Consider the following 53,221-nt stretch of genomic DNA (forward strand, 5'->3'; position numbering starts at 1 on the left):
GTTCGTCTCTACGACGATACAGCCGAGACGCTGATTTATGAGACCACACAAGGAACAAACGGTGTGGCCATAGCGACCCGCGACGCAGCAGGAATCGACGTCACGTCATAATTGGCGTGGCAAGCTGATTGTCTTGATGTCACTGCAATTAATTTGCCGTAGCAGTTGGTCCGGTGTTTGGGGTAATTCATTGTACGCTGATCAAACCGACCATCGGCGGCCCGAAGGGGACGAGGGCTGAATGAACGCAGGGCATCAGTCCCTCTGATAGCGTTTCATCTAGCGTCTTTCTGGGGTCACATACGCCCGCCGTCGGTAACCCTCCACCCACTTGACCCGTCACGAATCGACCCAGTAACACAGCCAACAGACAGAGATACTTTGGGACTCCCCTCGTCACACATGACACATATGACTAGCAGTTGTTCCGGATTTGGGGGTATTTGTTGTACGCTAATCAGGCCGACTAGCCAGCGGCGCGAGGGGGAGACGAGGGCTGGATGCAAGTGGAGCGTCTGGCCCCACGAACATTGCTTTATCAGTAGTTAGTAGCACGGTTTCTTTATTCAGAGATTGCCTTGTAAGAATGCGTCTGAAGTGTTTATTACAGGGTTAAAATTGAAGGAACTGGCCGCATTAACAACTACTGTTATCCTACGTTCTCCCCGGGTCGTATACGTCGACTAATTGTGATCACAGAATCGCATTGTACCAGCGGCTCCCGACTTAGACAAGTTCGCTGCACATTGATCAGTTTGAGTAGCCGTACTGTGTGAGGATATAGAAGCTGTGTGATAGGCGGGCCTGCGATATCACCAGATGGTGGCTTCACTGCTAAACGCCGCGTCGTTAGTCAGAATAGCTTCTGTTCCCCGAACTCTGTAGTTCGCGATGAGGAGAGCGTCATGCATCGTGTGGTGGTCGATGAGGCTCCCACAGACGACAAAATCTTGCTTGTCGGCAGCGGCGATCTAGATCGGTCCGTCGTTCACCGACCCGCACAAGAGTACCTAGTGGCGACGCTGCCATCGAAGCCTCGGGCAACTATCGCCCGATCTACGAGATGCTCGACGAGCATCTCGATGTCACCCTAGTAAATCCATCAAAGAACCGGATCATCGCCGATGCAACGGTCAAAATAGATCGTGTCGATAGGAAGAGACTCGCGCACATGCTCCGGGCGGACATGCTGGCTGAGAGTTACGTTCCACCGGACGAGATCCCGCAGCGTGCGGATCTCATCCGGACGCGCAAGTCGTTAGTCCGAAGAGCGGACTGCTGAAAACCGTGTCAGAGCAGTCCTCACTCGCACCGACAATACCTACGACAGCGAATTGTTCGGCCCGACCGGACGAGAGTTCCCGGCGGAACTCTGGCTGAGTGACGCCGACCGCACGATCATTGAAACTCATCTCTCAGTGATTGACGCTTACGACGAGCAAATCGAAGCCATCGAAGAAACGATTGAACAGAAGGTACTGGAATCGCCAGCAGCCCAACCCTGCTGACGATTCCGGGTGTCGGGCAGTACACTGTTGCTGTGATCGTCGCCGAGGTCGGTGAGATCAACCGCTTCGATGAAGACAAAGAACTCGTGAGCTACGCAGGGCTTGATCCGACGGTTCACCAATCTGGTCATAAAGAGATTCGCGGTGGCATCAGTAAAGAGGGCTCAGCGCCCTTGCACTGGGCCCTCGTTCAGTGTGCGAACATCACAGTTCGCTGTGACGAGCCCCTCGGGAACTTCTACACGCGATTGAAAGAGCGGAAGAACCATCAGATAGCGATTGTCGCAGCGGCTCGCAAGATGCTCGTGTCGATCTTTCATGTGCTGACGCGCAAAGAAGCCTACGACCCACCGGAGGTGAGTGTCCGAGCGACCGGTCCAGTCGCTCAGGCACGGCTTGCTTTCGTCCCCACAGCAACCGCTACCGCAATACGATTCCTCCTGCCTGTCAAGAACTCTGGCCCGCCAAGTAGCTGTTGTCTGGTGATTCTTCGCCTGCGTTCGGGTAGCTTGAAGCTCACACAAACAATTATTTTCAGCAGCGTCGAATTAGTCAGTACGGGATTTTCATAGGCGGTTCAGAGAGTGTTATTTTCAAGGCGACAGAGAACGAATTGAGTGCTCAGTCCGTCTGCGGATTGAACAGGCGAAAATGATATTACCATTAGGACTTTTATAAGGGGTGGAATGTGCCTCGAGTATTAGCGAGAATCCACTATTATCGACTCCCAATTCTCGGAGTGTGCGGGGCGGCAATGACGATCGTGCTCTCTAAGACAATCTCTACGAGATCCTGCCACGTCATGCAAACAACTACCAGCTGTTCAGGCTGTCACGTAGTCAAATTGATCGATGCACAAGCGTCAGGAGAGTCAGACGGTAGCCTTTATTGTAACGAGGCCTATCTGGTATCAGTGGTGAGTGATGGAACTTGGGGTGTGTGATAAAATCAAGTTCCATAACGTATGATAGAGTGCAGGAGAATAATGTTGTCCGCTAGCTGTTGGTCGATAGATGGGTCGTCGTCGGATGATGGTGGGCGGATGCACGAACCAATAAAGGTCAGTTGGATTGTATTTTCTCAACAGTAAGGACGTATGATGCGTTTGGGTGGGTCGAGCAGTCATCAATGTCAGTCTCGATTGATGCTTGCTCTCCAATAGTATTGACCCCGGCCAGTGGTGTGTCGCACTCAGCACACTGGACCAGCGCCTGGACCCCAATCGGTATCTCTGAATCGCTTTCTCCGAACATACGAACACTTGCTGACCACAGATAAGTAAGTTGCGTCAGACAGGGACGCGTATAATCTTATTTTTCCAGAGTCAACTGGAAGATTAGTGATGGCTGACGTACACTGGCAGTGGAGATCAATTATCATCACTATAACTTTTACAGGCGATGTAAGTGACAACTACGACAAGGTAACCAGTAACGATACTTGTTGTCTGAGTAGTCCTACCGACGACGGCAACAACAATAATGAGCGATGGGCCTAAAAAATGAAAGATATTAAGTATTGGATCGTCTGGTCCCGAGTTAATCACCCAATCAAGGATGTGGCTCCGAGGACGATATCGGTTCATTCGTAGATATCCCTCCACAGGAAGAGTTTCCTAACTGTTAAAAGTGCTGGGATTATTTCGAAGCGTCCAATCCACAGATTCATCATGAATGTAACCTTTCGAATCGCTGGCAACGACTCGGGGCCAGTAATCCCTGTAGAAATACCAACATTCCCCTGTGCGCTGGCGACCTCGAACAGGATCATTTCTAACGGATAGGCGTCGTCCGGAAGGACCAATATAAGGATAAATACACTCATTGTGAGAAATACTAACCAGAGAAGCGAAATAATCACTGCCTTACCCACCTCCCGGGGTGCTTCTTTTTTGTCAAGGATCCGGTCGTCAAACTGCAATCGCCGAACTGCACTGCCTGGGTAGAAGACCGACAAGATTTGAAATCGGATACCTTTAACCGGCATTGCAAGCCGGATAATCTTGATCCCGCCAGCGGTAGAGCCGGCCGCGGCACCGATAACCATCCGAAAGACCATGATAAGCAACGCAACTGTTGGCCAAGTGAATAATGAACGGGGTGCAGGGTCGGTTGCTGTCTGGAAACCGGTCGCAGTCACCGCCGAAACGAACTGAAAGCCACTGTATTGGAGTGCCTCGGCAGCTCCATCGTAAGCCGGCAAAACGCCGAGGCAGAGAAATATTGTCCCGATGAACAAAACCGCAGCGAACCACCGTGTTTGCAGATCATCATACAGTCCATGGAAGTCATCCTGTAGAACGAGGTAGTGGACGGGAAAGGCGATCCCACCCGCGATCATAATCGGAAGCAGTACGAGCTCTATGAGAGGGTTATTGTACGCGCCGATTGAGCCATCGATGACTGCGAATCCACCAGTCGAGATCGCAGTCATGCCGTGGTTGATTGCATGCCACAATGGAAGGCCCGCTAGCCAAAGCACGAGAATCGATAGGGAAGTGAAGAAAACGTAGATCCACCAGACCGTTCGGACAGTCGAGACGATGCTCGGGTGGATCTTTTGCGACCGAGCTTCGCTTTTATACAGTGTGAATGATTCCGCTCCCGGACGCACGAGGGCCGCCGTTGTGAGTACAATCACACCAACACCGCCGATCCACTCGGTTAGACTTCGCCACCATTGTACCGTGTGTGGAAGCGTCCCTTCATCAGGAACCATCGTCAATCCTGTGCCAGTGAACCCACTCATGCTTTCGAACAGTGCGTTCAGCGGGTTCGCCAGTGCTTCGACAGAACTTGATGGTGGAGGTGTCACCGTGGTAGCCGGAGTGTTAATCACAATCCAAGAGATTGTAAGAAATGGAAGCGACCCAAAGATCGTAATTGTGAACCATCCCGTAGCAGCGATCATCAACCCATGCAGTTTGGTCGGCGTATCAGCATCAGCGAATGTCGTCGAAAGCCCCCACCCGAGGACAAACGTCACGAGACTCGTAATAGCAAGTCCAGAGATGGTGTAGTATTCCTGTCAGTCTAATAGAATAAATATCGCACAAACATCACTCCACTAAAAACTCTGAGAATCCACCCGAGATCCCGCCCTACCGGTGCCACGTAATTGCGCGTCATCGATACTCCCCAAAGAGACCAAAGATATCAGTCACCGCAGGATCCGCTCCGCGATCGGAATACACTGTCAGAGTATCTCCGGCGTCAATCGAAGTCGTTGGACTGGCGATTTGTGGCTCGTTGCTGTCCGGAGGAACAGAAGCAACGATAAGTACATCGTCGGGAACTAGACCAGTCATCCTGGCGTCTTCAAGTATCATACCTGCAATTTCCGCATCCTCTGTAACCTCAATATTAAAAAACCTCTGCGCCGCCCTGAATTTTCATGTAGCCCTTGATTGGGGGATGTTGTGCCGTCCGATAAAGTGCATTTGCCGCCAAGTGATGGGGGCTTTCCATCACATTGACGCCCATCTTAGAGAACAGTTCATGATGTTCGACCCTGTGAAGAACCGAAGAGATGTTTGGGATGTCGAGCTCGGAACCAAGCATACAAACGAAGAAATTTATTGCGTCCATTTGAGTCGTTGTGATGAGAGTGTTTGCTCGACCGGCCCCAGCCTCTTTGAGCACTGATCTTCTTCTGGCATCGGCATTGAGAATCATACAGTCATAGTTGTTTGCGATCGCTTGTGCCTGCGTTTCATCTTGTTCGATGACCACGACATCATCGCCGGACTGTGTTGCAAGACCCAGTAGCGGGGGTCCAACGTCCCCCGCACCAACAATAATGATGTGCATTACCGAGGGTTACAAATAGATAGGTAAGACTGTTATTTTGTTAAACGCAGTACAAAACCTGATGTACCCTTCTTGCTACGATATAGCTGCTGGAGCGCCCTTGTTCAACAAATGCCGGAACGAAACGGGTGTACAAACTGTTCTACGACATCATAACCACGACACAACAAGAATTGATCTCACACCATAGCTGGCGTAGCAAGTGGATTATTGGCATCGATGTCACTGAAATAATTTCACGTAGCTACAGAAAGTCACTCACCGAAACCACTAGTTACTCGCAGAGGGTATATTTCTGGCCCGTTCCAAACAGATATACTGTAACCAGTCCAGCGAAACCATTTCTATAGTTCAGAGACTACTCTGTACTGAACTGCATTGATAACGCAAACAGACCTCTGTCGCTCACTGTACACACTAATCCATGTACCGTCGCTACACGCTGCTCGCGATCACGGTAATCGCGCTCGTTTTCGGTCCAGTATCAGTCGCTACAGGCTCTGTCACTAATGCCGGACAGGGGAAATCATCAACGGGCTCTACGCTGGACACAGGCCAAATTAGATTCGTAACTTCGAGCGTTGAGATCATCAACCTCACTACAGAGGAGAGTGAGAGGCATGACGGGCTAAGGCGCGGGGGATGGATAGAGAATAAGACTGTGGCAGTAAATGAGACTGTCTTCCTGAATGGGTTAACAAACCTCCGACCAGATGATCATGCTATCACTGTTGATGTCCTCAATAGTGAGTTCGAACGTGTTGCAGTCGCAACTACTGACCAGTGGGGAACCGACGGCGTCTGGAGGGTTGAATTAAACACGACCGGATTCGAACCGGGCACGTACACCATTGAGGCCACAGCCGCTGATACAACTGATCGGATTGAACTTAGGGTCATTGAACCAACACCACAACGAATCATCAACGAAACTGAAACACCGATACAAACTACCACGGAAATCGAGAGTAATGGAGTACAGAATGCTGAAACTGATATCACACCGATACTTCTCACTTCTGTGACCGAAGAGCAAGCAACAGTAGAAAACTCAGAACCGTCGACTGAGGCAACCGGTACTGGATTTGATGTTGGCACAGTAGTGCTTGCACTCATGCTCATTCTCCTGTGGTCTCGAAATAGCTGATACTGAGGGTGTCATAGAACGATTGCCATACCGAAGAGCAGGGTGAACGCTAAGGTGGAATGAGCCCAGCGACCCTGCAAGATACCCTTCGGTAGACTCGTTCTTCAATGTCGTGGAGACTGAGACGTTAGCGTTGCTTGAGCACCTTTCCTTCGAGTTTCTCGAAGAGTTCGATGTGTTCGCTCCGGCAGAGACGGGGCGAACACGAGACCACGAACCACCAGAGCTGATGCGTGTCTTTCTCCACGTTACTACAAGGGCATCTATGGCATCCACCCCGTTGAACGAGAGCGTCGGAACACGGTTGTTTGGTTGAGCTGTGGCTTCGATCGACCGCCGTAGAGAGACGCGGTCGATCGCTTTCTTACCGACTTCGAACATGTTGTCGGCGATGTCTTCGACCACCTCGTCGAACAGGCCCCCTACCGCGGCCTGCTCGACTTGACTTATTGCATTGGTTCAACGGATGTGAGGCCGGAGACTGCCGATCAAGACGCACCAAAGTGCTACGATCCAACAGCGACCAGTACTTTTTCGCTCTGTGCCTTCGGCTCGTCGTCGCAATCACCAACTACGAACGTGGAGACAATCCAGGTGGCACGATCATCACGGTGTGAGAGCTCTTCTATGACACTCTCGATACTTGCTACTATACAGATCTCATACTCCATACATGAACAATCGGATTGGGTAAGAATCCCGGACAGTGTTTCTTGCACCCGGCGTGTCTTATGACTCACCCGATTGTGAATGAGACGTAATGAATCTCATTGAGAATCTTGGCGGCAAAGTCGCCATTATCACTGGCGCATCTTCCGGTATTGGCGAAGCAACAGCGAAATCGCTAGCAGATGAAGGGGTCGCTGTCGTTCTTGCTGCCCGACGGAAAGACGAGCTCGAGAGTCTGGCCGACCAGATTAGAGCAAATGGCGGTGACGCACTCGTTAGTCCAACTGACGTAACCAGCGACGCAGATATTCAGGAGCTAGTTGACCGAACAGTGGATGAGTTTGGGCAGGTCGACATTCTGGTCAATAATGCCGGCGTGATGCTACTTGAAGAAGTTCAGGATGCTGATACGGAGAACTTCCAGCAAATGGTTGATGTGAACCTGAGCGGACTCATGAAGCTCACTCACGCAGTCCTCCCAACCATGCAAGACCACGGTGCGGGCCATATTGTCAATATATCATCAGTAGCTGGCCGGAAGTCGTTCCCTGGGTCGAGTGCATACAGCGCAACAAAATTCGGCGTCAACGGTTTTTCTGAGGGCCTCCGTCAAGAAGTCACGGGTGAAGACGACATCCGGGTAACTCTTATTGAGCCAGGCTATGTCAATACAGAACTCGCAGAGCACATACCTGATGAAGAGCGAAAACAGCAGACAAAGGAAGCACTCGAAACGATGGAGTCACTCACATCGAAAGACATCGCCCGGTCAATCACATATGCTGTTGGCCAACCCAAGCATGTTGATGTCAACGAACTATTGATCAGACCAACCCATCAAGAACTGTAGCTCAGTTATCATTCCACCCGCCGGAACAGGGCAACGAATTTTTAGCAGTAGTCCGGTGGAGATTGTGTCCAACTAATTCACAATTTTTGACTGCCAATAAATCATCAACTGGTGAGTTCGGGCCATCGATCCATCTCTCCACAAACCATCGATGGACGCAAGGCCGGAACCTGTCGTCGTCGATGACGACTCTCAATGATGGGTAGCACTCCACTTCCCCGGCTGCTTACCATCCTTGTACCGCGGCCTCTGCCAGGGTATCATCTGTCTGCGCAGCGGTGAGGCGCTAATCACTGCCACCGGAGACGGATGGCAGAGCTGCTCCCAACGATTGCCTGCGATTATATACCTGCTAGAATTTTTAATTCAAGTCGTCTCAAATCTTGGTCAGTTCTGGTTCTCGATCAGCACTCTTGTAGAACTCACTTGGGAGACTCTTTCTGGTAGGACTTACGGCGAGTTTATCGGAGTTTTCGTGGTAATTTCCTCGAAGTTCCCAATTGTTAATTGGCAGAATATCTGCGCGAAGGTGGTCCGCGCACTCCAAACGGCGGTTTCCTCATCTGCTTTGCCGCCGCGAACACTAAGTAGAAACACGTCAAGGTCGACTATCAGCATTCGCTCAGCATATTCGTTACTTTGATTCACCTGCGAAGAACGGAACACGTCGATAGTGTCATTGTCGAGCCACGAACTATCGACCGTCTGACCGCTCTTTGCAAGTAGTGTGACGTCAATACCACGCTCACACGCTGCTTCCAGTGCTGTTACCAAGTCTGGGCTTGGGTCAACAAGATTTGGGCCACCATACAGAATTGTTTGGTTCGCTTCGGAAGCTAGTTTAGCAATCCTCTCGGTAATAGCTGTTTCTCCAGTGATTGACCAGACATCTTCGTTCTCTTCAGCTTCATTTCCAGTAGCAGATTCCAACGACTCAAGATAGTCAAACACACTATCACGCTGAGTTTCAAACCGATTTTCAAGCTGCGCTTTTGCTTCATCCAGTGAAACAGGTTGGAATACCTGTGGATTCGACTGCTGGATGCTAATGAACCCGCGACTCTCTAAATCGTGTGCTGTCGTGTATACTTGTGATCGGGGAACCTCGGTTACAGAAGCTATCTCACGGGCAGTCCCGCTCCCAATCTCAACGAGTGCGATAAATACCCGTGCCTCATACGTTGACAGCCCTAGCTTTTTCAATGACTCAGTTGCCTCGTTATCGCTCATGCTATTGATTCTCCGAATGCTTTACTATCGTGTGTGCTGTTGTTATTCGGTTTTTGAACATTGTGTATTCAATCATATTTGAATGGCGTTCGCTCATTGGTTCACCCGAAAGTCGTGTCGAGACAGGAACTGTGTAATATCATATTCAACGAATCGGGACCAGATCACAAGTGCAGAGGGGACGATAATTATCGATGCAAGATACGAATAAAGAATTGTCAGCCCAGTCAATATGCCGAACTGTCCAAGCACTGGTGTGATTGCAATTACGAGCACCCCAATTCCTGACACTGTTGTTAACATCGAACCGGTAAGTGCTCCACCAGTACCGCGGACTGTCGTAGTGAGTGCCACAAAGACGTCCGTACCTCGTTCATATTCTTCTGAGAATCGGTGGATCAGGTGTGCAGAATAGTCTGTTCCAAGCCCGAGCCCGATCGAGAGGATGGTTCCAGTCAGGACGTTAAATGGAATCCCGAGGTAACGCATTGTTGCAGCGATACCAGCAACGGTGATTGCAATAGGCAGGAGATTAACCACCCCAAGAATAGGCCGGCCTTCAAGCACGGCATACGCGATAATAAGGAAGATACCAGACCCGACGAGAGCAAGAGCGAGGCTAATCAGCGCTGACTCACCAATCACGTCTGAAACTGCTTTGAGAACAATGACACCGCCAGTTGCAGTTGCTTTAAACCGGAAGCGATCCGCAACAGTGCGGGTGTCAGAAGTCACTTCATCCTGTGTTGCATCGGCTTCAACAGCGTACTCAATACGCGCTGACGTGTAGTCGTCGGTAATATAATTCAGCGCCTGTCCTCGCGCTGGTGAGTCAAGTAAGGCATCATAGATTGTTACCAAGTTATCATCTGGGATCCCGTTCGCGTTTCGGTCGTTTTGGGCGACAAGTGCAGCGAACTCGGGGTTTCGATCAGCGTACGACCGTATAACAGTAACGATAGATGTTTCACGGGCATGACCTTCATCAATAATAAAGCTATCCGGCGGAGAGTCTCCTGCGCGGTACATAGATTCAAGAGCCCCGTCATTTGTTAACGACCCTTCAACGTACACTGTCGTTGTATCCTCCTCGCCAGTTTGGAACCGATCCTCGAGGAAATTTGTTGTTTCTGTCACCGTGTACTCGCTTGGCTGTACACTTGCTGGCAAGTATTCCAGATACTCTGGATTTTCTTCCGGAGGCAGAAAGTCATCCTGCGAGAACCGCGACTCAACTCCAGAGCCATAGACACCGACCCACGCTGTGCTGAGTACCAGTAGGATTATGAAGGTCTTTGGAGCGGCTCTACCGATGTGTACGCCAACTAGGAGGACTCGACCAAGTAGTGAGTCCTCCGACCCCATCGGTTGTGACCCGAACGTTGGAATCGAATATCGCTGGCATAATTGATCAGCATAGACCTTGCTTGCTGGAAGAAACACTCCAAAGATGAGGAATGTGAATACAATACCGATGGCAGCGACAATGCCAAAGTCCTGAATCGATCCCAATGGGCTACTCATATTTGCAGCAAAGCCAACTACGGTAGTACCAGTCACAATAGCAAATGCGACGAGCAACTGATCGGTAGTGGTCCGCATCGACTCTTGGATCCCGTACCCTTGGACCCGTTCTTCACGGTAGCGATTGATTGCGTGAATACCGAAGTCAATCCCGACCGCAAGTAGAAGGGGGGGAACTGCGATTAGTAGTTGTGAGAACGCGATGCCTGCCAAGCCCATAAAGCCGAATGTCCAGAGAATTGCCATCGCTAACGCCACCACACCTAATAGAAGATCGACGGGGTCTCGATAGGCAATAATAAGGAAAAACAGGATCAGTCCGACTGCAGCGGGTACTACTAGAGCTAGTGAGTCGCTTATCACTGATGACAGCTCTTCAGATGTGAGGCCACTTCCGAAAACAGTGATGTCACCACCAACGGAATCAACGATAAAGACCGCTTGCTGCTGGATACTAGTGAGTGGGCTTGACCCGCTGCTACCCGGACCGCTATCGGTTTCGGTTTGCAGTTGATGTGTAACGATCCCGATTGTTGCTGAAGCGCTGGCTGAACGAGCATTGAAGTCGTTGCTGAGACTGGCTCGAAATTGTGGATTCCGCTCAGCGGCTGTTTGCACAGCTTGGTCAATCTCGCTCGGTGTCGCGGTTTCAACAGCGCGGATCTGCTCTTCGAATGTTTCTGCAGACGGGTCAAGGGTTCTGGCAACTGCCTGTGCGACGCTTGTGGTAGATTCGACCTGCATCTCAGGGTTCTTTGACAGCCGATGCTGCGCTCGAAGCATCCGAAGTAATTCTGGCTTCGACAAGACATTCTGACCTGAGTGGATGAGTTGTGTCGTCCCTGTGTCTGTTTCAAACGTGATTCTCTCAAAATTGTTGTTTACTTCGTCCAACGCATCGGCTGCAGGTACATCGTCGACAAACTGACTGGTCCCAGACTCCGTGCCGGACTGCCCAAGGCCAGTCGCAAACACGCCTGACAGAAGCAAAAAAACGAGGATAACCTGCTTTGGCCGATCCGCAATCCAGTGGTCTGCAATATCAATATACCGCTGATAGTTGAGCTCGAAATCCATGAATTAGCTCGACCACCGCCGCCAGCCGCCGATTCCAGCGATCCCAATGATGACAAGCGCGCCTAAGACAAGAGGGAGCGGGAAGCCACTTTCCTCGACTTCTGTTACGTCAATTGCGGTGGTATATGTTTTCGAGACTTCAGAGTCGCCATCTGGCATTTCGTACTGGAAATCAAGTGAGACTGGATATGTTTTCGGGAGCGCATCACCTGCTGCAGAGAGTGCAATGGTAAATTCGGCTGTTTCGTTTGCCGCCAGCGAGGTGACAATCGCTTCATCGTTATCACTGGACAAGGGGCTTTCAACAAACGCCTTTGCTTCGACGTTTTGTAGCGGTTTCTCACCGTTGTTAGTGATTTGGATTGTTACGGCTTGGTCACTCCCAGCTTCGATTTTATCTGTTGTACTTTTTACAATGAATCTGTCGCGCTTGGGTTCAACTCTTGCTTTTGTCTCTAATACATCACTTCTCCGCACATCGCCACGCGCGTTACGATAACGAGTTGTAAGATTGAACTGCTGAACACTGGCGCTTCCTGCATCGCTTACGGTTACAGTATACTCAAAGTTAGCACGCTCACCTGGTTCAATATCAGGAATCGCGTATTCTGAGGAGTCAACTACAATGTTTGGGTTGGATGGCGAGAACATCACAACTGGGTTTGTAACCGCACCTGGTCCATCATTAACAACTGTTCCCGAAACTGTCCCTTCTTCACCGACGCGAAGATTTGTCGAGACGTTTGTAACTGAGAAAGACTGCTCAGCAGTCGGTCGCACTCCGGTAGTCAGCGTTCGAGAGTCCCGGTCAATTCCGTCGGTGTCGCGGTAGTTCACCGTGAGATCAACGGAGTATGCTCGAAGTGTGGCGTCGTCAACCATTTCAACGGTATATTCGACGACACGCTGTTCACCTGGCTCCCACGACCCGACATTTGCGGTTGAACTCTTCGATCCGGTCCCAAACAGCAGTTCATCGCTGGAAGATGCTGCAGCAACGCTCGCGTCCCGTGCTGCTCGGTCACCAACGTTCTCTATCGTTACAGTGAGATTTCCACGGTCGCCGACCTGGGCAGTAGTCGTTGAATCGACAATGTCGAATCGCGACTGACTGCGCACACGAATCGTTACATACTTTGTTCGACTCCGGTCGAAATCGTTGTATTCGGGTCCAAAGCTATCGAAATCGACACTTCGAGTAGATGCGTAGCTGATTTTGACAGGGACTCGGTATGTCCCTGGCTCTGCACCATCTCGGACAGTGATGTCGACAGGTGGGGCTGATGTCGTCCCTGTTGGTACGTTTCCGATACCAACTGGTCCAGTATTTATTTCAATTGGTGCGGATCCGGATTCGACTTCGGCTACGACACCACGGGCAGTTGTGACGCGGTCTTCATACTCTGCAGGGCCACCTTTTCTGATTGAACCCCGGTTTATCACCTCAAGCTTCAGTTCTGCTTGGGTCCCTGGTTCAAATTCTTGAGTGGGAGCATTGATATCAATGTCTGGGGATCCAATCACCTGTCCAGAATTCCCCGCCGTTTGCGCAGTTACCGGAGCGATAGTTGAGCCAAGAAGAACGGCAGAAAGGATGGTTGCAACGATAACAGAACGTACGTGATTACAAACCACAGTTCACCCCAATAGATTCTTTAATACATAGTCGTGATGAAAATCTCTCTTGAGTGGTAGGCAAATAACTTTGTTTGTACATACCTACTTACAGAAGAGAATGAGAGACTTAAGAATGTTTCTCATTGCTCAATGGCGGTGTCTAGTTAACGATGAAAGTGAAGCAAGTGTACCTTTTGCTGTCCGGCCGAAACCACACGCCTCAGCGAGAGTAGCGAGTAGGTTGATTTGGATTCTGTGGAGCATGAACGGATGCCCGAGCGAGCGATAAAACTCGGTATTCAGATACACGTGGCTGGACTATCATTTTCGGATACCGTCTCGATATTTAAGTGTTTGGGTGTCGATCGTCATCGAACTACCGTCCATCGATAGGTACAGAAAGCTGATCTATAGCCGACAGACGGTGCGGATCCGACTCATGTTGCGGTCGATGAACTGTGATTCGGCTCAATTTTGAGCGACATTGGCCGTAGCTGCCGACGATCTTGGAACATACCGCTTGCTCCATGTGTGACCCTATTCGACGAGAACCTCCGCGATTTCTTCGATAGTTCTCTCCGAACTTCGGGAGAAACATCAGGTCAACGACGCGGTCTTTCTCGTTGACGGTGTGCCATGGCTGCAGACAGCCTGCCATCACCACGGGCTCCGATTCCAACACGTCACAGATGGGAATCGGAATACCGTCGAACGTGTCTTCCGTGAAATAAAGCGACGAACAATCCAGTTCTCAAATATAGTCAGTCACGTCAAACCAAGCACCGCCGAAAATTGGTTACAAGTGTTCGTCTTCCCATAGAACTAGCTAATCTAGACACTACCTTTACACAGGTGTTCCATCTAATGACTACTGAAAGCCCGTCGCCCCGCAAGAGTTTTCGCCACAAATATATTTACGAAGAGCTTTGAGATATCCCTGCACAGTCTGCCGAGTTGCTGAGACAGAAGCCCTGATCCACCAGTCAGCGACAACCGACAGTCATGGCTGAGCAACGTCTGTGTCCTACACCTACCACATTCACTCAGCCGAGCAGATCTCGAGGAAACATGGAGCGGGGGGCAGCACCCATCATTCAATACTAATGATAGGATTAGTAATTTTTACGCAATCCCATGCCGCGCTGGCGGACATGTTCGAAGACGCGGGCATCACCGCCAGCAACAGAATGGGCGACAGCCATGGGCAAATGGCATGTTACAGCCCATTCAGCGTCGCCAAAGTCGCGACGGGTTCTAGTCCCGGGCTATCTGAGAGACTGATTGAATCCTATGAGAATGCAGAGCAGGGCCCAGAACCCATCGAAGCGTGGAGCGAGTCGAGATAAAAAAACGTTTGATAGTCGCAGAATCGTAAGCCAGCGTTGGGATAGGTCTCGTTACACCCGATTCTGGTGGCAGCGATCAGCGGGTTCAGCCCTGTATGGACAGCCGATTCTCAGATAGGGACAGTCACGGGACGAAAATAGTGGGAAGCCGGAAGGAAGTGGGTGTGGGAGTGGCGTGCTCTGCACCATTTGAGTAGCCATCCACGACAACAGGTTCTGGACCCGGAGCCTGTGGTGACTCAATTGGTTATCAGGGGGATCTAGAACGGGGATCAGAACCTATCTCATAAAACACATTCCCGATTAAAAATACTTTCGATATGTCATCATATACATTCCAGCTTGTTCAGCACCGAGTACGCGAGTTGGACACGCCAGATGTCCGCAGTCGTACAGCCACAGCACAGACTCCTATAGCGAATACAATACTTGATCACCGACGGAATAGTGGCTAGCCGGGGTGCCTTCGAATGGAGCGAGTACAATGGCCACTATCCGGTCTTGCCGCCTACACCGACAGGTTCGAACCCAGTCTACCCAGACATCTCTGGGAGGCGTACTGACTGGCGGGCTGGACCTCAGAACCTATCCGCACAATTAGTAATAATCGGCTCTGTAGTTTCGCTAGACGCAACGACTACGACTACGACTGCGTTATCTCGGTAGAAAGCGAAGAGACAGATTGGTGTGGCATCCAAAATCCGTCTCTTCACCCGTGCTACGGTTGCGGAGGCTAAATCCGCTGTCGATAACCCGGACGAACCGGCCGCCGGTGCCACTTGATTTGCCACAGAATATGGCACTCATGGACATCGCAGCTGATGCGATGAATAAGGCGATTCAGGGAAGTAAAACCGCACAGGAAGCGCTTGACACTGCGGCTTCCGAAATGACGAGGATACTGGACACCTGATAGCAACAGAGGGGATAGAAAACAGGAAGGTGTTATAGCCCGCCCATACCATTTTTCCGGGTTCTGGACTGATTTGTTGCACGTCAATCAAACTAGGCAGCCGGTGGCGCGAAGGGTGGTAGAGGACTGCATGAAATCTGGGCGTCAGGTCCCCGAATATTGCTCTACCCTGCGTCCGCTTCGAGGTCGTATACATCTCCCTAATCGGGAACCGTCTACACCCTTGACCCGCCACGAACCGACCCAGAAACGCAGCCTACAGGCAGAGATGCCTGACGCTACAAAGTGCCGAAAACCGATTCTACTCACATCTCATATCCAAGTAGAACTAGAAATTCATGCTTCAGCAAATAATATACTGTTACTGTATCGTTATGGGGCAAAAAAGAGTACAGATGACGAAAATAATGCCAACAAGAGAAAAGACTTAATCACACACAGCGAACGGGAAAGCGTGGTAATAGTATCAGATACGATATCTTCTGTGACGATGCATTCGGGAGAGACATATGCCGAGTAGTGACGAGCAAACGATTCACCAGCCCTCACAGGAGCGGCTCGCAGAACTCGCTGCTGCTGCCGGACTGCGGCTAAATGAGGACGAAATTGAAGATTATCAAGAGTTAGTCAACGCGACGCTCGAAGACGCTGGACGCGTTGCCGAGGCCGACAATCCTCAATTCGGTGTTCACGACATCAAGTACACTGATAGGTCACCCGGCTATCGACCGGATGCTACTGAGGACCCTTACAACGCGTGGATTACGAAATTCACTGTCGAAGGAGCCGAAAGCGGTCCGCTTTCGGGGATGGAAATCGGGCTTAAAGACAACATTGCGCTTGCGGGATACGAAATGACATGTGGCTCGTCCGTACTTGAAGGATACGTGCCACAGATTGACGCCACTGTGGCGACCCGTCTACTAGACGCTGGGGCGACCCTCACAGGCAAGCTCAATATGGAGAGCTTTGCGTGGTCTGGATCCAGCGACATGAGCGATTTCGGTACCGTTGAGACACCACATGCTGAAGGGCACCTTACAGGCGGGTCATCTAGTGGCAGCGGTGCCGCGCCGGCCGCAGGTGACTGCGACGCTGCCCTCGGTGGCGATCAGGGTGGTTCGATTCGGGTCCCGAGCGCTTGGTCCGGCCTTGTCGGACTGAAGCCAACAACAGGCCTTGTTCCGTACACCGGCATTTTCCCAATCGATCGTGGATACGATCACACGGGACCACAGGCCAAAACCGTCGAAGATGCTGCAGCTATTATGGAGGTCATTGCCGGCGAAGATCTTCAGGATGGGCTGAAAATGGACCCTCGGCAGCCACGCGGTGTTGAGGCAGACGATTACACTGGAGCGCTTGAGGAGGATCTTGACGGTGTGTCCATTGGCGTCCTTGAGGAAGGGTTTGGTTGGGAGAGTTCAGACGAGGAAGTCGATGCCGCCGTTCGAGGCGCTATCGAGGTTCTTGAAGGACTCGGTGCGGAAACCGAATCAGTGTCAGTTGATACACATCGGCTAACTGTCCCGATCTGGACGGTCGCTGCGACCCAAGGTGGCATCAGCTTACTAAAAGATGAGGGCGTTGGCACGAATTACAAGGGATGGTACTGGAATGATCTGCTTGAGGCGTTCAGTAAGTTCCGTGAAGCGCGTGCCCACGAGTTCCCGCCAACAGTCAAGACGTCATTACTGGCTGACGCTCACTTACGTGATGAGTACAGCATCGAACTGTACGCAAAGGCAAAGAATCTCGCACTAGACGCTGAGCGGAAGTACAATGTCCATCTGGAAGAACACGACGCGCTGGTCCTCCCGACGACCCCGATGCTCCCGTATGAGCGGGACGACAGCCTGAGTCGGGTCGAACGGGTTGGCCGTACGCTTGGCAACCTGGCGAATACGGGGATGTTTGACCTGACAAACCACCCGGCTCTAACCGTTCCGTGTGCGAAGCCGGACGGACTTCCTGTGGGGATGATGCTCGTTGGGAGCCATCTCGACGAGACGGCCCTGTTCAACATCGCCAGCTCGTTCGAAGCCGAAGTCGACTGGGAGCAACCATAACTCACGCTATCAGTTGTTCCGGATTTTGGAGTGTTGCACGCTAATTAGGCCGACCAGCCGGCGGCGCGAAGGGTGGGAGACAGGTCTGGATGAATGCCGGGCGTCGGACCCCTCGAGCACTGCCCTATCCTGCGTCCTCTTCGGGGTCGTATACGTTTCCCCAGTTGGGCACTTTCTCCAAGTTGAGTTCATTGGTCCCTACCTCATTGGCGCAGCATTTGCTGGCCTGTCTCCTTGGGTTCACTGGTACGTTCCTCAGCACTGATATGAGGGCCCTCAGACAACTTTCAGCTCGAGGACGGCAGCACAACTTTGACGACGGCTACCATCCGGTTTAGATGGGCTGCGAGAACGTAGTAAGGCCTGACCCGCTGGCGTCCTCAACACGCGCGATGTCCAGATGCAACTCTCGCCAGTAACTGACTCCCTGCCGGAGCGGCCACCAAACTCTCGCTGCGATCGCCTGAACAAACGACAGTATCTCGACTTTTTATTGAGTTACAAGGCGATTGTGCGCGTCGGCGGGGTAGGCTACCGCTGTCAGGACGGTTGTCGAGAACACTCGAAACAGGGTGGATCGTTCACTGGAACCGGTGGGGTGTCCACAATCGATAGAATCACTGGAACGGCGACCGCGATGACCGCGGCCGAGATGGGGGAAATCCTCGAAAGCCTGTGAGTGTTCGACCGACCGCCCCAGTAGTTGATTGGTATCTCGCTAGCTGTCAGAATATATGGTCGAGAGCCCAGAGGGGTATTGTACATTCCAGCGTATGGAATCTGGACGTTCTGGCCACTCGCAATGTGCTGTCATCACCGATATTTAGAAATGTACAACTATTATATATGAGTGACTATCTTGTTGTGTTTCCTCAAAGAGACAGGCACGCTCAGCCTCGAGCAGGGTTAGAGAATAGTGATGCCAAGACTATATGCCCAGGACTGTGAACCGATCGCAACGATGATCAGCGCACCCCCGGCCAATGCAATATTCTTCAGAAACTGCGTCATCTCAGTTTGTTGCNCTATATGCCCAGGACTGTGAACCGATCGCAACGATGATCAGCGCACCCCCGGCCAATGCAATATTCTTCAGAAACTGCGTCATCTCAGTTTGTTGCTCATCTTCCGAGACAGCCCAGAAGTCGTGGAAAATAAGCGCGGAAGCGACGAGGAATACAGCAATCAATATCGCGCTGATAGCTGGCAGAACACCGGCAATAATCCCGAGTCCACCTCCGATGAGGAGGCCTCCGGAGAGCAACACACCCAATTTGGGTGCTGGAAGGCCCTTGTATTCTGCGTAGCCAGTCATCTCTTCAGTCTCGAAACAGTGATTTAGGCCGGTAAACGCAAGCACGCCCCCGAACAGGACGCGACCAGCGAGGAGTGCTAGTCCCTCCATGCCTTCAATAGCCATTATGCACGCACCTCCCAATATTCGCCACCCACATTCTTCCTTATTGTTTCAACAGTTACAGTCAGGTGTACCATGTTTACGTCTAAACTGAGGACATTTGTAGGTGTTTGGCGACACCTGTACTACTACGTAACATCGGTGTTACTGGCCCACTTAATTTTCTCAGCCCCCTACCCAGAAGTGTAGCTATGTCACACGATGATGACGATGAGCGGTACGATGTTTCCCGGCAAGAGTTTGACAGTGTCTCTGAACTCCTCCTGCCAGAGTCAAGTAGCGNTCGGCGTTTACTGACGAATGAATCGACGAACATACCTCACGGCCGTTGCGACGGCCCTTGGTGTGACTGCCAGCTCAGGGACTGTCGCTGGAGACGACAGTGATGAGCGATACGAGTCAGTAAGACAAGAGTTCGCAGATATAACCCGGTTTGCAGCACCAGACTCTAATGGACCGGCTGACGAATACGTTCGTCTCTACGACGATACANGTGTGGCCATAGCGACCCGCGACGCAGCAGGAATCGACGTCACGTCATAATTGGCGTGGCAAGCTGATTGTCTTGATGTCACTGCAATTAATTTTTCGGTAGTCACAGAACGCTACTCAACGAGACTGCTAGTGACCCGTATCAGCCCACAGTTCTGGCCCATGCCTACTAAACAGGCCTATTTCGGTCCGTTTAGCAAAACTATCTCTATCTTACTCATATATTCATATCCGCCTGCCCCTAATATCAATTTATTGAACACTCATCAACAAGAAGCACAATGACTGGCACGGCCTCATTGTCCTCATCCGTAGAACTCGCACATGCTGACGTCACCCAATGAATGAGGCCGCCGCCTTCCAGAGGAACTCGCTGGCAACACGCCATCAAGAAACCCGCTCCACCAGCGCGTCGTGAGCCGCTCTGGGTGGCGTTTAAGCCACTTGATTGGGTAGACTTTCTTTGCCAGGCTATGGTGATGACACCCCAGTCGGTGAGCATCACTGTCGTCACCTTGGACATTGGTCTACCCCCACGCTGTCCGCCGTTCTTGCTCAATACGTTTGCTTGATGTATTCGTTTTGTATCATGATCTTAGTCGTCTACTCGGTTATCAGCCTGTCTACGTTTTTTCAGAATTAGTTTGATCAACAGCAGCGCCGCTAGCCCAGCGGCGGCTTTCAAGCCCGCCGACCGCGTGATTTGCAGGACCGGTTCGGAGCTAACCAGCAACGCTATCCCGTAGAACAACTGTCCGAGGTTTCCCCAGCACCAATGAAACAGCACCGCGCGGCGAACTGGGACGCGACGAACAGTGTCGTCGCTGTTGCCGTCACCGCGCTTGCTGGATGAATGAGGAACTCTTTGATCGACATTAGATGATAGAAGCACCTCCTCCGGGGATGAAGTCTAATACAATCCTGACGGCGGTCCGTAGGCTGGTCGCGTACACGACCACCACGAGAGTGTACACAATCGCCACCCCCGGCAGTCCCGCCGGTCGCATCCAGTTGAAAAACTCAACCACCAGTTGGACACTCAAGTCGATAACACCGTCAAGAATCGGCTGACTGATGGCTGACACGCCGTCAATGAGCATGTTCGCGATTATCTCCGTCACATCTGCGAGGCCGAGCGTTCCCTCTGTCGACGATCGTGGCTCGCCGAGAAACATGAGAGTGTACGCCCAGAGCGCTTGGGAAACAACTTCTTCAACGCCGTTCAACAGCGGGGTCAGAGAGCCCAAGAATGAATCTGATCGGAGAACTCCTGAAGTCCGACAGAACCGGAGGGATCTCTGGTGCTACGTCAGCCACCTACGAGTCGCTGGCCTTCTTCTCGGAGTCTGCGAACGACGACGAACAGCGTCAACAGCGTGAACACCAGCACTGCGAGGTAGCCCTATAGTCCGAACCATTCGACACTGCTACCCATTGGTTCTTTTGGCACCACTGCAGAACCGGGACGGATAGCTCACCCAAGACTTCCGATCCCATCGATGGCTCACTGGAACTCACGTTCCCGACGAACGAGGTCGCACTCTCAATGAGTCGCTCGGGAATGTTCAAGAGTTTGTTTATAAATCTTCACATCCCTACATAAAGCGTCGTGTTTGGTTAGCTCACAACACTTCTCAACGAAGTCGAGGAGATTAATTTGCATGCCAATCTACTTCTTCAATTTCAACCTTCTAAGCCGTACACTAACCAATTAAACAGTCAGCATGGCAGGGCATTTAACAACAGAGTCATGCTGTAAATAGTCTGTGTAACTGGTACACACACTTGTTTTCACTACTGAAATGCAGACTGTAGGTCCGTATAGAGGTCCACAATCCAGTGGTGGCGCATCAGATCAGTTATTACAGCAGGCAGTCTCAGGCACGTAGACACGTCTCGACGTAGCGACGGAACTCAGCTTTTGACTCCGCGATAGTTTGTGTGTCAGCGGTCAAATATTCGGTCTGAATGCCGATAAGGACAGTCTGAAACAGCGCTGCCGACTCTTTCGGCTCGTCAACATCGAACACACCCTTATTCACGCCGGCGCGAATAATCTGGGTCAGTTGTTTGCGAATGAAGTTGTCGCTCCGGCGAAACAGCTCGTAATACTCCTCATTGTGTGCCGTCTGTGCGCGGAGTTCGATAACGGCCTGTGTGAAAGCACAGCCTTGGCTCTCTGTCTCGTCGAATATCTCGTTGACGACGATATCGATGTAGTCTCCAGGGGGTTCCTTTGAGAACAGGACTTGCTGCTCAATCTGTTCGAGCATATACCCGAGCAGGTCTAGGAGCAGGCTATCCTTGTTATCGTAGTGGTGATAGATCAACGACTGACTTTTGTCAAAATGGGCCCCGATTTTCTTGATGGTTAGTCCCGCATAGCCATGTTCACACAGCGCATAGTATGTGGCTTCAAGGATCTCCTCACGGGTGCCGGAAATATCTCCGAAAAATGACGTCTCATCGATCATTGGTGGTTATAATGGCGTACGTGCATATTTGCATTCTGGTTGTAATACTGCGATAGTGTCGCTTCTGAGGGGGTTCGTGGTGGATGGGCATGAAGGGGCGTAACCGGAGGAGAGTCTCCCTTCTCTCTCATTTGTCATACTGGTGTGGGTTCGCCAGTAATATTGACTAAATAAGCAGTCAACTTGACTCTGCTGATTCCACTCTCAGAGCAGCAAGTGCGGCTGAAGTGGGTTGAAACAACATTTGATCATTCAACCTGACCGTTTGAATAGAGAGGTAATATGTGGAGCGAGAGCTGATTAAATCATAGCAATGGCTAAACTTCTTGTTGTGTCCTGTTCATTGCACCGTTCATACCCAACCATGTTATTCTAGTATTGACATGACTATGCCCCGTGGACTAACTGGTGATATCTAGGACCGGAACACACTGGTTTCCATCAACACCGAAGCATAGTCGCTCGGGGACTACGACGGCCATGAATAGCTTCGAGATTAGTGTCAGCAAGGGGTAGAACTGGTTACTTACCGAGACTCAGCACCCCACAAAGCCGGGAGTTAGGATGTCTGCTTGCTGCGAGTGTGCCTAACAAACAGAAGCAAGCAGACAGTGAAATCCATCAGGACGAACTCCTTAATTTCCTCGTCAAACCAGTCGACGAGGAAGTTGCTCCTGACCTTGCCAACAACGCAGATACAACGCAGAGGACATTCACGAGGTCCTCGTCGGTACGACTGCCGACGGAACCTCAATCTTCACACTATGTAAATCAAGTGAAGACTCGCTGCCGACGAACACGATCCGTTACTAGCTCCGAACAAAGTTCGAGTTGGAACAGCTCGAATGAGTCGCTAACACACTTCTTCAGACGGATGCCGTCGGACTGCACTTTGGGCAGGTGGAGGTCTGCGCGGATCTTCGCCTGAGGCCGTTACTGTAACAAAGACAAGACAGACTCCTACTACCATTCGGGAACCAAATTCAGCGAGAGCCACTCAAACGAACGCTAACTACTGATTCACCCGAAGATTCACGAGTAGCGCCGAAGAAAATATTGTGAAGGCCACTTATTGAGTGTCACTAGGACATAACATACGATCTTCCGGCTGCGTTTCTGGAGTTCACTGTCGATAGATTCGAGGAAGCGATCGATACAGAGATCGGCGACAAACTATCAGAATATCTTGAGTGTCCACAGAAAAGCTTCTGCAACTTCAGTCCGACACGGAACAGCGGCGACTCCAAGCGGCACTAGCCATCCCCGGTCACGAGCCATGACAAACGAGGTATTTCGCGAATAATTCACACAGCTCGACGAGCGACTGGCAGCCACCATTTGAGGCATCGTTGAACGCGGCATCGACGACGGAACTCTCTGTGATGTCGACCCCTCACGGCTGCGGAACATCTCTTATTGGATTCACAAGGCTGATTTACAGTCCGAAGGTGGTCGGTCACCGGATCACGTTGCGGTTGATGAGACCGTGCTCAACTCAATAATGAACAGTACTGGCTGTACGCTGCTGTCGATCCACAGACGAATAAATTGCTTCATACAAAGCTTAGACCGACCACGACGAAGATTCTCGCTCATTCCTTTCTCACCGAACTCAACGAGAAACACGACGTTGACGACGCTGTGTTTCTCGTTAATGGCTCCAAATCGTTACAAGTTGCGTGTCACGGCACTGTCTAGTTAAGCCAGTTTGAGAAGTGAGCAGTTCATGCTTTGGGTTGTTCATGCTGTCGCCAGAACTGCTCAGAGAGACGTTGGACACGGCAAATCTTGAATGTTGGGAGCGAGAGCGGACGGCCACGCCCGTCAGGGCGTTGGCCGTCCGGCTCCACGCGACTGGCTGTTCACTTAGAGAAACACAAGCAGTTCTGCACTTATTCGGCGTACAACGCTCTCATCAGGCAATTTTTCAGTGGGTTCATCGAGTAGCTGACAGCGTTCCCGACCCGCCTGAGGCGCAGCCGAAGCGGGTCGCGGTAGACGAGACCGCTGTCAAAATCAATGACGAGTGGTCTTGGTTATATGCCGCAATAGACCTCGACACCAAGTTGATACTGGGTGTCGATCTATTCGGATCTCACGGGACCGATCCAGCTGCTGCGTTTTTGCATGGACTCTCCGAGAAACACGACCTCTCTGAGGCCGTGTTTCTCGTCGATGGCTTCGGCTATCAGACTGCCCTTGCTCGATTAGGGCTCAGCGGTCGGCGTGATTACACAGACCGAAACCTAATTGAAAAGTGGTTTCAGACACTCAAAATACGGATCGACCGCTTCCATAATTCGTGGGTGGGCAGTCGGTCGAGCGTTCGCCGCTGGTGCTTGCAGTTCGCACATTATTATAACCGCCAGCGACCGCATCAGTCACTAAACAATCGAACGCCAGCTGAGGTTGTGACTAACTAGACAGTGCCGGATGTGTCTAACAGACAGTTGTGGCGCCCCGTGGAGACGTCGTCGTTTCTGATCATGACCACACAAGAATCGTTAATATGATTTTACGAGCTGCATTGACAGTCCTTGCTTTACACCAGACTGTCTCCACGAACCATCCTTGATAACCGATTCTGCCGGTAACCATTGATTAAGAATGCCTTCGAAAAGAGGGGATGCACGTCGCCGCCGCCAGCTCGGTCTTCTTCGAGCGTATCTTAATCACGACTGATGTCTTATCAGGACAGAGCTGGACATTCAAACCGAGTCAGTAAGTAATGCTTTATCAGTAGTTGTTAATGCGGCCAGTTTATTCACCTTCAGCCCTGTAATAAATCCTTCAGACGTATTCTTACGAGGTGATCTCCGAATAAAGAAACCATGCTACTAACTACTGTTATCCGGTACTGAGTTGATGACATTCTCCCGTTTTAATATACGAACCTGTGTGCATCGTGTAGAAGGCGGCGACAGCTGTGGGATAAAGATGTGAAGAGTAGATATGTGGAAGCACTCTGTTGGGTATCATTTTTCGTATCGGAAATTGTATGTCTGGAGAGGTGTGTTCTCTGAGGTTTGTATTAATTGGGGACGTTAGGAACAGTATCGCAAGACAGTGAGCGGCAGTTCGAAAAGACAGAATATGTACTGGGGTGGCGCTGCACTTTAGCCCATTTCGGTCAGAGAACATGCGCTACCTTTCAGTTAGATAGTGCCATTGCTTGAGCGATTCTCCGATAGGTATTATATAACAATATCCGCTGGGAATCTCTCCAAACTTGATGAGGCAACAAATCATCATCTGTGTTGTTATAGTTGCTGCAGTAGGTGCTACTGGTACTGCGACTAACACTGAAATTTCAGCATTACAAGCACTGGATTCGGCTTCAGAGCCCACTCCAACACCAGTACCTACTCCAGAGCCCACTCCAACACCAGTACCTACTCCAGAGCCCACTCCAACACCAGTACCTACTNACCTACTCCAGAGCCCACTCCAACACCAGTACCTACTCCAGAGCCCACTCCAACACCAGTACCTACTCCAGAGCCCACTCCAACACCAGCACCTACTCCAGAGCCCACTCCAACACCAGCACCTACTCCAGAGCCCACTCCAACACCAGCAGACGGCCCAGTGGTTGTCGAAATTGGGAACTGGGGTGAGACAGTGCATAATAGTTCAGAAGTCCGATTTCGAGTGGTTAAGTATCGGATCACGGAATCTATCGAAGAGAGTGATGGAGATGTAGAAACGCCATCAGACGGTAATAAGTTTGTAGTTGCTACTATTCAGATGGCAACAGATCCTGGTCATAGGGTTAGTGTCGGGCAAGAACAGTGGTCATTTACTGGACTGACAGATGAGGAACATAGCCCACATGAGGTCACCACTGACGTCCGGAATGGCTTCCCAAATAAAACAGAACTGCATGGAGATCATGTTCAGGGTACTATAGTTTGGGAAGTGAGATATCCAAGCGATGCAGAGTTTAATATGGTGCCTTACAATAACCAAACTGGACGCTCAGGCCGTGTAGTCACAAACTAGGCTATCCGTTTCCAATATTCTTAGTATTCTCCGTCCACTTGCTCAACCCTTTAAAAAAGATCCGGCGCTAATTAATAATTATTGAACGTAGTGGTGCGTAGGTCACACTTCATACTGGATTCTCATACAGGTAGTTACGACAGCCTCCAGGCCACAGGCAGCGTTGTTTTCTATTGGCGTATCCACTTCCAGATTTCAGAAATTTCCTCTCGAAAATAGTCAATTATCGTTGAATTCCCCACCTATTATCAAATGCAAGGAAATACCAATCAGAATTCGATCGTCAAATGCCACGATGTCCACCAAACACAGTCTGGAGTTGGCTAAATAGACTCGAAAGGCTTGGAGCATAGCTGTTCGAATCCGGCATTTACCTTATAAACTGGAGGACTCGACCCCTTCTCACCCATATCGAACCGACTCCACCGGCATAATTAAACAGATATACGAACATAATGAATTGGTTTGAAATTAATGGTGAGGACGCTTTTGACGGCGAGATCAAAGTGTTTGAACAGTGCCCACGTCGGCGTCGTGAAACGGTGGCGTGGGGTCGACGTGAAAGTCGTCCGCATCTCCGAGCCTATCGAACAAGGCGACGTATGACACAAACGCAGGCTCTCACGAAGACACTCGTGTTCCACTGGATGGGCAACGAAAGCTTGCTTCACCAAGCCCGCTTGGAGTGTCGTCAGGTGTCCAATGAGGTACTACGGCTCAGCTATGACGGCCGGGACTGGAACGAGTTTGGGGATATTGTTGAGGAGGATGCCGACCTCGTGCAAAACACGGTACAGTGTATTATTAGCAGTAGATAGTAGCACGATTTCTTTACTCAGATCTTACCTCGTAAGAATACGTTTGAAAAGTTTATTACAAGATTGGAACTGAATAAACTAGCCGTATTAACAACTACTGTTAAATACGATGCAGCTAGAAATACAAATTTTTTATTTTTATATGATCTTATTGTAATAGTACTGTGGAGAGTAAAAATATAATGTCTGACTTAGCTAGATGATTGAGATCTCTGAATGTAGACACTTGTCTTTGGTTTTAATTCCGTGTTTTATTACATCTTATACGCTCCATAGTAACTTCAGTTCACCAAACGCTCACGATCTGGCGTCTGAAGTGGACTGTCCCAAGTGACTTACAACCCGAAAAAGGGGAGAGAGGAACATTCAGGATCACCAAAGCAACTTCGCGAGCCATCATGTTCGAAATACGGTATCACTTTCATTCGTGAATTGGTCCTACCAGCGCCGGTCTTTCTTAACCATTCTGGCGGTTACTACTCGAAAATGGGGTGTGTGAGAAAGACCGTATCATCTAGACCATCATTCGCAAAATCCAGATTATGTGGATTTTGCTTCAAGGTTCACTTCCCCTAACAACGCGAAAATAGGGTGGGTGAAACATCGAACTAGGTGTATTACCATACCCAACGTCTTACAACTCGAAAACGGGGAGTGAGTGAGTCAATAGATTCGATGTACCCATAGATCTGCTGTGGTATCTCTTATCCCCCTCCGATTTACAAACCGAAAATGGAGGGGTGTCCTACGATCTCTTTGTCGTCGGTACAATCTATGATACGGAGACGGTGAGAAACGACGGAAATTCGGGGTGTGTGGTCCCATCGATATTGGTCTACCTCCTCGAGGCTTACTCGTCTGGGTTGACTGAGTTGTACTTGAAGGTCATTTTATGACCTTCCCACCACTGCCAGTAGTAGCGATTGTCGTTGGTCTCCTTGATCGTGATCGACGCGATGCATATGTTTACACCACCGTCTGGAGTGCGCTGCTGCCAGTCGGGACAGGTACAGAATTTCGCGATGATCTCGGCCTCGTAACGATTTCCAGAGGCGGCTTCCACTTCGAATCTACCACCCTTGGCGAGTAAAATGAAAGTCATTGTTTCTTCGAAAACGCGTTTCGTTCGTGGCTCGAGGTCGTTTGCCGAGCTGAGGCCATCCGATACGAGCATTCGGTCGCGAACGTCTTCCGCCTGTCCTCCATCTGGAGCGAGATCGCTGTCAATCCCCTGAATCCGATTCTCCAAGAGTGCTTCCACAAGACATTATCTAATTCTGGATGGCCTCAGTTGGCGTTTGTCCATCGAGTGCTTGGTTCGGTCGTTCGTGGTTATAGTGGTGTCTGAATCGTCGTAGCTATTGTTTTGAGCTGGATTGACTGCCCTCCAAGAAGAAGTGAATGCGGCCGATTCACATCGCCACAGTCTGGAACCATTTTCGATGTGGTTCCTAATTCGATAGTCAAGCTGACCGCTCAAACCGTGACAGGAGAGGAGTGCTTGTCGATGGACCGACTTAACAGCCAAAGCTACAATCAAGCACAAAATGACAACGGTACTACAGACAACACTATGACAGCTGCAAGACAGACTTACGACCAATCAGAGTGACATAGAGACGGGAAGCGTTGGCTCACCGAGCGACAGACCCCGAATAGATACGACCGCAACCAGAGTTCCCGACAGATTGGCGACGTTGGGTCGGTTCACAACACCCACTCGACAATGGCAGAGGCGGAAGAGGGCTGAGCGATTTAGTCGGTGTATTGGGTTTCCCAGTCACGGCGGGCGTCAATCTCCCGACGTCCACGGCGCGTGAGCGTATAGCAGTTTGTTCGCTGGTCATGCTGCCCCTTCTCGACGAGGCCCTTCTTGACAAGTGTGTCGATATTCGGGTAGAGTCGACCGTGGTGGATATCCCCCTCGTAATAGTTTTCTAACTCTTCTTTAACCGCAGTACCATGTGGTTCGTGCTGGCCAGCAATCGTGTACAGTATATCACGCTGAAACCCTGTTAGATCGTGCATGCTCTATCGGTAATTTGTATCCGCTATATTTGCGTTTTGAAACAGATGTGCGGTTTCGTTGAAACAGGGTCTTTGGATATGTCATCACTAACTGAGTTGATGAAAAAAGCGGAGGAGAATTCGCAGAAATTGTCTGATAGCTGTTGTTTAGTAGTTGGATGGTGGGCTTTGGTTCTAACGGCGTGAAGACTATGAAGTGAAATCTATTTGTACATTGGCTATAACAGGTCTGCATGTATGCAGACGGTCCTCGCAAGCACACTCTCTAACACACAAGTAGTGAGTACCGACGGCGAAGAACTCGGAACCCTGCATAACGTCACGTTCAATACGATTGGTGGCAATCTCAAACAGATTGTTATCGAGACGGACGCACAGGAACTCTTCGGGAAAAATCAAGACGGCGATGGCTATGTGAGGCTCCCTGCGGAACTGATTGAAGCAATCCGTGACCACCTCATCATTCGATCGCCTGACGAGTATCTCGGTTAACGCCAGCACCGCCCAATCATAACCCGTTTTACTCTTACAATCTAGTTCCGTACGGTTCGGTGTTGGCGGCAAACAGCTATGAATTCGTCATGAGAGTTGCTTACACGCTCGTACAGCGCCTCGAATTGCTCTTTCTGAGTGGCATCGTCGCCTGTCGTCTCGGTACTGGATCAACATCTCACGTTCCGGTACATTCTCAACGCCGAAAGCATTGCCAGACAGCGGGGTAATAAGCGTTACAGTAGACTAGAGCATTCCCACATTTGGTAGCTCCACGTCGGTCCGAAAGTCATGCCGAAGAGTGTATGGCGATCAGAGAAAACAATAGGGTAACGTGGCTCACTGTGCTGCTCAACGAACACCAGAACAACTCACGGAGAGTTAGTGAAAAAGAGAACGCTCAGCTAAGACAGGTACACACGTTGAACACTCCGTCCAGATGCTTTCTGTGTCATCGTCTTGTCATATTCAACCAGCAGCCACGGTGACGTGATGCGTTCTTCGCAGTTTGGGCAGTGGCCGAAATGTTGTGTATCATTAGGCACAGAAAAGAGAGGGGAGAAGTCTGCGTTCATATTCTTTCATAGATAATTCAGCCTGCATTGAAAATAAGTGTTTATCAAGTTACGAACAGTGATCGCTCAGTCTAATCGCCAGTCAGTTGTCCAAACAATCGGTACAACGACCAGTCCCGGGAAGAGATGGCTTCCCACAGTCTATGCACGCATCAACTGCGGTGTGGTTCTCTGCACCCGACTCAAGATATTGCGTGACTGTTTTCCATATCCGTTGAATCATATCTATAACACCGTCTCCAAGACGTATAAACTCATTATTCGAGGCGTTAGTTGATAGTGCTCTGGAGTGGTATGTATCACACCTGCACCTGTGTGATCAGGTGCAGAATAGTTGGTTACTGGTGAGTCTATGTGGCTGTTGTGATGATTGTGTCTGGTGTGAGTTAATCATCTGTGGTCGCAAGCACGTATCGTTAAAGAACGTGACTCAGAGATGCCGACTGGAGTCCGAGCGTTAGTCCAGTGCGCCGAGTGAATAGATCATTGGCCGGGATCGACACTATCGGTGACCACGCATCGATTGAGACAGATATCAACGAGTTCCCGACCCACCTAGACGCATCATATGTCCTTACTGTAGAAAAAACAGTAATCGCCTTTTATGGTCTTTTCGTTGTCTGTCTCCGTTTTATCATACCACAACTGACATTCTAATAACCAACAGATTGATCAGAACATTATAACCTCAAGATTTGATGGAACATGGAACTTGACTTAGGCACACGCTCCGCATTCCACCCCTTGCCATTGAGGTTGGACAGAAAATCGTTACGGGGCGGACTATCATTACCGACTCTCGAAACTCCTGTAAACCGATCAACCGAACTGGATTCAACCGACACAAGGATGATTATCCTTCCATATAGCTAGCTATTATGAGCCTCATTGATTCGTTGTTGGACGATACCACTTCAGCTGAGCCGGAAGATTCGTCTGAACCGACGATCAAACTCTCTGAATCTGAGAATGAAGTTGTCTACCCAGTCGTTGTAGAGGCAAGTGAATTGTCGGCCTACAAGCGCCTCTTTGAGTACGATATTGAAACACCATACGGTGTGCCCGAAACGCCAGAGTTTCTTGAGGACGTACTCAACGAGCCATGGCGAGAAGCCACACTTGGTGACCGATCGTGGCAAGAAGAGACGAACCAGACAAGAGATGCTGCAAAGGCGATTATCGGTGCCTGGAGTACTGAACTGAGCGGTGAGCGTGGCGTTATCCTCATGCCAACCGGCGCGTATTACTACCTTGCAAAGCCACTATGGGCTTGTGGGGTCCGGGTTAAACAAAACAAGGCCCCGCCCAAAATCATTGATGACCTTCTTACTGCGGCGTCGCTTGTGAAGCGTCTCAAGTCAGCTGAAACGGGTGATGTCCCAGCCGTCTTCGCGCATGTTGGCGATGTCCCGATGACATCTGGGGAAATGGATTCTTGCTGATACTGCTGGTGATGCCTGCTCGATCAGATGGATGGCCGGCCCTCACGGGCCTGCGTTGGTACGTCTGCGATGCACTCTTGTTGAGCGTGAGCGGAAGTCGACATCATTACGCTCTTTTACACATTTTCATTTGGCTTCGCTGCGTGTTCAGATCTCTCCCTGCAAGTATTTTGAACTCCAATTGAGATGGGTAACTGCGATCGGCTCTCCTACACAGCGTTCCATGACTGGTACGAATCAGGCTTTGCTGCATTCCTTCGGGCGGTTCTCGGTGACGCTATCGAGAATTTTGATACTGGGTGACCTGACTTGAACAAACCTTTTGAGCGATTTCGAGAAGTCCTAAGTAATATCACTGCGAAACCACAGAACGACTTCAGCAAATGATTGTCGATGAACCAAAAGTAGCGATTTAATAACAATTGGCTTTTGATAAATTCCAGAGACAGTGAACACGGCTATCTCCGAGCATCTCGAACTGTTTGAAGCCTTGCTACACCGGATGCTCCCAATCGGGCAGTTTCGTCTCTGGTGTCGTGCTGCTCAATGTGAGTGATGCTATACGTTCTTACCATCATCAAGTATGGTGGATGCCTACCAAGGCCATGACGACCGATCGTCCGCGACCTCCTGACAACGATCTAAATACATTGAGATGATATGCCCCAACTACTGACAGATTTCGGAAGTTGATACTACAGGGGGTGTAGCGGGGCCCCTGATGCGTGTATTTGGACGAACCGTCGAGCGGAAACCGCTGCAGATTAGCACTCAGCCACTCGTTCCCCTTCCAATACTAATGATATTGCCGAATGCTCTTGGGAAGCAGGTTGTTGGTTGGGTAGACCTGACGCTGTGAAAGCGTAGCGGGCAAGGGTGACGCGGTAGCGTCACCCGAACGCAATGTTCCCATTTGAATTGCTTAGCTCAGAGGCGAGCGCCGCGAACCTGCTGGAGCAGGTTCGCTGGCGCAATGGCCTCTACTGCCCGCGCTGCCAGTCTGAGTCAGTGATCAAACACGGCAGCTATCGAGAGTATCAACGGTATCTATGTAAGGATTGCGACCGCACGTTCAACCCCAAGACCGGCACGATCTTCGCGCACGCGAAGAACGGCCTTGACAGGCTCTTGTTTGTGTTCTACTCGTCCCTCCGATTCAACACGAGTATCCGCCAGCTAGACGCTGAAATCGACGTTTCCTACCGGTCGCTTCGGCGGCGCGTCGAGCAGTTCGCCAGAACGCTCGACGCGCCTACCCTCGATCTAGTTGGGCCGGTCGAAATTGACGAGTTCTACGTCGCTGCAGGGAAGAAAGGCCGCGAGCGCGACCGGGAGCCACGCTCGCGTGCCCTTTCGAAAACGTGGGCGGGGAACGTACGAAGGGGACAAACCGCCAGTGTTCACGCTCGTAGATCGCGGCACCGATCAGCGATACGTCGTTCCAGCGAAATCCGACGACAAATCGACGGTGCGACTCCTTCTCGGCAGCCGTGAGGAGGAGTCGCTAACTGTCTACACCGACGGATTTCGAGTGTACGATCCACTTGACAAGGATGAAGATTACCACCGAGAATCAGTAATTCATGGCGACGGTGAGTATGTCGATGGAGACGCTCACGTGAACTCGTGCGAGAGCCACGCGTCGCTGGCGCGTGGCTCTCGCCGCATCGAGGCGTCTCAAAAGACAAACTGGCTGCGTATCTCAGACCGTTCCAACTTCGACGACGTATTCTCCGAAAACCGGGTCGAAAAGCGCTCAAAGAGATTGTTCAGGCAGTTCTCTGACTCACCAACAACGTACTTCGCAAGAGCGTTGCCGAATTCAGAAGACTGGGTAGTGTAGCAACTCGACACTGCGCTCCCCCAGATTGAGTTCTCTTTACCCGATCCCAGTCTCCTTCTTCAACAACGTGAGCGTGTTATCTGCTGTCACCATCGGTGAGTGTTCGTACTCACCAGTCAGCTCGACCCGCACGAGTAAATCGACGGGTCGCCAAATCGAGTACAGCAGACACGCAAATACGAAATAGAAGAGGCGTAGCCCGGAATCTTTCGACAGGGTGGCAGCCATGGATCGCTTGATCGATCTGTATCGGACCTTGCTCTTTCACTGATACCCGTATTCAGTGAGGAAGCTATTACTGCGGTTAGATATGAACGCTGAGTACTGTTGGTGGTCGTCATGCTCAGGATCCTCTTTTTGCTGATAAATAAGTATCGTCTCCTGCCATTCTTCTTCCCGAGATGAAATTTCCTGTCAGTCTCGTACCGATCCTGACCTCGCTGGAAGAATCGCTTTGCTTGGTTTCTCGCTTGTCTCCATTCGTTTTGGGACGTGATACGACAGTCCACGCTGGCTGAGCATCTCCACAGTGTGCCGACTGTCGTACCTACGATCCATCAGTACGTTATCGACGTGAACGGTATCTTGGGCTGAATCCAGCAGATCCTCTACTATCTCTTTTCGTGATTCTCCTCTTCGCACAGGATGGGCATCCAGCACAATCGAAATCGGGCAGCTCCGAGAGGCAGCACTTATTCCTGGAGTCTACAATATAGAATATAAAAGCTGCTAATATTCTCTAATCTAATAGAACTGTTTGCTATTAGTTACAGTGACTAGTGAGTTAGCAGGGGTCGTACTGGATCCAAGTCACATTAAGAAACTGCCATGCTGTCGGGTAAGTATCATCAGCAGTGACAGATGATTTATTATGGCCTCAGCTAATATATTAGCTATGTCTGGGTTGGGTTCCTATGCAACACCGTCGGGACGAATGTTCGCAGCTGCATGGACTGGCATGGCACTCGTTATGTCACTCTTCGTGGCAATCATGACAACATTTGATATTCCGGTTCAAGCTACCTACGTATTCGCTGCTGGTTTGACACTCAGAGAATTGGTCGGCCTAGCTTCATGGGCGCTTCAGCGATAGCCATGAACACTATTTAGACTTCAGAAGCACAGCGTGTCATAGAATACGTCTCATACCCTCTACGCGGTAATTTTGGCTACTTCGTTTCACGCCTGATTCAGAGAGATACGGGATTTCAGATTCTATTCGGAGAAAAATGAGCGAAGCATTCCTGTTGAGAACTATTGTATGACACGCTCCAACGGTCTCGTAGCAGACTACCAATTGGGGCGATATGAGTCCTCAGCAGAGACTAATCGAACTGTTTCAAGAACCATCTCCGTTCCATCTCGTCTTAACGCAGTTCCAATCTATCGATTGGCACCCAATCAATCCTTGTGGCGGGAACTTCCAGCAGTGTCTCACCGACGCCAGGGAAGCCGGCCATCAGGACGTTATCGCCGAACTCCAGCAGATGCAGGACAGTCACCAGTATCGGGTTGAGTACGCACTTGCACACTCTGGTACGATAGGCGTCCCACTAACCCCTGGCGTCCCATACCGAAGGCTTCGCCGGGAACAGATGTTGATAATGGGTGTAAGGAGGATAATCTCAAGATTTGGGACCCCCACCCCCGGGTGTTTCCGGGTAAACTCTGTATAAGCAAGGCAGGCCAGATAGATATATCGAAGGATTGCATATAAATGTAGGAAGAGGCTGCAAGAGGTAAAGACTCCAAAGAAGGGAAAGCGGCTGTAGAGCCTCAATAAGTTGTGGTTCGACCAGTCACCTTCTATACTGTTCTAGGTAATAACTAGCTAGAAAGAAAAGTATATAAACAAACTCAGAGAGGAATTTTCACCAGTTCACCATGATATTGAATTCTGTGGTAGAGAACGTTTTCGGTGTATCGTCTGGTATCCCCCTTCTGAAGTTCATGACACCTTAACACCGCACAGACCATCTAGCAGATTATGCGGAAACACCCGGGGGCGGGGGTAGGTGGTTTTCACTTCTCGTATACAATTCTTGATTCGCACCCTTTAATTGAGGAACGCGGAAACACCCGGGGGGTTTGCAGAAATACCCGTAACGGGCGTAGTAAACGAACCATTCGATACAACCGAACACCTAGTCTTATGTGTTCGGGCTTAAAGAAACACCGTATGTCACGGACATTTGAACGCGGGTCTCCGATATTTGAGGATGAGCGTCCACTCACTGATGATTGGGACCCAGAGGAACTGCCTGAACGTGATGAAGAATTAGGCCAGATCCACAATGCGCTCGCACCTGCAATTCGCAACACGGGTGTCGGTCCACATAATATGTTTCTCTTCGGGAAAACCGGACAAGGGAAGACAGCTGGTGTCGAATTCAAACTTGACGATCTTGTCGCAGCTGCCAATGACGCGGGGCTAAATATTACCACGGTACAATACAATTGCGCTGGTGACTCGTCCTCTTATCATGTACTGATCAATCTCGTTGAACGACTCACTGGCGACAATCTAAACGGACACCCAATAAGTAAGATCACCGACGAGTTCTTTGATGCTGTTACCGAAATCGGTGGAACAGTTATCATTGTGCTGGATGAGATTGACAATATTGGGACATCGGACGAAATCTTGTACTCGATTCCTCGTGCCAAGTCAAACGGTAATATCCCCGACGATATGCATCTGAGCATCATCGGTATCTCAAATAATTTTAAATTCCGCGACAATCTGTCCCCAAAAGTCAAAGATACCCTGTTCGACGAGGAGATTCACTTCGCCCCCTATGACGCGAATCAATTGAGGTCTATCTTGGAGCGGCGTGCCGATCAGGCATTCAAAGAGAGCGTCTTAGAGGATGAGGTAATCCCACTCTGTGCCGCACACGCAGCCCAAGACAAGGGGTCAGCAAGACAGGCCCTCCGCTATCTGTATAAAGCCGGTGAACTGGCGGCAAACACTGGGAGTGATATGGTCACTGAGCACCATGTACGGACTGCTCAAGACCGCATCGATAGGAAGAACATTGAAAAGGGAATTCGTGAGATGACGGTACAGGACCAACTCACACTGACCGCTGTCGTCGCACTAGAAGTAGAGGGAAAGACGCCAGCGAAGACAACCGAATTGTACGCCCGATATAAGGATATCGCTACGGAAATAGATGCAAACATTCGGACCCAACGGAGCGTTCGCGACCACCTACTTGAGCTCGATCTGATGGGTGTCATCACCGCAACAAAAAAACAGACTGGTAATCGTGGTGGTCCTCACTATGTGTTTGAACTGGCCTCCGACCTCGGAATGACGCTGGATATCCTCTCCGAGGACTCTCGAATTGGTGACGCCATTGACGTTGTCACGGCGAATCGGTCGATTCAGGAGTATCTCGACTAACACTTTACGCGGAAACACCCGGGGGTTGACTGGGATGAAACAGTGGGAGGACTACTAGATCCAGATAGTCGACACTCTTCAAATATCAGTCGAATGGTTATAAACTGACGCTTGATCGGATTCTATTGCTCCCGTTGAAAATCTTGGACTTGATCTCCTCTCTAATCCTGAACGCTGTTATACCGGAAATACCCTCTTCCCCTCCACTCACAGTTACACTCTCATCCCCTCCGCTCCATAGATTGATTCGGGAGACGGCGGAAGCCTCTATCTTCAATCACAAGCCGGAATTTTATGCGCCGATACCGACTGAGTTTTGTCCCCGTATGCCGATAGCGTGGGTATTCAATTGCACGTTACGGAGCTCTTGTTGTCGAATACCGTCGAATTGCTTGAAGCGATGGGTGTCTAACGCAATCGCAAAGCCGTCCATGATTGGGTGCAGAAAACCAATCTACAGCCCGAATCCGGGAAATCGCCAAATCAGATTGCGTTCGACGAAACAGTGATTCGCATCAATGATCCGCAATTCTGGCTGTATGCCGCCGCCGGTCCGCAATCGAACGAACTGCTTCCCACCCGGTTGTTTGCGACGACTACGACCACCCTCACAGAAATTTTCTGCGCGAACTTCGGCATAAACCCAATATCGAACTTCTGCCTTTCTCGCCGATAGCGCTCAACCCCTCCAAACTGCACTGCAACGAACTGGACTCCGATTTCGGATGTGTCGTCACGGAAATTGGAACGCTATCGAACGGATTTTTCGAGAACTGAAGCGTCGAACCTCGTCGTTTTCACACTGCTTCAGTCACATCGACCCGGAAACCGCCGAAAATGGTTGCAGAGCTTCGCTCGCTGGCACAATCTCACTAAGTAAACACTTCCGACATTGTGTATTTCAAAAATAGCTTCAATATTATCGGTAAGGCTGGAAACTGTCCAGCAAAGAAACTCATATGGTGTAGATGTGGATAACGCGATTTTCTTGCTGTTACCGTACGGGTGGATGGAGTTCGAAACTGAGCGATCAAGACCAGTGATGGACATCGACGAAATTGAGGGGCAGATTTCGGCGGCGGCGGACGTGTTCCCGACGCGGTTCGATATCACTGTAGAGATTGTGGTCTTTCTCCGTCCCGATGAAGATCTTGCTGACTGTCTCTATCCCTAGTGATTTATCAGCGGCACTGGCAAGGAGGACGCTGGTGTCCAGAAAGTCGAACACGACCACTTCACCCCAAAGTCGCTCTCGACCTCAACTATGTTCGTTTCGCCAGGATCTACCGGCTCGATTTCGAGGTGGTATGGATCAGTGAGTCACAGAGTCTGCAACTCACAGAATTAGTGGATCAATAAACTTTAGAGTTATTGAGAAGTTGACTCCGGGATTCAGTGAATTATAGAGGCTGGTCGTGTTAACGAATATTTGAAGCACAGAATCACTGAATCAGTGAATCCAAGAAATAAAGAGTCAACGAATCACCTACCGTAAAAAGTACAGAGTCAGTGATTCAGTAACTACCAGTAGCAAGCCTCATTCCTTGAGGAACCAGCAAAGCGGGAATTCCAGAATGTATTGAGTCAATGAATCGCTGATTCTTTGATCTTTCATCAAATGCAACACCACAAGTGCCTGTTAGAAGCTTATGCTGCTGAATATGGAACTCTAGTATTTCCAGAACGGGATTAGATGTCTGACGTAGATTTATGAGTCATTGAATCAATGATCATACTATGACCGAGTCACCTCGTGGCTGGGGCGTCACACCATCAACCGGAATTCCCACGGTCGCCTTCGGCAATCAGAAAGGCGGGACTGGGAAGACAACGGCGACAATAAACAGTGCTGCGGCACTGGCCTCACGAGATCACAATGTCCTCGCGATCGATATGGATCCACAAGCTGATATGACGAAAGGCCTAGGACTGGGCCCGGGCGACGATAACGACCCCTCAAGCCCGAAGAACGACCTTCCAAATACGCTCGCGACTGATGATCCGAATCTTCTCGATGTCCTCGTCGATAATCCACGCACGCACGACACGATACTCTCAGAAATCGTAATCCATAGCGACGATTACGAACATCTGAACTTCGATCTCGTGCCGAGCCACAAAGACATGGGGCTCGCCCGGGATTGGATGGACGATGCAAGTGCTCGTCTCTCGCTGAAAACTGCCCTCGAGGGGCTGGTTGACGGCGGTCATGACTACGATTTTATCTTGATTGACTGCCCACCAGATCTCTCGGTTCTGACGGATACAGCGTTTATTGCGGCGCAGAACGTGTTCCTGGCCGCACAAACTCAGGCCACATCACGAGACGCCCTAGACGATCTCTGGGACCAACTGGAATCCATCGAGGATAATCAACAAATCGAGATTGCGATCGTGGGACTGCTGGCAAATATGTATAGAGACGATGGGCAGTCACAGAAATTCCTGGAAGCCTTTGACGAGTCATATGCGTCACTAGCGCCGATCTTCAAGCTTCCAATGCGGGTGGCAATACAGCGCGCATGGGACAACGGCTGCGATATCTTCGAATGGGAGGACGCGAACGATCAGCAAGTCGAGCTCAACCTGTTCATAGATGTTGCTGAGACAATTGAACAGGCGTTCGACAAAACGCAGGTGGAGGTATAAGTATGCCCCGAGGAATGGACGAAAGATTTGACGACCCGTCAGAAGAAGCAGAAAATCAAGAAGTCGCGGAAGACAACGAAACGACGGAAGCGACATCGGAAACAGAGAGGCAAGACCGCGAACCTGCAGCCGCCACAGAAGAGCAGTCAGGTCAGCAAAGGGGTGCTGGCTCGACGAATACTAAAACCACCACTGAGGAGGCAGGGGAAGCGAGTGAGGACCCTTTGAACATTCGGGAGGACTGGGACTCTGCCACGCTGTACGTTGAACCAGAACAGAGCGAGGATATCGAGATCACATTCACGCGGCTAAAAAAACAGTTGAAGCGGGAGGACATCACGCTCGAGAAGAACAAGCATTTTTACCGGGGGGTTTTCGAAGTAGCGTTCGGCGAGCATCGCGAAGAGACGAAAGAAAAGATTCGGGAATTAGCACAGAAGGATATCGATCAATGAATCACTGATTCTTGGATTCAACGATAGGGATTTAGAGCACACAGGCCTAGCGACTCTATAACGAATTCATAATCAGACTTAGCTATCAATTCGGAATGAGAAATCGAGTACTTGGTCGTTGACGGTAAGAGCTGACCCTGAGAAAGGGGTCTTGCTGGCCCACGAAGAGATGGGTCGTACTATCTGTCGTACTGCGAAATGGAGTTCATGAGAGTGGGACTCGCGATGGTCTACAGCTTCAATCCATTGGAGCGCTATCTTGGGACGGTCTGAATCGTAATAATGCCTTACCCGAATGCCGGCTTCAGATGGCGTTACGTCACCGACTGTGGCACATCCCTACCGAAATAAATCCTGTGGCGGGTTGCTAGGAAGCAGACCCCCCCCATTGAGCATCGTGACCGTTTCTGGACGATCTCTGACGGACTCGACTTCCGCCGCTGCAAAGACTGTACCGGACAGCAACGTCGAAATCGTCCGGTTTGGGCCAACCTCGGGTGTGATAAGAGACCCGCACGGGTGGCAGTCCACAGTGCTCTTAAGAAGCGCCCGTCTGTCGAACATGGTGGAAGGATGGGGCAGTCGGGCACTGAGTCGATTAGTACCGGGTACGGAGAGACATCTAAAAAAGACGGCAGCCCCCGGGTCAGGCTTCTTCAAACAACGAGCGTGCCCGTTGTACGTAGCTGTTCGTGTCTCAGCTATGGGGGTCGTGTTTAGTTAACCGTGAAAAGTGAGGCGGACAGATTTCTTGCTGGTCTATGGCAGAAATCAGCCGCCTCAGCGGACACAGAGTCTGGATTGATTTGGATTTTGTGGAGCGTGAGCGGACACCCGAGGTGGCGATGGCGTGGGGTATTCAATCGCATGTTGTGGGACTATCGTTGTCGAATACCGTCGAATTACTCGATTCGCTGGGTGTCCAGCGTAGTCGCAAAGCCGTCCATGATTGGGTACAGAAAGCCGATCTACAGCCCGACTCAGGGAAATCTCCGAATCAGATTGCGCTCGACGAAACAGTGATTCGCATCAACGATCAGCAATTCTGGCTGTACGCCGTCCTCAGAATGGCAGAGCCATTCTGATGGGCTGTACAATAGCTGTGCTCTTGTGAATGCCGCCGATCCGCAATAGAACAAACTGCTTCACGGCCGGCTGTTTGCGACGACTACGACCACCCTCACAGAAATTTTCCTGCGCGAACTTCGGCAAAAACACAATATTGAAACTGCCGTTTTTCTCGTTGCTGGTGCTCAACATCTCCAAACTGTACTCCAACGAGCTGTACTCCGATTTCAGATGTGTCGCCACGGAAATCGGAACGCTGTCGAACGGATTTTTCGAGAATCGAAGCGTCGAACCTCGTCGTTTTCGAACTGCTTCAGTCACGTCGAATCCAAGACAGCTGAAATTGGTTGCAGAGGTTCGCTCGCTGGCACAATGCCACTAACTAAACACTATCCCTAGTTGCATGCTGGAAAATCAGGCATACTGTCTCTTTATCGATATCTCCGTTCCAATCGGTTGTTTCTGTAGTCTTCTTGCTGTTCACACTTCCCCCAACGCCACGAGTTTACAACTCGAAAAAGGGGGAAGGGGGTTCGTTAGGTCCAGTCTATGAGACCGACTACACGTGTTCCGTTGAGCTCTCGTCGGATATCGTCCCGGTCTCAACCAAGAGTGACAGATGCTCTCGACAGCTCGGACCAACTGTGTCTTGTAGTACGACGCACCGTACGACTCGATCTTTTCCTGACCCAACGCGACCTGCTCTCGCGAACTCTTCTCGTCGCCGACGCCCACGTACTCGATGTCTTGTTCCGGGTGGACGGCGAGGTCCTGCTCGCGAGCCCGTTTTAGTGCCGCCACGTTCTAGCTGCTCTGTGTATGTCCTTCGAGTGGCTGGAGACACGAACCCATGATCACCGGCACCGTTCCAGTGTAGAGGCGCTTGATGGCGTCTTAGTGACTGCTGAGTACTACGTCTGGCGACCCGCACCGAAGCGTTCGAGACAGTCCCGGTGAACAGCGGGGTCGAGCGCTGCCGCGCTTCGATGCCTCTAATCTTGAAGTCGTCTTCGCCGGCGCCGCCTTCGCGTTGCGGCACCAACACCACCCAGTCGTAATGGGCCTCGTATTCGAGTTGAATCTCGGTGCGCCCCGTAATCTCGCCGTGAGCGTCGATGATCTGCTGGAGGACGTCGACGAGGTAGCTCCAGTCGTCACAGATCGGGTATCCGAGACCGGTGATGTCGTCGCGGTCGCTGTGGCAGTCTAAGATAACGTCTGGCGAGATGCTCCGCGTATAAATAATGTCGGGTACAACGAGGTGAGATCAAGTTCGTGGACGTTCTCGTGGAGGCCGACCTCGGGTGCGAAGATGAAGCCGCCGTGGTTGGCGTTGTGGTGCGTCCACATCCGTTCGAAAAAACTCGTGACGCCAGGGGTTCCATGCGACGAGGACGCTGCGGTCGTGGGCATCGCCAATCTGGATCCACTATAAGAACGTTCCCGGTCGACGCCCATGCAATCTCCTAGCAGGCTTTTCGAGCACGACACGAGGTTGAGGACGCCGTCGAGGTTCTTCTCCCCGTAGAAGAGCGTGTTTGACTCGTCGACGATTGCCCGACTAGGCCCGTTGTACCGTACAGGCGAGTGGCCGACGCGGCCGTAGCTCGAGTATGTCGACCGGATCGCGGGCTGCTGATGGTCCCTGTCCGGCCACCGACTCAGCGAGAAGTCATCGACACTGGCGTCCGTCCCATTTCGTGGAGAGCCAGGATATCTCGCTCGTTGAGCAGATCAGCCGTCCGGTCGTGTGCTTTGACTGCGACCTGTGTAGCACTCAAGAGTTCTGAAGGAGACACTGTGATGTTGTCGCTGGCGGTCGGACTGACACTGATCTTTAGATCATCGTTGAATGCCTCGAAAAGTCCATATGTTGAAATGGGTGTCATCTTCAACCATATCGGCCAATAGCCACTCTACCTGCTGGGCAAGAGGGATAGTGTGGTCGCTGTGGGCGACATCATGACGGGAGTGTGTCATTCGACGAAGAGTTCTGCTTGAAGATACTCTGTAAGATTCTGATGTAACTGTTGGTATGGTACACTCTCTCGGGTTGTGCCCTGGATAAGTATTCCGTGCAATACCGCCAACAGGAACTCAGCTGTTTCCTCTGGTTCAACTGCCTGAAATACCCCTTGGTCAATTCCCGTATTGATAATCGTGGCTACCTGTCCGATAAAGCGTTGATCCGCCTTTGCGATTCGTTCTCTGTATTTTGCGTCACGAATCGCTTGGGACCTCAACTCAACGTACATTGCCAGCACTTCTCCCTCCGCTGATCTCTTCTTCGGTGTTATATTCTCGTTGAGTAGAGCATCAATAATGTCCGAAATCGCTTTTTGCGGTTCATTGATTGAACCAGATTCATAGAACTGTTCTAAGTGATCTAATAAGAAGTCGAAAAACGAGAGAAGGAGGTCCTCTTTACCACTGAAGTGGTGATATAATGTCGACTTGCTCAAGTTAAGCTCATTGCTAATCCGTTGAATAGACAGCTCTGCATACCCGTATTCTTTAAGCGCAAAAAAAGTACCGTGCATAATAGCTTCGTGGGTGTCTGCCGGGTCACCGGTGAATGGAACTGAATCACTCACGTGATGCGAGTACTCTAGCCACCAATAAAGGCACTTCGCTCATCACTATCTGCACAGTAAATGGTAGGCTTGTCGGGGAACTTTCACTCTGATCATTAGAGAGCAGGAGTATAAAATGGCTCCCAGGCGATGTTCTTTGTGGCGTGGTATTTACGGTCGCATCTGAAACAACGGAACCTGTCACCATCATGGGTTGCTTCACTAGTAAAGCTGTAGTAGTGGTTGCACCGTTGATTGATATATTATTGCACGACTTTCTTGACTGTGAAGCCATAGTTAGTGGTTTTGTATTCGGCGCACTCTTCTCTCTGTCTGCACCTTGGATGGCATCCGGCCATCTGGGCTCTTTTGACGCCCACTCTGATACTCTGCCGCGAATCTGTAGAAAAATCGGATGTGCCTTCTGTCGTCGCTAGTGACAACGGATACAGCAAGTTAACGAAAATTGCATTTTTAGCCAAAGAGAAAACATTCTTGATCAGGCTAACGAAAAGAGTCTGTAGTACGAAACCATCTCGCCTCTTGCTACGATTGTGATCAAAAAAATCTGCTTTCGGCGGGATGCTTCAGAATCTTGCATCACTTGGGGTTTTGGAATTTCGGATTAAGCTGCTCGACGCTATAATCGAGTGGCGTCTCAAGACAATTTGAGAACAGCTATCTTGTCCTGACTGTGGAGCAACAACCATCCGAACCCAGGACGACCTCAACCACATCTGGTGCCGAGGTTGCGGCTTCCCCATCGTCTGGAACCGCATGGATCAGACTCTCGACGGGCCGACGTAGGTCAATGAAACTCAGTAGATGTGTTCGGGTTACAAGGAACGCGAGCCGTCGCGGGACGGACTGTCCCGTGGCGGGTCGCCCGATGGTGAGCGAACGCTGGTGTGATGAACAGGGCAATGAGATGGCGCTTGTCACAGCGTACCGCGATGTGCTTCGCGTGGTTTCTGCTGAGGAAGGAACGAAATTTGAGGAGGGAACTCCACCCTGAGATTGAGGGGGACTGAAGACCTCTCCCAGTGGCTATGAGAAGTCTGGGCTGATGAGCATCCGCCGTATCAGCAACTGAGTGTGACCACCGGATGATCGTGCACAATAAAAATACGTGTCAGGAGAAGGCCTTCATACCACCCGGGCGGAGTGTCTTTCTGGTTTCTGTTGGAACCGTGGATCAAGAAGTTTCACGGCCGTCCAAGCAGGGCCCGAAATAGGCCGCTCACACATATGGTTTCCTGCGATCGCTGCATCTTGCTGGGGAACCAATTCTTGGACTCATTAACTGCGTTGCCGCCGCTGTTTTTGCCAGTCAGGGTCGGGGAAAATAAAAAATCTTTCCGAAATCAGATGATAATTTGAACGAGATACTGGGAATCCTCGACGTATTCGATTTCGAGGAACTACTTGATTCCTCTTCGATCAGTTTGTGGGACAGCAAATCTCCGACGTAAGAATTGCTCCTGCTCCGTCTTAGAGGATGATCTCACTTCAGCCACGTTGTGCAAACCGTTCGAAGCAAAGTGGGTGTGGGAGAATATCTCACGACGATGACCACTTCTTGTACGCTCTGTCGAAAGACATTGTTGAACGGTGTGTTGCCCGCAACGTGTGAACGCTAACCGTGGGCGATTCAAGCGGTGTCGATGAGAGTGATTGGAGCAGACACGGCAACAAACGCTTAGATAGTTGGCGTCCAAGTGGGTGATGAATCTCATAGATTCCAAATCTTGCTGCGTGGAATTAAGGGGAGACGCCCGATGAACGCGGCACGTCAGTTGTGTAGCGTGTGTGGGCACGAGGATGGTGATATTCGTGTTGAACGTGGCCTGTGGAAATGCGACATTATGGCGCCGTTACACACGGAGAAATAAACAGAGTCGATGATATCAGACAAAAGCACTACCCATGACTCCCCCCATTGGGATAGCGGTACCAGTTGCTTGGCCCAACCTTGCGTTATTCATTCAACCGGACTCGGAGATCCCACGAGACTTCGTTGAATGACGCGTAAACGCTAAATCCCAACGCTTAGGATTCCATACCATTCATGAGGGGGAGGTGATCAATCAGTTGCATTTATTACTCTGACCGGTTCCTCGGAACCGATTGGACCACTTCTTGTCACGGGTCTAACGTAGACGGTTTCATTGGTCCCAATCCTATTTTCTGTAATATCTATCTCAAAAGTTCTGTTTGGCCGAACAGACGTGGTGTAATGATAAATCCAAGGCGACGGAACATCACCGGCTGAGCGAACGCGAATCCAAATATTGCTATTAGGCGCCAAAGTTGTAGTACCCGTAATTTGCAGTGGCTCTGAATCCGCTTGCCACCGATCATTTGCTATCATTACATTGGCAGTCGGTTCGACGAGACTGGCATTTGTTACTGATCTTTTCGTCGAGATACTCTCTCCGCTCTCAAATTGAGAAAGTGTCAGAGAGATCGACTCACCAGTCATATTGTCTAGGCCGCCAGTATCCATTGCGACATATAATCGGTCGTTAGCTGGTGAAGTGAAGTACTTGAATGGTAGCGGCGCGACGAATCCATCTAAACTGGTGGTGTTAGCATTAACATTCAACCCGTTTCCAAGATTACCAGTGGCGGCCGGTCCATATTCTACTGTTGTGTCGATTTTATCTGACCCAAGCATAACAGTTGCAGGGTAGGTGCCAGGTCTGGATGGATTTGTAACGTCCTCATATTGGAGGATTATTGTTTCTGACTTTGAGACCGTTTGTTGCCCACTGCTTGTAATTTCTATTATCCCCTCTGAGTTTGTCTTTACGTTTATAATCGATGGTTTGAATGACCGATCTATCTGCCCATCTTGATCTGAATCTATACCGGCATGGGTTATATTTAGCTTGACAAGACCTGCTGGTGTCTCTCCTGCTGCATTATCATAATTAATGCGCACCTTCCGAAACGATGTATTGGCATCCGTTCCTTGTACCTGAACCGTATGTGTCGTCTGCGCTCCCACGGCACTATCTGCTGCAACGATCCCGTTGTTTCCTGGTGGATTATCAAACCGGCCAACACCCATGATTCCCTCTGCTTCAAACTCTGCAATCAATATGTCATCATGAGCAATCTGGCTTGGAACAGGTGATCGGTCGTTCATAATATTAGATTTATTTATCTTCCTATCATTCGGTAATGTATGTAACTGGCCTGGCTGGAACGTGCCTTGCTTAAGTAATAAAGTCGACTTGGATGTATTTCCATCAACGGATATGGCATATTCTCCCTTGGTAAGCCCATTATGACCCCGCTGAGAAACTTCGCGTAAGTGATCTGGTGATGCAACACTATACCCAGACGGATTGCCTGAAGTCTGCGTTTCGAACGTGTTGACTCGAAGTTGGATCTGTCCGTCACCATCTTGATCAGTTGCGGTAACCTCTGCTGAGTACTGCTCACCAGAAATGTTGAGTGTTGTTGTGTTGTACGGCGGGACACGAATTGGAATCTTTACGATGTCGCCTACCTCTTCATGTATCTCAGCTTCGGCCACCGTTCCCTGACTCCTCGACTGGATTTGTCCAGTAGTAGCGCTACTTGCTACCGAAGTAACAATCAGGAAAATGAACAACAGCGCTGATGTCCGGGCTATCCAGCTCATACGTTCATTCTGCTTGAGATGGGTATATGTTTTGTGGGCTGAGATTTTTGATGTGGGCGTGAATTCCCTGCCGGTTGTTTGCAAAGATGCTTGAGCGACGTATTGCGTAAGCTGTCTGAATTGCGTCTATGAGCTTCGTTTGAACCAGTAATAAACTTTTATAACGTGTAAAGTAATTCCCGAAGGTCTAAACCATGGAAGGCGCAGATGGTAAATCGTGAGAATGTCGCACCTTCTGTCATCACGAGGGGTTAGTGTCCTAGTTTGCGCTTGCCTACTACTTGGTGCTGCAACACCAGTTGCTGCCGATTCGACTGTGATCGGAGAGCCAAATATCAGTGTGTCGACACCAGAGCCGGTAGTTGGAGCTACCTCGACCCAATCCGTCCAAATCGTTCTGGTTAATGATGGTCATCTCAGAAAAGGAAAACAGGCAACGTTCGAGGAAGAAGTACAGCGTGCAAAGAATGTTAGGGTCGAGTTACAGGATGATGATCTCGATGCGCCGATTGAAGTAAAGTCAGGCACACAGTCCATTGGATCTATTGCCGACGGCCAGCAGGTGCCACTTGATTTCCGAGTTGAAGTTGGGGATGTTGATCCGGGGACATATGAAATTCCAGCCGTAGTCGAGTACACGCACACCGGATCAGTTTCGTTCGGTCCACTTGATGATACCGAACGGACAACGCGGTCGCAAGAAGTTGTCCGGGATGTTACCATTGTGGTTGAAGACGAACCTCAGTTTACTGTCACAAGAATCCGAGGAGACAGCATTGTTGCCGGTGATAACGGCGAAGTACAATATGCAATTCAGAATACTGGAACCAGTACAGCAACGGATACTGAAGCAACATTTAAGACGAATACTGAAGGGACATTTTTCGGACAGGCAACAGGCCCGTCACAGAGCACAGCCCGTTCAATTGGTTCACTCGAACCCAGAGAAGAAGAGGTTGTGAGTGTACAGATGGGCGCAGAAGAGAATACTGATCCAGGAACATACCCGATACCAGTAACAGTTGAGTTCGAGAATCGCAATGGGATCACCGAAACGGCTGACACTGCACGGACTAACTTTACCGTGCAACGAGACCGCTCGTTCGAAGTCAATAATGTTCGACTGACCGATTTCAGAGTAGATGAGCCAGAAGCGAAACTCAGAGCTACACTCACCAATGAAGGACCTGCACCTGTACAGGATATGGTTGTCCGAATCGGTGCACAAGACCGGCTGCCCCTTAGCGTGACTAGCGGTGAAGCGGCAGTTGGTGATCTTGATGTCGGTGACTCTACGGAGGTATCATTTACAGTTAATATCCCGGAAGAGGCTGAGCCAGGTTCAATCTCAGTGCCATTGATGCTTGAATATGAAAACGATGCTGGTGATGTGCTCCAGCCGACGACGCCACTCCGTCAACGTGTTGTTATCGGAGAGGAGCGCGACCGGTTCCGTGTTCTCAGGACAAATGCTACAGTCTCACCGGGTGGCGATGGAGAACTGACAACAACAATCGAATATACCGGTAACGAAACAGTAACCAACGCAAATATCAAGTTGTTCACTAACGATCCATTGTCATCCTCTGATGATGGCGCATATCTTGGCACTGTGGAACCCGGAGAGACTGTAACCGCGACGTTCCGGGTCAGTGCTTCAGATACTGCTCTTACGAAAGAGTACACCTCTGCAGTTGAGCTTCGATATGATGAACCCGACGGGGATACCCGATTTACTGGGTCACTTACGATCGGTGTTCCAGTTAGTACGGAAGAGTCTAGTGGCCTGCCACTGATTCCCGGACTTGCAATTGGGGCGTTAGCGCTCATCGGCGGTGCCATCATCGTGTATCGGCGGCAGAATTAAAATAGTTAATAAGATGATGGGTATACGGACAGTATTCGCTCGTATTGGTCAACACATTCAGAAGCGGCCGTTAGTTGCGCTTATCACTGCAATAGTACTTATTGGAATTGCTATTTCAGGCGCTGCACAGATCCAGAGCGTAACTGGTGATCGTGCGTTTGTCGGCCAAAATCCCACGCTGAACACATATGACGACAATTTTGACCGTGGGACAATTGCCATGCTAGTACGTGGTGAAGTCACGGAACCCGCAACAATGCGAGCGATCGATCGCTATGACCGGAGGATGTCTGAAGTTGATGATGTTGAACAGGTAGTCAGTCCTGCTGATCAAGTTCGGGCGGAATATGGACAGATTCCCGGATCAGAAAAGAAAATTGAACGAGTGATTGGAAACTCCCACTCAGAAGTAGTCACTGTCGTACTTGAACCTGGGCTGACCCAACAGCAGTCCCGCCCAGTGTACACAGACGCGGTTGACGCCAAGGAATGGGTAGCTTTCCCTAGCGGTATCGCCGTCACGGTTACCGGTTCAGCAGCGTTCTCCTCACAACTCTCCGCTCTCATCCAACAGAGTACACAGCAGTTACTCGGTTTGGCTGTCGGTCTGATGATCGTTGCGCTTTTCTTCCTATTTCGGGGCGTTAGGCTTCGCCTATTACCAATCGTTGCCGTGTTTGTTGGCGTTATTTGGACATTTGGAGCTATTGGCTATGCAGGCATACCAAATTCTACGCTTACAAGTTCTGTCTTTCCGATCCTGATCGGACTGGGGATTGATTATTCAATCCAGTTTCACGAACGGTATGAAGAAGAACTCGAAGATCACCGTCCACGTGAGGCGCTTCCATTAGCGTTGGGAGGCGTGGGACCACCTGTATTGATTGCTATGTTGTCAGCAGCACTCGGATTTGGTGCGACATGGGTCTCGACAGTGGGATCGCCAGCGTTCGTCTGGTTTGCACAAACGTCCATCTTTGGTGTCATATTAACATTCATCGCATCACTACTTGTTCTCCTACCGGGACTCACGCTTTGGGCACGGTTTCGGGACTCGTCCCCGGACGAGACACCGACTGCTGGTGGACCAAACTCAACTCCACAGCAGGAAGAAAGTGAGATCGGCCGCCTCGGAAAGTTGCTTGGTCGGACCACACGGCTGCTCGCAGCAAACCCACTGATTGTACTTTCTATCGCCACAGTCGTGATGGCTGGTGGATTCGCTGTCAGTTCTGATCTTGGGACCCTCGCTGACAGTGAAGAGTTTATTCCACAGGACCTACCAGCCTACCTTGATCTCCAAGAATTCCGGTCTGTTGCTGGTGGTGGTGATAACGTGCAATACAGCATTCTCGTCAGCGGTGAACAACTGCGTAACCCAGAAGTGTTACGCTGGATGGAACGGTACCGTACTATCGCCAGCGATAAACCACAAATAACCGGTGTTTCGACGCCAGCAACACTCATTAAACAGTATAACGGTGGCACGCTGCCACAGACAGAACGTGGAGTCGAGCAAACGTTAACAGAGATTCCAGAAGATCAGAAAGCGCAGTATTACAGTGATGGCTATGCACAGATTCAGGTAACTGCCGAACAAGGAATGAACACAGATGAAGAGTTGGGTCTGTTCGATACCGTGGAGACAGCGATTACACTAAGCCAGCCGCCATCTGGAGTTGATGTGCACCTCACTGGGCAGTCTCCGGAATCGACACCGTCAATCGTTGATCAGATCGAAAACCGGAACTCTACAACCGGACTGGGGTTCTTATTCGTCTTCGGAGCTTTGCTACTCTACTACCGGAACTTACTCCGTGCCGTTGCCCCTCTCGTTCCGATGGCGTTTGTCATCGGCTGGCAAAACATCTATATGCTGGCATTAGCGATTCCGGTGTCACCACTGGGTGCATCTCTCGGTGCGCTGAGCGTTGGAATCGGTGCAGAATATACAATCATTGTAATGGAACGCTACTTCGAGGAGGTTGAACAGGATGGAGTATCCAGGCTTGATGCGGTTGAAACTGCTGGGTCACGTGTTGGGAAGGCGATTACTGTCTCTGGACTCACAACCGTGTTCGGGTTCTCCGCACTTACCCTGTCGCCGTTTCCGATCTTGGCTGACTTCGGATCACTGACTGTCGGCGTTATTTTTCTTACTCTTGTTGCTGCTCTTGCGACTCTTCCACCGACACTTATTATCCTTGGTCGCTTGTCAGACGCAATTGAGACTGCCCGTGAAAATAAACTTCTTTCAACAAGAATGGGAATAACGGAAGCCGATGATTGAAACAATCCTTGTTCCAGTTGACGGATCAGCACCAGCACAGGAAGCCATCAAATACACGCAGGCTGTGTTCCCTGATGCAACTGTTACACTTTTAACTGTTATTGATCCCGCTGATGGGTTCGTCGGTTATAGCGGCGGGGACAGTGGAAATTGGGAAAAACAAGCCAAAGCAGAGGCTGAATCACTCTTAGCGGACGCTCAGGCCGAATTCGTGAGCCCTGAGAGAGTTCGAACTAGCGCTGTGGTTGGTGATCCGGTCGAAACAATCATTGCAACAGTCAAGGACGAAAATGTCGACCAAGTGGTAATGGGAAGCCACGGCCGAGACGGTATCCAGCGGCTGCTTGTTGGTAGCGTTGCAGAGCAGGTTATGCGGAAAGCACCAGCCCCGGTGACAATCACTCGTTGAGGTACCCACCGCTAAAGCGGTGGATTCGGCGTAGAATCCTGTTTTGGCCGAGATCTTGGTAGGTAATCCACTCACTATCCAGCATCTTGCTGTTCAAGCGCACACCTAAGGCGCCTTCGCCCCCAGTTTGGTTACGACGCAGATAGCGCAGGCTGATGTTCTTTGCGACGTTATCAGTTGTTGTGAATACGATTTCTTTATTCACGAAACCACGTGATGTTTAGTCGCCGATTCGCCCGTCATCGTTCGGATTTCTCACTCCGCCGTTTCGCCGTTCTTCTCTGAGTTCTTACACTGATCTGATCGAGGCTCGACCGGCTTCACCCGAAGCTCTCCGAAGCCGTACTTCGAGTGACTGCTGACCCGAAGGACACCGCTCTTCGCGGTCTCGATGGGATGGTCACCCTCGTACTTCACGACCTGCCCGTGGTCGACGGTCTGGAGCTTGTAGACCTCCCGTTGCTCGAGGATCTTCTCCTCTCGCTCACGGAGATCCCGACGGCTCTCCTTCCACCACCACGGGACGTCCTGGTCGGCGGCCTTGGGGTACTCCGACTTCAGCACGAACGGCGTCGTCACCTCCACGAGGAAGGCCTCGCCGTTCTCGAGACGTGAGTAGTCCAGGTCATCGAGGTCGACAACCTGCGTGTCCTTCAGCCGCGTGACGCCGTAGCCGTAGTTCCGTTTGCCCCCGAACTGGAGGCCCTCCAGTACGTCCTCGCCCAGCGGGAGCGCATCGGGGTCATCGGCGTGTAGGTAGGCGTGAACGTACCACTTCGTCGTCTGCTGCTGCTTGCGAGCGTCTTCCGGCTTGCCCATGATCGTCTCGTGGGATAGCGCCGAATGCCCGCTCTGCGGGCGGATGTCGTGCGTGTTCAGCGCGTCTCGCGGACGGCTGTCGAGAAGCCAGCGATGAGCCGGGTTCCGCATCAGGAACAGGTCATCGTAGCTCTCGACGTCCGGGAGCCCGCTTCCGAGGTATGGCCGGATACCGCTCTGGGAGTGCTCTTCGGGGAATGTCCCGAACTGCCCCGGCGTGAACATCCCGTGGCTGGCGTGGAGGTGTTGGTGGACGTCGTACGGGACGTGCTGGCCGAGTGCGTGGAGGATGGCGTTCCCCGAGACGTAGTACGGATGGCCGATGTAGTCCATCTCCAGCTCCCAGTGAACCTGCTGAATGCGCGTCACTCGTCGAACACCTCCCGGAAGTCCTCGATGTACTGGAGCGCGGCCGACCACGAACCGATCCGCCGGAGATTCCCATCGAGCACCATGTCGTACTTGTCGTGTGCCGTCTCCAGTGGGTGTGCCTCCAGGCGGTTCCACGCTGATGCCCACGACCGCCACGGGCGACTCCCGAGTCGGGCCGATGGCTGCCCTCGAGCGTCGATGTCGATCCGCAGGGCGAACTCCTCGCCCGCGTAGACCGTCCGGTGGGGCACAATCTCGTCGGGGTCGTCGACGACCAGCCGGAGGTCGGCGAACTCGTGGCCGTCGCGATAGTTGT

Annotated in this window: 29 protein-coding genes and 15 pseudogenes; 25 read left to right on the forward strand and 19 right to left on the reverse strand. The window is 50.8% G+C overall.

All coding sequences use genetic code 11. The features are described from left to right. Window positions 1–1,015 precede the first annotated feature (1,015 nt). Window positions 1,016–1,870, forward strand: a pseudogene (locus C444_RS23240) (IS110 family RNA-guided transposase); the annotation flags it as partial. Window positions 1,871–3,089: 1,219 nt separating this feature from the next. Here the strand turns inward: C444_RS23240 and C444_RS08025 are convergent. Further along, a pseudogene (locus tag C444_RS08025) lies at window positions 3,090–4,636 on the reverse strand (TrkH family potassium uptake protein). Between the two features lie 234 nt (window positions 4,637–4,870). Beyond that, window positions 4,871–5,317, reverse strand: coding sequence for a potassium channel family protein (locus tag C444_RS08030; protein ID WP_004592185.1), 447 nt, complete (start codon window positions 5,315–5,317; stop codon window positions 4,871–4,873). A gap of 424 nt (window positions 5,318–5,741) precedes the next feature. Here C444_RS08030 and C444_RS08035 point away from each other — a divergent pair, with 424 nt between their 5' ends. From C444_RS08035 to C444_RS08045, 3 genes and pseudogenes are all read left to right on the forward strand, one after another. Further along, complete coding sequence (locus C444_RS08035; RefSeq protein ID WP_004592186.1) at window positions 5,742–6,464, forward strand: hypothetical protein; 723 nt, start codon at window positions 5,742–5,744, stop codon at window positions 6,462–6,464. Between the two features lie 59 nt (window positions 6,465–6,523). Further along, window positions 6,524–6,986 (forward strand): annotated as a pseudogene (locus C444_RS21120) (IS5/IS1182 family transposase); the annotation flags it as partial. A 238-nt stretch (window positions 6,987–7,224) separates the two neighbouring features. Beyond that, the gene (locus C444_RS08045; protein ID WP_004592187.1) at window positions 7,225–7,983 is read left to right on the forward strand and encodes an SDR family NAD(P)-dependent oxidoreductase; all 759 of its coding nucleotides are present in this window, start codon (window positions 7,225–7,227) and stop codon (window positions 7,981–7,983) included. Between the two features lie 450 nt (window positions 7,984–8,433). Here the strand turns inward: C444_RS08045 and C444_RS08050 are convergent, their stop codons facing one another. The 3 genes from C444_RS08050 to C444_RS22705 form a co-directional block, all read right to left on the reverse strand. Further along, a complete protein-coding gene (locus C444_RS08050; RefSeq protein ID WP_004592188.1) occupies window positions 8,434–9,213 on the reverse strand; it encodes a TrmB family transcriptional regulator in 780 nt (259 codons plus the stop codon). Between the two features lie 93 nt (window positions 9,214–9,306). Next, the gene (locus C444_RS08055) at window positions 9,307–11,814 is read right to left on the reverse strand and encodes an efflux RND transporter permease subunit (protein ID WP_004592189.1); all 2,508 of its coding nucleotides are present in this window, start codon (window positions 11,812–11,814) and stop codon (window positions 9,307–9,309) included. A 3-nt stretch (window positions 11,815–11,817) separates the two neighbouring features. Beyond that, complete coding sequence (locus tag C444_RS22705) at window positions 11,818–13,449, reverse strand: COG1361 S-layer family protein (RefSeq protein WP_229775425.1); 1,632 nt, start codon at window positions 13,447–13,449, stop codon at window positions 11,818–11,820. A 228-nt stretch (window positions 13,450–13,677) separates the two neighbouring features. Here C444_RS22705 and C444_RS21130 point away from each other — a divergent pair. Beyond that, window positions 13,678–14,251: pseudogene (locus C444_RS21130) on the forward strand (IS6 family transposase). Window positions 14,252–16,199: 1,948 nt separating this feature from the next. Beyond that, complete coding sequence (locus tag C444_RS08070; protein ID WP_004592192.1) at window positions 16,200–17,759, forward strand: amidase; 1,560 nt, start codon at window positions 16,200–16,202, stop codon at window positions 17,757–17,759. Window positions 17,760–18,771: 1,012 nt separating this feature from the next. On the opposite strand, the gene C444_RS08075 is transcribed toward C444_RS08070, so the two are convergent. Both C444_RS08075 and C444_RS08090 read right to left on the reverse strand, forming a co-directional pair. Continuing rightward, a complete protein-coding gene (locus C444_RS08075; RefSeq protein WP_004592193.1) occupies window positions 18,772–19,179 on the reverse strand; it encodes a DoxX family protein in 408 nt (135 codons plus the stop codon). Window positions 19,180–20,543: 1,364 nt separating this feature from the next. Beyond that, window positions 20,544–20,843, reverse strand: coding sequence for a hypothetical protein (locus tag C444_RS08090; RefSeq protein WP_004592194.1), 300 nt, complete (start codon window positions 20,841–20,843; stop codon window positions 20,544–20,546). 74 nt (window positions 20,844–20,917) lie between these two features. Between C444_RS08090 and C444_RS22020 the strand changes: the two genes are divergently transcribed. Beyond that, entirely contained in the window at window positions 20,918–21,076 is a 159-nt protein-coding gene (locus tag C444_RS22020; protein ID WP_161607599.1) for a hypothetical protein, read from the forward strand. A 469-nt stretch (window positions 21,077–21,545) separates the two neighbouring features. Here C444_RS22020 and C444_RS08095 read toward each other — a convergent pair whose 3' ends face one another. Continuing rightward, complete coding sequence (locus C444_RS08095; protein WP_004592195.1) at window positions 21,546–22,142, reverse strand: TetR/AcrR family transcriptional regulator; 597 nt, start codon at window positions 22,140–22,142, stop codon at window positions 21,546–21,548. 583 nt (window positions 22,143–22,725) lie between these two features. Between C444_RS08095 and C444_RS22715 the strand changes: the two are divergent. The 4 genes and pseudogenes from C444_RS22715 to C444_RS22720 form a co-directional block, all read left to right on the forward strand. Beyond that, window positions 22,726–23,124: pseudogene (locus C444_RS22715) on the forward strand (ISH3 family transposase); the annotation flags it as partial. Between the two features lie 435 nt (window positions 23,125–23,559). Beyond that, a pseudogene (locus C444_RS21150) lies at window positions 23,560–23,828 on the forward strand (IS6 family transposase); the annotation flags it as partial. A gap of 56 nt (window positions 23,829–23,884) precedes the next feature. Further along, the gene (locus C444_RS08100) at window positions 23,885–24,565 is read left to right on the forward strand and encodes an IS6 family transposase (protein WP_004592196.1); all 681 of its coding nucleotides are present in this window, start codon (window positions 23,885–23,887) and stop codon (window positions 24,563–24,565) included. 2,089 nt (window positions 24,566–26,654) lie between these two features. Further along, window positions 26,655–26,750 (forward strand): DUF2080 family transposase-associated protein, encoded by a 96-nt coding sequence (locus C444_RS22720; protein ID WP_229775365.1) that lies wholly within the window; start codon window positions 26,655–26,657, stop codon window positions 26,748–26,750. Between the two features lie 1,062 nt (window positions 26,751–27,812). Here the strand turns inward: C444_RS22720 and C444_RS22275 are convergent. The 3 genes and pseudogenes from C444_RS22275 to C444_RS08115 form a co-directional block, all read right to left on the reverse strand. After that, entirely contained in the window at window positions 27,813–28,223 is a 411-nt protein-coding gene (locus tag C444_RS22275) for a hypothetical protein (RefSeq protein WP_004592198.1), read from the reverse strand. Window positions 28,224–28,233: 10 nt separating this feature from the next. Then, window positions 28,234–28,457, reverse strand: a pseudogene (locus C444_RS21160) (IS6 family transposase); the annotation flags it as partial. Window positions 28,458–28,717: 260 nt separating this feature from the next. Then, the gene (locus tag C444_RS08115) at window positions 28,718–28,990 is read right to left on the reverse strand and encodes a PadR family transcriptional regulator (RefSeq protein ID WP_004592199.1); all 273 of its coding nucleotides are present in this window, start codon (window positions 28,988–28,990) and stop codon (window positions 28,718–28,720) included. A 237-nt stretch (window positions 28,991–29,227) separates the two neighbouring features. Between C444_RS08115 and C444_RS08120 the strand changes: the two genes are divergently transcribed. After that, window positions 29,228–29,482, forward strand: a complete 255-nt coding sequence (locus C444_RS08120; protein WP_004592200.1) for a PRC-barrel domain-containing protein — start codon at window positions 29,228–29,230, stop codon at window positions 29,480–29,482. Between the two features lie 404 nt (window positions 29,483–29,886). Here C444_RS08120 and C444_RS23245 read toward each other — a convergent pair whose 3' ends face one another. Next, the gene (locus C444_RS23245) at window positions 29,887–30,057 is read right to left on the reverse strand and encodes a DUF7837 family putative zinc-binding protein (RefSeq protein WP_446685134.1); all 171 of its coding nucleotides are present in this window, start codon (window positions 30,055–30,057) and stop codon (window positions 29,887–29,889) included. An 878-nt stretch (window positions 30,058–30,935) separates the two neighbouring features. On the opposite strand from C444_RS23245, the gene C444_RS08125 reads away from it, so the two are divergent. The 3 genes and pseudogenes from C444_RS08125 to C444_RS08130 all read left to right on the forward strand — a co-directional run bounded on the left by C444_RS08125 (window position 30,936) and on the right by C444_RS08130 (window position 33,284). Next, window positions 30,936–31,499 (forward strand): hypothetical protein, encoded by a 564-nt coding sequence (locus C444_RS08125; protein ID WP_004592201.1) that lies wholly within the window; start codon window positions 30,936–30,938, stop codon window positions 31,497–31,499. 61 nt (window positions 31,500–31,560) lie between these two features. Beyond that, window positions 31,561–31,799: pseudogene (locus tag C444_RS22725) on the forward strand (IS4 family transposase); the annotation flags it as partial. A gap of 603 nt (window positions 31,800–32,402) precedes the next feature. Then, window positions 32,403–33,284: pseudogene (locus C444_RS08130) on the forward strand (IS1595 family transposase). A 94-nt stretch (window positions 33,285–33,378) separates the two neighbouring features. Here C444_RS08130 and C444_RS22730 read toward each other — a convergent pair. Together C444_RS22730 and C444_RS23040 are read right to left on the reverse strand one after the other, a co-directional pair. Beyond that, window positions 33,379–34,011 (reverse strand): annotated as a pseudogene (locus tag C444_RS22730) (transposase); the annotation flags it as partial. Window positions 34,012–34,709: 698 nt separating this feature from the next. After that, window positions 34,710–34,874 carry a hypothetical protein gene (locus C444_RS23040; protein ID WP_161607600.1) on the reverse strand — a complete coding sequence of 55 codons (165 nt, stop codon included), beginning with the start codon at window positions 34,872–34,874 and terminating at the stop codon, window positions 34,710–34,712. Between the two features lie 647 nt (window positions 34,875–35,521). Between C444_RS23040 and C444_RS08145 the strand changes: the two genes are divergently transcribed. The 6 genes and pseudogenes from C444_RS08145 to C444_RS08160 all read left to right on the forward strand — a co-directional run bounded on the left by C444_RS08145 (window position 35,522) and on the right by C444_RS08160 (window position 41,309). Further along, window positions 35,522–36,751 carry a Cdc6/Cdc18 family protein gene (locus C444_RS08145; protein WP_049909311.1) on the forward strand — a complete coding sequence of 410 codons (1,230 nt, stop codon included), beginning with the start codon at window positions 35,522–35,524 and terminating at the stop codon, window positions 36,749–36,751. Window positions 36,752–37,088: 337 nt separating this feature from the next. Then, a pseudogene (locus C444_RS21170) lies at window positions 37,089–37,631 on the forward strand (IS6 family transposase); the annotation flags it as partial. A 90-nt stretch (window positions 37,632–37,721) separates the two neighbouring features. After that, window positions 37,722–37,925: a hypothetical protein gene (locus C444_RS21755; RefSeq protein WP_152420790.1), complete on the forward strand. Its 204-nt coding sequence runs from the start codon at window positions 37,722–37,724 to the stop codon at window positions 37,923–37,925. Between the two features lie 563 nt (window positions 37,926–38,488). Beyond that, on the forward strand, window positions 38,489–39,400 hold the full coding sequence (locus C444_RS08150) for a ParA family protein (protein ID WP_049909313.1): 912 nt from the start codon (window positions 38,489–38,491) through the stop codon (window positions 39,398–39,400). A 14-nt stretch (window positions 39,401–39,414) separates the two neighbouring features. Next, window positions 39,415–39,855 carry a hypothetical protein gene (locus tag C444_RS08155; RefSeq protein ID WP_004592207.1) on the forward strand — a complete coding sequence of 147 codons (441 nt, stop codon included), beginning with the start codon at window positions 39,415–39,417 and terminating at the stop codon, window positions 39,853–39,855. Window positions 39,856–40,616: 761 nt separating this feature from the next. Next, window positions 40,617–41,309, forward strand: a pseudogene (locus C444_RS08160) (IS6 family transposase). A gap of 238 nt (window positions 41,310–41,547) precedes the next feature. On the opposite strand, the pseudogene C444_RS23100 reads toward C444_RS08160, so the two are convergent. After that, window positions 41,548–42,885, reverse strand: a pseudogene (locus tag C444_RS23100) (hypothetical protein); the annotation flags it as partial. A gap of 14 nt (window positions 42,886–42,899) precedes the next feature. After that, window positions 42,900–43,517: a TetR/AcrR family transcriptional regulator gene (locus C444_RS08175; RefSeq protein ID WP_049909321.1), complete on the reverse strand. Its 618-nt coding sequence runs from the start codon at window positions 43,515–43,517 to the stop codon at window positions 42,900–42,902. A 561-nt stretch (window positions 43,518–44,078) separates the two neighbouring features. On the opposite strand from C444_RS08175, the pseudogene C444_RS22280 reads away from it, so the two are divergent. Continuing rightward, window positions 44,079–44,845 (forward strand): annotated as a pseudogene (locus C444_RS22280) (hypothetical protein). A gap of 734 nt (window positions 44,846–45,579) precedes the next feature. On the opposite strand, the gene C444_RS08185 reads toward C444_RS22280, so the two are convergent. Further along, window positions 45,580–47,148, reverse strand: coding sequence for a DUF7827 domain-containing protein (locus tag C444_RS08185; protein WP_049909323.1), 1,569 nt, complete (start codon window positions 47,146–47,148; stop codon window positions 45,580–45,582). Window positions 47,149–47,488: 340 nt separating this feature from the next. Here C444_RS08185 and C444_RS08190 point away from each other — a divergent pair, with 340 nt between their 5' ends. The 3 genes from C444_RS08190 to C444_RS08200 are packed head-to-tail and all read left to right on the forward strand — an operon-like array spanning window position 47,489 to window position 51,714. Further along, the gene (locus C444_RS08190) at window positions 47,489–49,015 is read left to right on the forward strand and encodes a COG1361 S-layer family protein (protein WP_239641273.1); all 1,527 of its coding nucleotides are present in this window, start codon (window positions 47,489–47,491) and stop codon (window positions 49,013–49,015) included. Window positions 49,016–49,028: 13 nt separating this feature from the next. Continuing rightward, the gene (locus tag C444_RS08195; protein WP_004592212.1) at window positions 49,029–51,305 is read left to right on the forward strand and encodes an efflux RND transporter permease subunit; all 2,277 of its coding nucleotides are present in this window, start codon (window positions 49,029–49,031) and stop codon (window positions 51,303–51,305) included. Beyond that, window positions 51,298–51,714 carry a universal stress protein gene (locus tag C444_RS08200; RefSeq protein ID WP_004592213.1) on the forward strand — a complete coding sequence of 139 codons (417 nt, stop codon included), beginning with the start codon at window positions 51,298–51,300 and terminating at the stop codon, window positions 51,712–51,714. Before C444_RS08195 ends, C444_RS08200 begins: the two co-directional genes overlap by 8 nt. Window positions 51,715–51,969: 255 nt before the next feature. On the opposite strand, the gene C444_RS08205 is transcribed toward C444_RS08200, so the two are convergent. Together C444_RS08205 and C444_RS08210 are read right to left on the reverse strand one after the other, a co-directional pair. Continuing rightward, complete coding sequence (locus tag C444_RS08205; protein WP_004592214.1) at window positions 51,970–52,902, reverse strand: hypothetical protein; 933 nt, start codon at window positions 52,900–52,902, stop codon at window positions 51,970–51,972. Beyond that, a pseudogene (locus C444_RS08210) lies at window positions 52,899–53,221 on the reverse strand (hypothetical protein); the annotation flags it as partial. The pseudogene C444_RS08210 and the gene C444_RS08205, both read right to left, overlap by 4 nt.

It is taken from the genome of Haloarcula japonica DSM 6131, from assembly GCF_000336635.1.
GTDB classification, from domain to species: Archaea; Halobacteriota; Halobacteria; order Halobacteriales; family Haloarculaceae; genus Haloarcula; species Haloarcula japonica.

What these genes read in the sequence shown, in the direction of transcription:
- C444_RS08030 (WP_004592185.1), bottom strand. Translation starts at nt 5,317, where the DNA reads ATGCACATCATTATTGTTGGTGCGGGGGACGTTGGACCCCCGCTACTG.
- C444_RS08035 (WP_004592186.1), top strand. Translation starts at nt 5,742, where the DNA reads ATGTACCGTCGCTACACGCTGCTCGCGATCACGGTAATCGCGCTCGTT.
- C444_RS08045 (WP_004592187.1), top strand. Translation starts at nt 7,225, where the DNA reads ATGAATCTCATTGAGAATCTTGGCGGCAAAGTCGCCATTATCACTGGC.
- C444_RS08050 (WP_004592188.1), bottom strand. Translation starts at nt 9,213, where the DNA reads ATGAGCGATAACGAGGCAACTGAGTCATTGAAAAAGCTAGGGCTGTCA.
- C444_RS08055 (WP_004592189.1), bottom strand. Translation starts at nt 11,814, where the DNA reads ATGGATTTCGAGCTCAACTATCAGCGGTATATTGATATTGCAGACCAC.
- C444_RS08070 (WP_004592192.1), top strand. Translation starts at nt 16,200, where the DNA reads ATGCCGAGTAGTGACGAGCAAACGATTCACCAGCCCTCACAGGAGCGG.
- C444_RS08090 (WP_004592194.1), bottom strand. Translation starts at nt 20,843, where the DNA reads ATGTTTCTCGGCGAGCCACGATCGTCGACAGAGGGAACGCTCGGCCTC.
- C444_RS22020 (WP_161607599.1), top strand. Translation starts at nt 20,918, where the DNA reads ATGAATCTGATCGGAGAACTCCTGAAGTCCGACAGAACCGGAGGGATC.
- C444_RS08095 (WP_004592195.1), bottom strand. Translation starts at nt 22,142, where the DNA reads ATGATCGATGAGACGTCATTTTTCGGAGATATTTCCGGCACCCGTGAG.
- C444_RS08100 (WP_004592196.1), top strand. Translation starts at nt 23,885, where the DNA reads ATGCTGTCGCCAGAACTGCTCAGAGAGACGTTGGACACGGCAAATCTT.
- C444_RS08115 (WP_004592199.1), bottom strand. Translation starts at nt 28,990, where the DNA reads ATGCACGATCTAACAGGGTTTCAGCGTGATATACTGTACACGATTGCT.
- C444_RS08120 (WP_004592200.1), top strand. Translation starts at nt 29,228, where the DNA reads ATGCAGACGGTCCTCGCAAGCACACTCTCTAACACACAAGTAGTGAGT.
- C444_RS23245 (WP_446685134.1), bottom strand. Translation starts at nt 30,057, where the DNA reads ATGAACGCAGACTTCTCCCCTCTCTTTTCTGTGCCTAATGATACACAA.
- C444_RS08125 (WP_004592201.1), top strand. Translation starts at nt 30,936, where the DNA reads ATGAGCCTCATTGATTCGTTGTTGGACGATACCACTTCAGCTGAGCCG.
- C444_RS08145 (WP_049909311.1), top strand. Translation starts at nt 35,522, where the DNA reads ATGTCACGGACATTTGAACGCGGGTCTCCGATATTTGAGGATGAGCGT.
- C444_RS08150 (WP_049909313.1), top strand. Translation starts at nt 38,489, where the DNA reads ATGACCGAGTCACCTCGTGGCTGGGGCGTCACACCATCAACCGGAATT.
- C444_RS08155 (WP_004592207.1), top strand. Translation starts at nt 39,415, where the DNA reads ATGGACGAAAGATTTGACGACCCGTCAGAAGAAGCAGAAAATCAAGAA.
- C444_RS08185 (WP_049909323.1), bottom strand. Translation starts at nt 47,148, where the DNA reads ATGAGCTGGATAGCCCGGACATCAGCGCTGTTGTTCATTTTCCTGATT.
- C444_RS08195 (WP_004592212.1), top strand. Translation starts at nt 49,029, where the DNA reads ATGATGGGTATACGGACAGTATTCGCTCGTATTGGTCAACACATTCAG.
- C444_RS08200 (WP_004592213.1), top strand. Translation starts at nt 51,298, where the DNA reads ATGATTGAAACAATCCTTGTTCCAGTTGACGGATCAGCACCAGCACAG.